The sequence below is a fragment of the Flavobacterium sp. genome (assembly GCF_044360715.1).
GTDB lineage: Bacteria > Bacteroidota > Bacteroidia > Flavobacteriales > Flavobacteriaceae > Flavobacterium.
The window spans coordinates 1-57,671 of record NZ_JBIKJY010000008.1 but is presented as its reverse complement, the minus strand read 5'-3'; the positions used below and the strand labels follow the sequence as shown (position 1 = coordinate 57,671).

At 31.2% G+C, this 57,671-nt stretch carries 55 protein-coding genes (1 of these 55 running past the window's edge); 17 read left to right on the top strand and 38 right to left on the bottom strand.

Translation table 11 applies throughout. From position 1 onward, the window contains the following. The 6 genes from uvrA to ACIQ16_RS04315 form a co-directional block, all read right to left on the bottom strand. Positions 1-2,359: the 5' portion of an excinuclease ABC subunit UvrA gene (uvrA, locus tag ACIQ16_RS04340; RefSeq protein WP_396148993.1), read on the bottom strand. The gene continues 473 nt to the left of window position 1, outside the view; 2,359 of the gene's 2,832 nt are visible here — the first part of the coding sequence; it begins with the start codon at positions 2,357-2,359; the stop codon falls past the left edge of the window. 79 nt (positions 2,360-2,438) lie between these two features. After that, on the bottom strand, positions 2,439-2,768 hold the full coding sequence (locus ACIQ16_RS04335; RefSeq protein ID WP_396148991.1) for a DUF6787 family protein: 330 nt from the start codon (positions 2,766-2,768) through the stop codon (positions 2,439-2,441). An 89-nt stretch (positions 2,769-2,857) separates the two neighbouring features. Then, positions 2,858-3,814: a D-2-hydroxyacid dehydrogenase gene (locus ACIQ16_RS04330; protein ID WP_396148989.1), complete on the bottom strand. Its 957-nt coding sequence runs from the start codon at positions 3,812-3,814 to the stop codon at positions 2,858-2,860. Between the two features lie 90 nt (positions 3,815-3,904). Further along, positions 3,905-4,978 (bottom strand): 3-phosphoserine/phosphohydroxythreonine transaminase, encoded by a 1,074-nt coding sequence (serC, locus tag ACIQ16_RS04325; RefSeq protein ID WP_396148987.1) that lies wholly within the window; start codon positions 4,976-4,978, stop codon positions 3,905-3,907. A gap of 105 nt (positions 4,979-5,083) precedes the next feature. Further along, the gene (locus tag ACIQ16_RS04320) at positions 5,084-5,212 is read right to left on the bottom strand and encodes a hypothetical protein (RefSeq protein ID WP_353077461.1); all 129 of its coding nucleotides are present in this window, start codon (positions 5,210-5,212) and stop codon (positions 5,084-5,086) included. A 1-nt stretch (position 5,213) separates the two neighbouring features. After that, positions 5,214-6,272, bottom strand: coding sequence for an acyl-CoA reductase (locus ACIQ16_RS04315; protein WP_396148985.1), 1,059 nt, complete (start codon positions 6,270-6,272; stop codon positions 5,214-5,216). 107 nt (positions 6,273-6,379) lie between these two features. On the opposite strand from ACIQ16_RS04315, the gene ACIQ16_RS04310 reads away from it, so the two are divergent. The 4 genes from ACIQ16_RS04310 to ACIQ16_RS04295 all read left to right on the top strand — a co-directional run bounded on the left by ACIQ16_RS04310 (position 6,380) and on the right by ACIQ16_RS04295 (position 12,795). Then, the gene (locus ACIQ16_RS04310; RefSeq protein ID WP_353077466.1) at positions 6,380-6,730 is read left to right on the top strand and encodes a 4Fe-4S dicluster domain-containing protein; all 351 of its coding nucleotides are present in this window, start codon (positions 6,380-6,382) and stop codon (positions 6,728-6,730) included. Between the two features lie 93 nt (positions 6,731-6,823). Further along, positions 6,824-7,918 carry a redox-regulated ATPase YchF gene (gene ychF / locus ACIQ16_RS04305; protein WP_396148981.1) on the top strand — a complete coding sequence of 365 codons (1,095 nt, stop codon included), beginning with the start codon at positions 6,824-6,826 and terminating at the stop codon, positions 7,916-7,918. A gap of 224 nt (positions 7,919-8,142) precedes the next feature. Next, the gene (locus ACIQ16_RS04300) at positions 8,143-10,005 is read left to right on the top strand and encodes a DNA topoisomerase IV subunit B (protein WP_396148979.1); all 1,863 of its coding nucleotides are present in this window, start codon (positions 8,143-8,145) and stop codon (positions 10,003-10,005) included. Between the two features lie 54 nt (positions 10,006-10,059). After that, the gene (locus tag ACIQ16_RS04295; RefSeq protein ID WP_396148977.1) at positions 10,060-12,795 is read left to right on the top strand and encodes a DNA gyrase/topoisomerase IV subunit A; all 2,736 of its coding nucleotides are present in this window, start codon (positions 10,060-10,062) and stop codon (positions 12,793-12,795) included. Between the two features lie 54 nt (positions 12,796-12,849). Here the strand turns inward: ACIQ16_RS04295 and ACIQ16_RS04290 are convergent, their stop codons facing one another. From ACIQ16_RS04290 to murQ, 4 genes are all read right to left on the bottom strand, one after another. Continuing rightward, a complete protein-coding gene (locus tag ACIQ16_RS04290; RefSeq protein WP_396148975.1) occupies positions 12,850-13,707 on the bottom strand; it encodes a TerC family protein in 858 nt (285 codons plus the stop codon). A gap of 70 nt (positions 13,708-13,777) precedes the next feature. Beyond that, positions 13,778-14,143: a DNA topoisomerase IV gene (locus tag ACIQ16_RS04285; RefSeq protein ID WP_396148973.1), complete on the bottom strand. Its 366-nt coding sequence runs from the start codon at positions 14,141-14,143 to the stop codon at positions 13,778-13,780. A gap of 202 nt (positions 14,144-14,345) precedes the next feature. After that, positions 14,346-14,567 carry a DUF6095 family protein gene (locus ACIQ16_RS04280; RefSeq protein WP_396148971.1) on the bottom strand — a complete coding sequence of 74 codons (222 nt, stop codon included), beginning with the start codon at positions 14,565-14,567 and terminating at the stop codon, positions 14,346-14,348. Between the two features lie 7 nt (positions 14,568-14,574). Beyond that, on the bottom strand, positions 14,575-15,393 hold the full coding sequence (gene murQ / locus ACIQ16_RS04275; RefSeq protein WP_396148969.1) for an N-acetylmuramic acid 6-phosphate etherase: 819 nt from the start codon (positions 15,391-15,393) through the stop codon (positions 14,575-14,577). A gap of 107 nt (positions 15,394-15,500) precedes the next feature. Here murQ and ACIQ16_RS04270 point away from each other — a divergent pair, with 107 nt between their 5' ends. Both ACIQ16_RS04270 and ACIQ16_RS04265 read left to right on the top strand, forming a co-directional pair. Beyond that, entirely contained in the window at positions 15,501-16,595 is a 1,095-nt protein-coding gene (locus tag ACIQ16_RS04270; protein WP_396148967.1) for a glycosyltransferase, read from the top strand. A gap of 2 nt (positions 16,596-16,597) precedes the next feature. Beyond that, positions 16,598-16,990 (top strand): sugar 3,4-ketoisomerase, encoded by a 393-nt coding sequence (locus ACIQ16_RS04265; RefSeq protein WP_396148965.1) that lies wholly within the window; start codon positions 16,598-16,600, stop codon positions 16,988-16,990. 29 nt (positions 16,991-17,019) lie between these two features. Here ACIQ16_RS04265 and ACIQ16_RS04260 read toward each other — a convergent pair whose 3' ends face one another. From ACIQ16_RS04260 to ACIQ16_RS04240, 5 genes are read right to left on the bottom strand one after another with little or no spacing between them, the layout of a single operon-like run. After that, positions 17,020-17,952 (bottom strand): glycosyltransferase family 2 protein, encoded by a 933-nt coding sequence (locus ACIQ16_RS04260; RefSeq protein WP_396148963.1) that lies wholly within the window; start codon positions 17,950-17,952, stop codon positions 17,020-17,022. Position 17,953: 1 nt separating this feature from the next. After that, a complete protein-coding gene (locus ACIQ16_RS04255; protein WP_396148961.1) occupies positions 17,954-19,054 on the bottom strand; it encodes a glycosyltransferase in 1,101 nt (366 codons plus the stop codon). A 10-nt stretch (positions 19,055-19,064) separates the two neighbouring features. Next, on the bottom strand, positions 19,065-19,433 hold the full coding sequence (locus ACIQ16_RS04250) for a sulfite exporter TauE/SafE family protein (RefSeq protein WP_396148959.1): 369 nt from the start codon (positions 19,431-19,433) through the stop codon (positions 19,065-19,067). A 13-nt stretch (positions 19,434-19,446) separates the two neighbouring features. Next, positions 19,447-20,334, bottom strand: a complete 888-nt coding sequence (locus tag ACIQ16_RS04245; RefSeq protein ID WP_396148957.1) for a lytic transglycosylase domain-containing protein — start codon at positions 20,332-20,334, stop codon at positions 19,447-19,449. 43 nt (positions 20,335-20,377) lie between these two features. Continuing rightward, the gene (locus ACIQ16_RS04240; protein WP_396148955.1) at positions 20,378-21,037 is read right to left on the bottom strand and encodes an alpha/beta hydrolase; all 660 of its coding nucleotides are present in this window, start codon (positions 21,035-21,037) and stop codon (positions 20,378-20,380) included. A gap of 203 nt (positions 21,038-21,240) precedes the next feature. Between ACIQ16_RS04240 and ACIQ16_RS04235 the strand changes: the two genes are divergently transcribed. The 3 genes from ACIQ16_RS04235 to ACIQ16_RS04225 all read left to right on the top strand — a co-directional run bounded on the left by ACIQ16_RS04235 (position 21,241) and on the right by ACIQ16_RS04225 (position 24,778). Next, complete coding sequence (locus ACIQ16_RS04235) at positions 21,241-21,531, top strand: N-acetyltransferase (protein WP_396148953.1); 291 nt, start codon at positions 21,241-21,243, stop codon at positions 21,529-21,531. A gap of 248 nt (positions 21,532-21,779) precedes the next feature. Next, positions 21,780-23,879, top strand: a complete 2,100-nt coding sequence (gene ppk1 / locus ACIQ16_RS04230; protein ID WP_396148951.1) for a polyphosphate kinase 1 — start codon at positions 21,780-21,782, stop codon at positions 23,877-23,879. 8 nt (positions 23,880-23,887) lie between these two features. After that, positions 23,888-24,778 (top strand): exopolyphosphatase, encoded by an 891-nt coding sequence (locus tag ACIQ16_RS04225; protein ID WP_396148949.1) that lies wholly within the window; start codon positions 23,888-23,890, stop codon positions 24,776-24,778. A 51-nt stretch (positions 24,779-24,829) separates the two neighbouring features. Here ACIQ16_RS04225 and ACIQ16_RS04220 read toward each other — a convergent pair whose 3' ends face one another. From ACIQ16_RS04220 to ACIQ16_RS04210, 3 genes are all read right to left on the bottom strand, one after another. Continuing rightward, positions 24,830-25,087, bottom strand: a complete 258-nt coding sequence (locus ACIQ16_RS04220) for a DUF6952 family protein (protein WP_396148947.1) — start codon at positions 25,085-25,087, stop codon at positions 24,830-24,832. A 77-nt stretch (positions 25,088-25,164) separates the two neighbouring features. Further along, entirely contained in the window at positions 25,165-25,473 is a 309-nt protein-coding gene (locus ACIQ16_RS04215; RefSeq protein WP_353077697.1) for a thioredoxin family protein, read from the bottom strand. Between the two features lie 82 nt (positions 25,474-25,555). Next, complete coding sequence (locus ACIQ16_RS04210) at positions 25,556-26,191, bottom strand: peroxiredoxin (RefSeq protein WP_396148945.1); 636 nt, start codon at positions 26,189-26,191, stop codon at positions 25,556-25,558. 183 nt (positions 26,192-26,374) lie between these two features. Between ACIQ16_RS04210 and ACIQ16_RS04205 the strand changes: the two genes are divergently transcribed. Further along, positions 26,375-28,042, top strand: coding sequence for an amino acid permease (locus tag ACIQ16_RS04205; RefSeq protein WP_396148943.1), 1,668 nt, complete (start codon positions 26,375-26,377; stop codon positions 28,040-28,042). Between the two features lie 15 nt (positions 28,043-28,057). Beyond that, on the top strand, positions 28,058-28,723 hold the full coding sequence (locus ACIQ16_RS04200) for a DUF2461 domain-containing protein (protein WP_396148941.1): 666 nt from the start codon (positions 28,058-28,060) through the stop codon (positions 28,721-28,723). Positions 28,724-28,782: 59 nt separating this feature from the next. Here the strand turns inward: ACIQ16_RS04200 and ACIQ16_RS04195 are convergent, their stop codons facing one another. After that, positions 28,783-30,948 (bottom strand): DNA mismatch repair protein MutS, encoded by a 2,166-nt coding sequence (locus ACIQ16_RS04195; protein ID WP_396148939.1) that lies wholly within the window; start codon positions 30,946-30,948, stop codon positions 28,783-28,785. Positions 30,949-31,015: 67 nt separating this feature from the next. On the opposite strand from ACIQ16_RS04195, the gene ACIQ16_RS04190 reads away from it, so the two are divergent. After that, on the top strand, positions 31,016-31,687 hold the full coding sequence (locus ACIQ16_RS04190) for a uracil-DNA glycosylase (protein WP_396148936.1): 672 nt from the start codon (positions 31,016-31,018) through the stop codon (positions 31,685-31,687). On the opposite strand, the gene ACIQ16_RS04185 is transcribed toward ACIQ16_RS04190, so the two are convergent. The 9 genes from ACIQ16_RS04185 to tsaD form a co-directional block, all read right to left on the bottom strand. Beyond that, positions 31,659-32,279: a hypothetical protein gene (locus tag ACIQ16_RS04185; protein ID WP_396148934.1), complete on the bottom strand. Its 621-nt coding sequence runs from the start codon at positions 32,277-32,279 to the stop codon at positions 31,659-31,661. The two genes, ACIQ16_RS04190 and ACIQ16_RS04185, sit on opposite strands and share 29 nt — an antisense overlap. Before the next feature lie 429 nt (positions 32,280-32,708). Beyond that, entirely contained in the window at positions 32,709-33,560 is an 852-nt protein-coding gene (locus ACIQ16_RS04180) for a substrate-binding domain-containing protein (protein ID WP_396148932.1), read from the bottom strand. Between the two features lie 58 nt (positions 33,561-33,618). Further along, positions 33,619-34,485, bottom strand: a complete 867-nt coding sequence (locus ACIQ16_RS04175) for a nucleoside phosphorylase (RefSeq protein ID WP_396148930.1) — start codon at positions 34,483-34,485, stop codon at positions 33,619-33,621. A 78-nt stretch (positions 34,486-34,563) separates the two neighbouring features. Next, positions 34,564-34,896 (bottom strand): translation initiation factor, encoded by a 333-nt coding sequence (locus ACIQ16_RS04170; protein ID WP_396148928.1) that lies wholly within the window; start codon positions 34,894-34,896, stop codon positions 34,564-34,566. Positions 34,897-34,946: 50 nt separating this feature from the next. Further along, a complete protein-coding gene (locus tag ACIQ16_RS04165) occupies positions 34,947-35,336 on the bottom strand; it encodes a GxxExxY protein (protein ID WP_396148926.1) in 390 nt (129 codons plus the stop codon). A gap of 102 nt (positions 35,337-35,438) precedes the next feature. Beyond that, positions 35,439-36,392: an isopenicillin N synthase family dioxygenase gene (locus tag ACIQ16_RS04160; protein ID WP_396148924.1), complete on the bottom strand. Its 954-nt coding sequence runs from the start codon at positions 36,390-36,392 to the stop codon at positions 35,439-35,441. A gap of 70 nt (positions 36,393-36,462) precedes the next feature. Then, on the bottom strand, positions 36,463-37,104 hold the full coding sequence (locus tag ACIQ16_RS04155) for a DUF4159 domain-containing protein (protein WP_396148922.1): 642 nt from the start codon (positions 37,102-37,104) through the stop codon (positions 36,463-36,465). After that, complete coding sequence (locus tag ACIQ16_RS04150) at positions 37,097-37,801, bottom strand: 16S rRNA (uracil(1498)-N(3))-methyltransferase (protein ID WP_396148920.1); 705 nt, start codon at positions 37,799-37,801, stop codon at positions 37,097-37,099. The genes ACIQ16_RS04155 and ACIQ16_RS04150 overlap by 8 nt, the downstream gene beginning before the upstream one ends. A gap of 4 nt (positions 37,802-37,805) precedes the next feature. Then, a complete protein-coding gene (tsaD, locus tag ACIQ16_RS04145) occupies positions 37,806-38,840 on the bottom strand; it encodes a tRNA (adenosine(37)-N6)-threonylcarbamoyltransferase complex transferase subunit TsaD (RefSeq protein ID WP_396148918.1) in 1,035 nt (344 codons plus the stop codon). A gap of 146 nt (positions 38,841-38,986) precedes the next feature. Between tsaD and ACIQ16_RS04140 the strand changes: the two genes are divergently transcribed. The 5 genes from ACIQ16_RS04140 to nhaA all read left to right on the top strand — a co-directional run bounded on the left by ACIQ16_RS04140 (position 38,987) and on the right by nhaA (position 47,923). Further along, positions 38,987-43,453 carry a translocation/assembly module TamB domain-containing protein gene (locus ACIQ16_RS04140; RefSeq protein WP_396148916.1) on the top strand — a complete coding sequence of 1,489 codons (4,467 nt, stop codon included), beginning with the start codon at positions 38,987-38,989 and terminating at the stop codon, positions 43,451-43,453. 135 nt (positions 43,454-43,588) lie between these two features. Next, positions 43,589-44,575, top strand: a complete 987-nt coding sequence (gene pfkA / locus ACIQ16_RS04135) for a 6-phosphofructokinase (protein ID WP_396148914.1) — start codon at positions 43,589-43,591, stop codon at positions 44,573-44,575. A gap of 118 nt (positions 44,576-44,693) precedes the next feature. After that, positions 44,694-45,704: a type I glyceraldehyde-3-phosphate dehydrogenase gene (gap, locus tag ACIQ16_RS04130; RefSeq protein ID WP_396148912.1), complete on the top strand. Its 1,011-nt coding sequence runs from the start codon at positions 44,694-44,696 to the stop codon at positions 45,702-45,704. Between the two features lie 75 nt (positions 45,705-45,779). Next, a complete protein-coding gene (locus tag ACIQ16_RS04125) occupies positions 45,780-46,631 on the top strand; it encodes an N-acetylglucosamine kinase (RefSeq protein ID WP_396148909.1) in 852 nt (283 codons plus the stop codon). Between the two features lie 143 nt (positions 46,632-46,774). Then, on the top strand, positions 46,775-47,923 hold the full coding sequence (gene nhaA, locus ACIQ16_RS04120; RefSeq protein ID WP_396148907.1) for a Na+/H+ antiporter NhaA: 1,149 nt from the start codon (positions 46,775-46,777) through the stop codon (positions 47,921-47,923). Positions 47,924-47,930: 7 nt separating this feature from the next. Here the strand turns inward: nhaA and ACIQ16_RS04115 are convergent, their stop codons facing one another. From ACIQ16_RS04115 to ACIQ16_RS04070, 10 genes are all read right to left on the bottom strand, one after another. After that, complete coding sequence (locus ACIQ16_RS04115; protein WP_396148905.1) at positions 47,931-48,509, bottom strand: hypothetical protein; 579 nt, start codon at positions 48,507-48,509, stop codon at positions 47,931-47,933. Positions 48,510-48,511: 2 nt separating this feature from the next. Continuing rightward, complete coding sequence (locus ACIQ16_RS04110) at positions 48,512-49,687, bottom strand: class I SAM-dependent methyltransferase (protein ID WP_396148903.1); 1,176 nt, start codon at positions 49,685-49,687, stop codon at positions 48,512-48,514. After that, positions 49,687-50,775 (bottom strand): AI-2E family transporter, encoded by a 1,089-nt coding sequence (locus ACIQ16_RS04105; protein ID WP_396148901.1) that lies wholly within the window; start codon positions 50,773-50,775, stop codon positions 49,687-49,689. The genes ACIQ16_RS04110 and ACIQ16_RS04105 overlap by 1 nt, the downstream gene beginning before the upstream one ends. A gap of 19 nt (positions 50,776-50,794) precedes the next feature. After that, positions 50,795-51,991 carry an alanine dehydrogenase gene (locus tag ACIQ16_RS04100; RefSeq protein ID WP_396148899.1) on the bottom strand — a complete coding sequence of 399 codons (1,197 nt, stop codon included), beginning with the start codon at positions 51,989-51,991 and terminating at the stop codon, positions 50,795-50,797. A gap of 166 nt (positions 51,992-52,157) precedes the next feature. Beyond that, a complete protein-coding gene (locus ACIQ16_RS04095; protein WP_396148897.1) occupies positions 52,158-52,457 on the bottom strand; it encodes a nucleotidyltransferase family protein in 300 nt (99 codons plus the stop codon). A gap of 208 nt (positions 52,458-52,665) precedes the next feature. Continuing rightward, positions 52,666-53,394, bottom strand: a complete 729-nt coding sequence (locus tag ACIQ16_RS04090) for a DUF4184 family protein (RefSeq protein WP_396148895.1) — start codon at positions 53,392-53,394, stop codon at positions 52,666-52,668. A gap of 192 nt (positions 53,395-53,586) precedes the next feature. Beyond that, positions 53,587-54,534: an alpha/beta hydrolase family esterase gene (locus ACIQ16_RS04085; RefSeq protein WP_396148894.1), complete on the bottom strand. Its 948-nt coding sequence runs from the start codon at positions 54,532-54,534 to the stop codon at positions 53,587-53,589. Between the two features lie 191 nt (positions 54,535-54,725). After that, positions 54,726-55,142 carry a tRNA (adenosine(37)-N6)-threonylcarbamoyltransferase complex ATPase subunit type 1 TsaE gene (gene tsaE, locus ACIQ16_RS04080; protein WP_396148892.1) on the bottom strand — a complete coding sequence of 139 codons (417 nt, stop codon included), beginning with the start codon at positions 55,140-55,142 and terminating at the stop codon, positions 54,726-54,728. 139 nt (positions 55,143-55,281) lie between these two features. Beyond that, positions 55,282-56,835, bottom strand: a complete 1,554-nt coding sequence (locus ACIQ16_RS04075) for a response regulator (protein ID WP_396148890.1) — start codon at positions 56,833-56,835, stop codon at positions 55,282-55,284. 136 nt (positions 56,836-56,971) lie between these two features. Then, positions 56,972-57,355, bottom strand: a complete 384-nt coding sequence (locus ACIQ16_RS04070) for an HU family DNA-binding protein (RefSeq protein ID WP_396148888.1) — start codon at positions 57,353-57,355, stop codon at positions 56,972-56,974. Positions 57,356-57,671 lie beyond the last annotated feature (316 nt).

Below are 57,671 nucleotides of genomic sequence, written 5' to 3'. Positions count from 1 at the left end.
TAGATTTTCCTTTGAAACGAATTTCTAAGGTTTCTCTATTAAAACGTTTTCCTTGGCAGGTTTCGCATTCTACATACACATCGGGTAAAAAACTCATTTCAATAGTTCTTACACCAGAACCCTCACAGGTTTCACAACGTCCACCTTTTACATTAAAACTAAAACGTCCTGGTTTATAGCCACGAATTTGCGCTTCGGATGTCAAAGTAAATAAACTTCTTATTTCCGAAAAAACATCGGTATAAGTTGCTGGATTGCTTCGCGGTGTTCTACCAATAGGACTTTGATCAATATCAATAACCTTGTCTAAATGTTCTAATCCTTCAATTTTTTTATAAGGTTGTGGTTTTTTAACCGCGTTATAAAAGTGTGCATTTAAAATAGGGAAGAGCGTTTCATTTATTAAGGTTGATTTTCCACTTCCAGAAACCCCTGAAACACAAATTAATTGTCCTAAAGGTATTTCTATAGAAACATTTTTTAGGTTGTTTCCTGTAGCACCTGATAATTTTAAAAATTTTCCGTTACCTTTTCTACGCGTTTTTGGTACTTCAATTTTCATTTTACCATTTAAATATTGTGCAGTAATTGTATTTTCTTTTACTAATGCAGCTGGCGTGCCTTGGCTAATAATTTGTCCGCCATATTTACCAGCTTTCGGACCAATATCAATCACGTGATCGGCTCGAACTATCATATCTTTGTCGTGTTCCACCACTAAAACCGAGTTGCCAATATCGCGTAAGCTTTCTAATGATTTTATTAATCTTTCATTGTCGCGTTGGTGCAATCCGATACTGGGTTCGTCTAAAATGTATAAAACGCCAACTAATTGCGAACCAATTTGTGTTGCCAATCGTATACGTTGTGCTTCTCCACCAGAAAGCGTTTTGGAGCTTCTATTTAAACATAAATAATCTAAGCCAACATCTAATAGAAAATTAATTCGAGCGTTGATTTCTTTTAAAATTTCAAGAGAAATGGTTTGTTGTTTTTCCGACATATGATTCGGTAAATCCGAAAACCACTGTTGTAATTCTACAATATCCATTTGCACTAAATCGCCAATACTTTTTTCGTTGATTTTAAAGTACAATACTTCTTTTCGTAAACGTGTTCCGTGACATTCCGAACATTCGTTTTCGTCCATAAATTCTTTTGCCCAACGTTTAATACTTGCCGATTCGGATTGTTCAAACTGATTTTTAATGAAATTGGATATTCCTTCAAAGTCAATTTTATAATCTTTAGTGATGCCCATCACTTTAGAAACTACTGAAAATTTTTCATTTCCACCATATAAAATCATATCCATTGCTTCTGCAGGAATGGTTTCTATATTATCCGTAATCTTAAATCCGTATTTTTCACCAATAAATTCTAATTGCTTAAAAATCCAAGTGCTTTTATATTCACCCAAAGGTGCAAAACCTCCTGATTTTATTGATAATTTTGGATTAGGAATAATTTTTTGAAGATTAATTTCATTTACAATTCCTAAACCATTACAGTTCGGGCAAGCCCCTTTTGGTGAATTGAAGGAAAAATTATTAGGTTCTGGATTGGGATACGAAATACCAGAAGTAGGACACATTAAACTTCTACTATAAAACCGGACTTCTTGAGCATCTTGTTCAATAACCATTAAAATATCATCTCCATGATGCATGGCTACTTTGATGCTTTCAGTTAACCGTTTATCGGTGTCATCGTCTTGTTTTACAGCCACTCTATCAATTACAATTTCAATATCGTGTGTTTTATAGCGATCCACTTTCATACCATATTCCAAATCTTTTATCACTCCGTTTACACGAACTTTTAAAAAACCTTGTTTGGCAATTTGTTCAAATAATTCTCTGTAATGTCCTTTACGGGAACGAATTACTGGTGCTAAAATGTTGATTTTTTTCCCATCAAATTCATTGTAAATTAATTCTTTAATTTGATCATCTGAATAAGAAACCATTTTTTCGCCCGTATTGTAACTGTATGCATCAGCAGCACGAGCAAATAATAATCTAAGAAAATCGTAAATTTCTGTAATAGTACCAACGGTTGAACGTGGACTTTTATTGGTTGTTTTTTGCTCAATGGCAATCACTGGAGATAATCCATCAATTTTATCTACATCAGGACGTTCTAAACCGCCTAGAAATTGGCGTGCATAGGCAGAAAACGTTTCGATGTATCTACGTTGCCCTTCCGCATAAATAGTATCAAAGGCAAGTGAAGACTTTCCAGAACCCGACAAACCTGTGATAACCACTAATTTTTCGCGAGGAATGGTAACATCAATATTTTTTAAATTATGAGTACGAGCCCCAATAATTTCAATGGAATTTTCTGTGTGTTGCATACAATTTTTATCAAAACGCAAAATTACAATTTTTTAGTTCAATTGTAAGACAGAAACAAGTTTTGTTTTTATTAAGTTTTTATTTTTTCAGAATTTTATCATCTACAAAATTTGCAATAAAACCTAGTTTCATTCTGATTAGCATTTTCTTTTCAAAATTCCAGAAGAAAGTAAATTGTCCGAAAATAAAACCTATAAAAACAAGTAAAATTTGATAAATAGGAAAAATTAATACCAATCGTAAAATACGATATAGCCAATGCGGTTGAAAGGTTTCGGGAATTCCAATAAATGACAGGAAAGGTTTCGCTAGTTGCAATGAACTAAAACCGGTAATAGCAAAAACAATCAAAATGCTCACTAATTGCCAGTTACTAGAAATATTCCAACGTTTTTTTAACCTATTCATTTTTTAAAATTTATCGGTATAAAGATAAAAAAAAGTCCCGAAAAATCGGAACTAAATTTTATTTTTGGTAAACGTATTTATCATTTGAATTATTTGTTTTTCAATAAACTAATAATTTGCTCAGCTAATTCTGTACCAATTCTGTCTTGCGCTTCTAAAGTAGCCGCACCAATATGTGGTGTTAATGAAATTTTTGGTTGCATTAATATTTGAATTTCTGGAGTAGGCTCGTTTTCAAAAACATCTAAACCAGCAAATAATACTTTTCCGTTATCAATAGCTTCAATTAATGCTACTTCGTTAATTACGCCACCACGAGCACAGTTTACAATTCCCACTTCATTTTTCATCATTTCAAATTCGGCTTTGTCTAAAACATAACCGTCTTGTGCTGGCACGTGAAGTGTAATAAAGTCAGAATGTTTTAAAACGTCTTCTAAAGGTTCTGTGATGATATCTACATTAATAAATTGACCGTTATAAAAATCCACTCTAATTACGGCTTCGTTAATATATTTATCGGCAGCAATCACTTTCATTCCAATTCCTAAAGCTAATTTCGCCACCGCTTGTCCGATTCTTCCAAATCCAATAATACCTATTGTTTTTCCTCTAAGTTCTAATCCGTCAGCGTAGGCTTTTTTTAATCCATTGAAATTGGTATCACCTTCTAAAGGCATATTTCTATTGGCATCATGTAAAAATCGAACGCCAGAAAATAAATGTGCAAAAACCAATTCCGCCACACTTTCAGATGATGAAGCTGGCGTGTTAATTACATGAATTCCTTTTGATCGTGCATATTCTACATCGATGTTATCCATTCCAACACCGCCACGACCAATAATTTTTAATCCTGGACAAGCATCAATAATGTCTTGTTTTACTTTTGTGGCACTTCTTACCAAAATTACTTGTACATCATTTGTATTGATGTAATTGGCTACTTGTTCTTGTGCTACTTTTGTAGTAATTACTTCAAAACCCGCATTTTCTAATGTGGTGATTCCGCTTTTTGAAATTCCGTCGTTTGCTAATACTTTCATATTTGAGTTTATGAGTTTAAAAAGTTTATGAGTTTAAAAGTGAAACTCAACTATAATTTATATTCTATTTTTCTGAACACTAAATACTGATTACTGAGCACTAATTTCCAATTCTTTCATTACATCTACCAATACTTGAACACTCTCCAATGGAAGTGCGTTATACATAGAAGCACGATAGCCTCCAACAGAACGGTGCCCAGTCAATCCTGATATTCCTGCGGCTTTCCACATCGCATCAAATTTTTCAGTTAGGCTTTCGTCAGTTAAAACAAATGTGGCGTTCATAATACTTCTATCTTCCGTGGCAGCTGTTCCTTCAAATAATTTATTTCTGTCAATTTCTGAATATAATAAGGCTGCTTTTTTATTGTTTATTTTTTCAATAGCTGCAATTCCGCCTAAATTTTTTAACCATTGTAAGGTTAATAAGGAAGCATAAACAGGAAATACCGGCGGCGTATTGTACATACTTTCAGCTTTTATATGTTTTTCATAATCCAGCATACTTGGAATATAACGACCTGTTTTTCCTAAGATTTCTTCTTTTATTACTACCAGTGTAGTTCCGGCAGGACCCATATTTTTTTGTGCCCCAGCGTAAATAATATCAAATTGTGAAAAATCTAATGTTCTTGAAAAAATATCCGAACTCATATCGCAAACCATAGGTACATTTGTTTTTGGAAATGATTTCATTTGTGTTCCAAAAATGGTATTATTACTAGTACAGTGAAAATAACTTGCATCAGTTGGAATTTCTATGTTTTTTGGGATATAATTATAATTGGCCTCTTTAGAAGAACCTACAATAAGTGTTTCCCCGAAATGTTTGGCTTCTTTTATAGCATTGTTTGCCCATGTTCCCGTATCTAAATACGCTGCTTTTCCGTCAGATTTCATTAAGTTGTAAGGCACCATTAAGAATTCTAAGCTTGCACCACCAGCTAGAAATAACGCTTGATATCCTTTATTTTCTATACCCAAAAGTTCTAAAACTAAAGCTCTTGCATCATCCATAACAGCCACAAAATCTTTACTTCTGTGCGATATTTCTAATAAAGATAAATCGGAATTATTAAAATTTAAAATGGCTTGAGCTGATTTTTCAAATACTTCTTGTGGCAAAATACAAGGTCCTGCGCTATAATTGTGTTTTTTCATAATGTGGTTGTAGTTTGGTGCAAATTTCAGGTTTTTAGAAAATCTGCCCAAAATTAAATTTATGATATAGAAACGACTTATTAACAATATCGATTTCGAAAAATATTATTTTTCTTTTTTTGATGCCTTTCGATTGGAGTTTACTTTTGCTTCCAAATTGAATTTCGGTTGGTGTTTGTGTACGTCTTTTTCTTTTTGTGTTTTAATTATCGTACTAATTTTAGAAACTGTCATTTTATAAATTAATTAGAAACTGCATTGTGTCTACATTGTCAGCATAATCCCATAAATTAGGTTTTTGAGTGTTTCCAAAATAGACTGAATTTTCAATACTTCCATTTGAAACAACACATTGAATCATTTCTGCATCTTGTTGTAAACGTAATTTTACTTCATTTATGTCTTCATAAAATTCATAAAACACGGAAGAAATAGGCGAGGCGTGACTGATATCTTCTTTAATAGTTAAAAATTCATTATCTAATAATTGAAAATTACTCATTAAAAAAACCGCCTTGTTATAATCGTAATTATTGGCATATTTTTCATAATAAATTACATCTTTTTGAGCATACATTCCATTAAAAAACGCATCGAAATTATAATTTTTCGGCACAAAAATTTTAGACACATTTCGGCAACCTAATCCAAAATATCTAAAAACATCTTCACTTAACAAAGTCATTTCTTCAGGAGTTTCATTTCCAGTCAAAACTGCGACAGAATTTCTACTTTTTCTAATGATAGAAGGTTTGTTTTTAAAATAATATTCAAAATATCTTGCTGTATTGTTGCTTCCAGTAGCAATAACGGCATCGTAATTTTCTAATTTATCTTCAACAAACGTTATTTTTTCATTAAATCGATTATCCAACGAAATTAAATATTTGGCTAAAAATTTAATTAAATAATCGTCTTTACTTGATGTTTTAACTAATACATTATTTCCTGAAATTAAAACGGATAAAAAATCGTGAAAACCTACTAACGGAATATTTCCTGCTAAAATTAAACCTACGTTTTTGGGTTCTTTTTCAATAAAATTGTACGCAGAAAGCCACTGATTTAAGTTGTTTTCAGTTAAAGCATCAGACCAACTTGAAATGCTAAAATGTACATTTTCAGGTGTAAACCAATTATTATGTGATTGCGACAAGGCAATTAAATCTACAAACGAGTTAAAAAACAAATCATTATATTTTACTTGCTCATTTTGTTGATTATTATCTAAAGAAAATTGACTTAAAAACTTTCCCAATTCAACAAAATTATTTTTTATTTCAATTTGTAACATATGTAACTTGTTTATATTTAGTTTACGTTGTATTTTTGCACAAAGTTACGAAGTAAAAAGCAGATTTTATAAACTTCTAAACTTTAAACTTTTAAACAAAAGGAATAATGGCAATTATAATAACAGACGAATGTATTAATTGTGGGGCTTGTGAACCAGAATGTCCAAATACTGCAATATATGAAGGTGCGGATGATTGGCGTTGGAAAGACGGAACCAAACTTTCAGGAAAAATAATTTTACCAGACGGAACAGAAATTGATGCAGATGCGGCACAAACGCCAGTTTCTGATGATTTATATTACATTGTTCCAGGAAAGTGTACTGAATGTAAAGGGTTTCACGATGAACCTCAATGTGCGGCAGTTTGCCCAGTTGATTGTTGTGTACCAGATGATAATCACGTAGAAAGTGAAGAAACACTTTTAAATAGACAAGCATTTTTGCATAACGAATAATACCTTAAACCCCAAAGTGGCGTTTTTGATAGTAAAATAATAATAAATTGAACCGATGTGAAGTCCCCTTCGGGGATTTAGGGGCTTTAAAATATGAAAGCAGGAATTGTAGGCTTACCAAATGTTGGAAAATCAACGTTATTTAATTGTTTATCAAACGCAAAAGCACAAAGTGCTAATTTTCCGTTTTGTACTATCGAGCCAAATATTGGTGTAGTAAATGTTCCAGATCCAAGAATCAATCGTTTGGAAGAATTGGTAAAACCAGAACGTGTGCAAATGGCTACTGTTGATATTGTTGATATTGCAGGTTTAGTTAAAGGTGCGAGTAAAGGAGAAGGATTGGGAAATCAGTTTTTAGGAAATATTAGAGAATGTAACGCCATTATTCACGTGTTACGTTGTTTTGATAATGACAATATTGTTCACGTAGATGGAAATGTAAACCCAATTCGTGATAAAGAAACTATTGACATCGAATTACAATTAAAAGACTTAGAAACGGTTGAAAAACGTTTAGAAAAAGCAAATAAAGGAGCTAAAACCGGTAACGCTGAGGCTAAAATAGAAAAAGGAATTTTAGATAGAATTAAAGAAGCTTTATTACAAGGAAAATCGGCAAGAACGGTTGTGCCAAATGGTAATGAAGAAGAAGTTTTATATGAAGCATTTCAATTAATTACAGCTAAACCTGTTTTGTATGTTTGTAATGTGGATGAAGCATCAGCTGTAAATGGAAACAAATATGTAGACCAAGTTAAAGAATTAGTAAAAGACGAACAAGCAGAAGTTATCATTCTTTCAGTAGGAGCCGAAGCGGATATCACAGAATTAGAAAGTTACGAAGAACGTCAAGTTTTCTTGGAAGATATGGGATTATCTGAACCAGGTTCGGCAGTTTTAATTCGTGCAGCTTATAAATTATTGAACTTACAAACGTATTTTACAGCGGGTGTAAAAGAAGTTAGAGCTTGGACCATTCAAGTTGGTGATACAGCTCCGCAAGCAGCAGGAGTAATTCACTCTGATTTTGAAAAAGGATTTATTCGTGCAGAAGTAATTGCTTTTGAAGATTATTCTAATTTCGGTACAGAAGCCAAATGTAAAGAAGCAGGAAAATTAAGAGTAGAAGGAAAAGAATACATTGTAAAAGATGGTGATGTAATGCATTTCCGTTTTAATGTGTAATTTTAGAATATAGAGAATAGAATATAGAGAAAACCGTTGCAGAAATGTAACGGTTTTTTTCTTGCCAATTATTTAAGAAATCAAATTTAATTGCAGTTTTAAGTCTATATTTTGTGTTCTATTCTCTATATTCTAAAACTGAAAACTTCTTAATAACTTCTTTAAAAACCATTTTTATTTTTTAATGAAATCCTTTATCTTGCAAAAAATACAAATTCCGATTTATGCAAGAGCAACAAGATCAATATAACGAAGATAATATACGTTCACTCGACTGGAAAGAGCATATTCGTATGCGTCCAGGGATGTATATTGGTAAGTTAGGAGATGGTTCATCACCAGATGATGGTATTTATATTTTATTAAAAGAAGTTCTCGATAACTGTATCGACGAATTTGTAATGGGTGCTGGTAAAGTAATTGAAGTCACCTTAAAAGACAAAATGATGACGGTGCGCGATTATGGTCGTGGTATTCCTTTAGGAAAAGTGGTGGATGTTGTTTCTAAAATGAACACAGGAGGAAAATACGATTCCAAAGCGTTTAAAAAATCAGTAGGACTTAATGGGGTAGGAACCAAGGCAGTTAATGCGTTGTCAAATTATTTCCGTGTAGAATCGGTTCGTGATAACCAGCAAAAAGCCGCCGAATTTTCTGCAGGAAATTTAACTCTTGAAGAAGATGTTATAGAATCTACCAAGCGAAAAGGTACAAAAGTATCTTTCGTTGCTGATGAAGCTATTTTTAAAAACTACAAGTATCGTAATGAGTATATCATTAAAATGCTTAAAAATTATTGTTACCTAAATACAGGTTTAACAATATATTTTAATGGCGAAAAATATTATTCAGACAATGGTTTAAAAGATTTATTAGAGGAAAACATTGCCGAAGAAGATATGGTGTATCCAATTATTCACCTTTTAGGCGATGATATTGAAGTAGCCATTACGCATAGTAAAACCCAATATTCAGAAGAATATTATTCTTTTGTAAACGGACAAAACACTACACAAGGTGGAACGCATTTAGGGGCATTCAGAGAAGCATTAGTAAAAACCATAAAAGAGTTTTATAACAAACCTTTTGAAGCGTCAGACATTCGTAAATCAATTGTTTCGGCCATTGTGGTTCGTGTGGAAGAACCCGTTTTTGAAAGTCAGACGAAAACCAAATTAGGTTCTACCGATATGGGACCTGATGCGCCATCGGTTAGAACGTTTGTAAACGATTTTATGAAAACGAAGTTAGACAACTTCTTACATAAAAATCCTGAAGTTGCCGATGCTTTACTTCGCAAAATTCTTCAAGCCGAGCGTGAGCGAAAAGAATTATCAGGAATTAGAAAATTAGCAAAAGACAGAGCAAAGAAAGCCAATCTTCACAACAAAAAATTACGCGATTGTAGAGTGCATTTAACCGATGCTAAAAACCCAAGAAGTTTAGAGAGTACGCTTTTTATTACTGAGGGAGATTCAGCTTCTGGTTCCATTACTAAAAGTCGTGATGTAAATACACAAGCCGTTTTTAGTTTACGTGGTAAGCCATTAAACTCGTATGGTATGACCAAAAAAATTGTGTACGAAAACGAAGAATTCAATTTATTGCAAGCGGCATTGAATATTGAAGAAAGTATGGAAGATTTACGTTACAACAATATCGTAATTGCAACCGATGCTGATGTCGATGGTATGCACATTCGTTTGTTGTTAATTACCTTCTTCTTGCAGTTTTTTCCTGAAATGATTAAAGAAGGGCATTTATATATTTTGCAAACACCATTATTCAGAATTCGAAATAAAAGAGAAACCATTTATTGCTATTCGGAAGAAGAACGAAAAGCGGCGATGGAAAAACTAAAGCCAAAACCAGAAATTACCCGATTTAAAGGATTAGGAGAAATTTCGCCAGATGAGTTTAAAAATTTCATTGGAGAAACCATTCGTCTCGATCCTGTAATGTTAGATAAAGCCACGTCTATTGAGAAATTATTAGAATTCTATATGGGTAAAAATACACCCGACCGTCAAGAGTTTATTATTAATAACTTGAAGGTAGAATTAGATGTGGTGGAAGAGGAAGTTTAAAGAAAAAAACATACTGAAACTCTTTGTTAAATCAGAGAAAATAAATTCAGCATAATGAAAGACGAAGAAGAAAACATTCATCCAGAAGAAGAAAATACGAATAATATCAATTCAGAGGATAATTCAATTGATGATAATCAAGAGGATGAGCTTTCTGAAGAGATTATTGAAGTAGACGCCAAACACTTCGAAGGACAACATTTTTACGAAAACGACGAAAATCCGGAAGACACCATTACCAAAGTTACAGGAATGTACAAAGATTGGTTTTTGGACTACGCTTCGTATGTAATTTTAGAACGTGCTGTTCCTGCTATTGAAGATGGTTTCAAACCCGTACAACGTCGTATTATGCACTCGTTAAAGGAGTTAGATGATGGTCGTTATAACAAAGTAGCAAATGTTGTAGGGCACACGATGCAGTATCATCCTCACGGAGATGCCAGTATTGGTGATGCTATGGTACAAATTGGGCAGCGTGAATTGCTAATCGATTGTCAAGGAAACTGGGGAAATATTTTAACTGGCGATAGTGCAGCAGCTTCTCGTTACATTGAGGCACGTTTGTCAAAATTTGCTTTAGAGGTTTTATATTCTCCAAAAATTACTGATTGGGGTGTTTCTTACGATGGTCGTAGAGCTGAACCAAACAATTTACCTGTTAAATTTCCATTATTATTAGCTTCAGGAGCCGAAGGAATTGCGGTTGGATTGTCAACAAAAGTCTTACCTCATAATTTCAATGAATTAATAGACGCGTCTATAAAAATTTTAAAAGGAAAACCATTTACCATTTATCCTGATTTCCAAACGGCTGGTATTGCAGACGTTTCGAATTATAATGACGGTATGCGTGGTGGTAGAGTTCGAGTTCGTGCTAAAATTTCGCAATTAGACAAGCAAACGTTAGTGATTACTCAAATTCCGTTTTCAACGAATACGTCAACATTGATTGATAGTATTCTGAAAGCCAATGAAAAAGGAAAAATAAAAATTAAAAAGATTGAAGATAATACCGCTGCTGAGGTAGAAATATTAATTCATCTTTTCCCTGGTGTTTCGCCAGATAAATCTATTGACGCGTTATATGCTTTCACGGCTTGTGAAACTTCTGTAGCGCCTTTAGGTTGTGTAATTCAAGATAACAAACCGCTTTTTGTTGGTGTGTCTCATATGTTGAAAATTTCTACAGAGAGAACCGTGGAATTACTTCGAAAAGAATTAGAAATTCAATTAGAAGAATTAAAAACAAAATGGCATTTTTCTACTTTAGAAAAGATCTTCATTCGTGAAGAAATGTATATCGATTTCAAATTGTATTCGGACAGAGAAACACTTTACGAATATTTGTACAAACAATTTGAACCGTTTAAAAAGTATTTTGTTCGTGAAATCGTAGATGAAGATTTACAGAAATTAACGCAAATTCCAATGATTCGTATCACGCGATTTGATTCGGATAAAGCGGACGATTTTATTGCGAAGTTAGAAGACGAAATGAAAGAAGTTCAACATCATTTAGATAATTTAATTGATTTTGCTATTGATTATTTCGCCAAATTAAAAGAAAAATACGGAAAAGGAAGAGAGCGTCAAACGGAATTAAGAAGTTTTGATACGATTGAAGCTACAAAAGTAGTTTTACGTAATACCAAATTATACGTGAACAAAGAAGAAGGTTTCTTTGGGACAGGTTTGAAGAAAGATGAATATGTGGCCGATTGTTCCGATATTGATGATGTAATTGTTTTCCTAAGAGATGGAAGAATGATGATTGCCAAAGTAGACGATAAAAAATTCGTAGGTAAAGATATCATTCATATTGCGGTTTTCGATAAAAACGACAAACGTACCATTTATAATATGATTTATCGTGATGGTAAAAACGGTTCCACATTTATTAAACGATTTAATGTTTCTGGAGTAACTCGTGATAAATTTTACGATTTAACGCAAGAAAAACCAGGTTCGCAAGTCTTATATTTCTCTGCTAATCCAAATGGAGAAGCTGAGGTGGTGACTATTTTACTGCGTCAAGTGGGAAGTATTAAGAAACTGAAATGGGATCAAGATTTTTCTGATATTGCCATTAAAGGCCGTGCAAGTAAAGGAAATACGGTTACAAAATATCCAATCAAGAAAATTGAATTAAAAGAAAAAGGAATTTCAACACTTCGACCAAGAAAAATTTGGTTTGATGATACGGTTCATCGTTTAAATGTAGATGGAAGAGGTGAGTTGTTAGGTGAATTTAAACCTAACGATAGATTGCTTATCGCGAATCAATCGGGAAAAATTAAAACCATTATTCCAGAATTGACCACGCATTTTGATGAAGATATGATTGTGATGGAAAAATGGAATCCTAAGAAACCAATTTCTGCAATTTATTACGATGGTGAAAAAGAGCGTTATTTTGTAAAACGTTTCTTAATTGAAAACGAAAATAAAGAAGAAATTTTTATAACAGAACACGAGTCGTCTCAATTAGAAATTATTTCAACAGATTGGTTGCCAATGGCTGAGGTAGTTTATGCGAAAGTGAAAGGCGTACAAAAAGACAATCAGATTGTAAATTTAGATGAGTTTATTGCTGTTAAAGGAATTAAAGCGCTTGGAAATCAATTGACTACAGATAAAATAAAACAGATAAACATATTAGAATCATTACCTTATGAAGAGATTTTAGACGAACCAGAAGCTATGGTTACTGAAGAGTCTAATTCTGAATCACAAGATTTTAATATTGAATTAGACGATGACGGACAAATAACGTTGAGTTTAGAGTAAATTTCAAATACAAACCTGACAAGTTTTCGAAACCTGTCAGGTTTTTTTTATAATTTAATTCGTTACATCAGTATCTTTTAATTTTTCATCCATAATTTTATTATTGTATAAAACCACAGGTTTTTTGCTGTTTTTCTTCATTCTTAGATTTAAAAACTCTACAAATAACGAGAAGAAAATAGAGAAGTATAAATATCCTTTTGGAATACTATGAACGGTTTCACCACCAAAGAATTTAAAATTAGCTAAATGTGAACCTTCTGCTAAAAGCATCACTCCAATTAAAATTAAGAACGATAATCCTAAAATTTGTATGGTTGGGTGATTGTTTACGAATTTGCTTACAGGTCCTGCAAAAATCATCATAATTATAATTGAAATAATAATTGCCATAATCATAATTTCAATTGCACCAGCTGCACCAAAACCAACTGGTGGCTCAGCAGCACTTACCAAACCAATTGCCGTTAAAATACTATCAAACGAGAAAACAATATTTAACAAAGCAATTTGTAAAATAGCAGCACCTAATGTATTACTGGCTTTTCCATTAGTTCCTTCTTCATCACCTTCAAGTTTATGATGTATTTCGGATACGGATTTGTATAATAAAAATAATCCACCACCAAAAATAATTATGCTTTGTCCAGATATTTCTCCTGATAAAAACCCTAAATCAAAATCGAAAAATGATTTATTTAAACTCATTACCCAAGTTATACCAAAAAGCAGTATAACTCGAAATGTCATAGCTAACAACAATCCGATTCTTCTTGCTTTAGGCTGGTCTTTTTCTTCAAGTTTACCAGACACAATTGATAAAAATACAATATTATCAATTCCAAGAATAATTTCTAAAAAAGTTAAGGTTAATAGGGCAATCCAAGCGTCTGGGTTGGTTAATATTTCCATTTGGTAAGGTATAGATTTTGTTTTTAGAATTTAGCCTTTTATAAGACACACATATATTTTACGTTGAAAACTATAATTTAGTTACAGAACCAAATTGTTTTTTTGCATCTCCAACAAATGAATATTCAAAATTATATTTTAAGTCTTTGGTATTTAGTATTTTAACGTGAATTGCTTTTTTTTCTGCTCTGTTTTTTGGCTTCACATTTTCTAAAATATATTCACAGTCATTTATCCATCGTATAGAAAAAGTGTCAATAACTTTATTATAGTTTTCAATTTGAATAGAATCATTTCTTTCAAATGAACTCGTTAGTTTTTTACCATCAAAAGTGGTTTCTGAAGTAAATTTTCCGGTTTTAAAATCGGTACACTTTCTTTCTTGATTGTAACAAGAAACAAGTGTTAATGCGAATAGTAATATTATTTTTTTCATTTTATGTTTTATAACAATTCTGATAATTATCGAGTTAAATCCTTTTCACTTTTATTAAACACATAGGAACATAGGAAATATTATGTTAATTTGAGTAGCTTCGCTATCCATAGAAAACATAGATTAACTATTTTTTTACTCTGCTACTTTTTACTTTGCAACTTAGAAACTTAGAAACTTTTTACTTAGCAACTTTCCACTTTTACTTCTCAAACATACTTTTCATTATCGTATTAATGCCCTTAAACATTAAGTAAACAGAAAACCCACAAATTATAATTCCTAAAATCGCCACATAAATAAATAAAGGATGCTTTTGATTTTTAAAACTACTATTTAAGATAAAAACACCTACAAATAGCGTAGGTAGTGAACCTAATAATATACGAAGTCCTTTGTTTAGTATTATTTTATTTACAGACATATTATCTTTATTTTTGGCTAGTATAAAAATCAACAGCTTTTCTTACACTGCCATACTCTTGTAATAATTTTTCTCCTATTTCATACGACACTGGAATTTCATCCATTATCATTCGTATTCCTCTATCAATTAATTTATCATTACTTAATTGCATATCTACCATTTTATTGCCTTTTACTTTACCTAAAGCAATCATAGTGGACGTAGAAATCATATTTAATACTAATTTTTGTGCTGTTCCTGCTTTCATTCTGCTACTACCTGTAACAAATTCAGGTCCTACAATTACATCAATAGGATATTTTGCTGTTTGCGAAAGCGGACTTTGCGCATTACAACTGATACTTCCGGTAATAATATTATTTTCATTACATTTTTGCAATCCGCCAATCACATACGGAGTCGTTCCAGAAGCGGCAATACCGATTACAACATCATTTTCATTAATTTTCCACGCTTGTAAGTCTTTCCACGCTTGTTCTTTATCATCTTCAGCAAATTCAACGGCTTTTCTAATAGCGGTATCGCCACCTGCAATAATTCCAATAACGGTATCAAAATCTACACCAAACGTTGGCGGACATTCACTTGCATCAACTACGCCTAATCTACCAGAGGTTCCAGCGCCAATATAGAATAATCGTCCACCTATTTTCATTTTAGCAATAATTTGTTCAATTAATACTTCAATATTTGGTAACGCTTTTTCAACTGCTAATGGAACTGTTTTGTCTTCTGTATTGATGTGAGTAAGCAATTCGTTTACAGACATTTTTTCTAAATGTTCGTATTTTGATGCTTGCTCTGTAGTTTTTATAAATGTCATATATTTAGCCCTATTATTGTTGTTCAAATATACAAAGTATTTATAAATTTAAAGAATGACAACCATAGTTTATTGAATATTTTTATATTTGTTAAAAACTATAACTTTTGAGTCAAAAATCTCACAGATTAAAAATTTGCTTGGTTACCGTAACGCTTTCTGATGGAGGTGCCGAACGCTGTGCAGCATTATTATCAAACTATTTTGAAAATCAAGATATAGAGGTTTATCACGTTGTGTTTTCAGGAAAAGTAGCCTATGATTATTCTGGTAAATTATTTCATTTAGAGCATTTAAAAGATAAAAGAAATAGTTGGTGGAGTAGAAGTAAACGATTTTTTGCCTTAAAACAATTTTTTGACACCAATCATTTCGATTATGTAATTGATTTTCGAACCAAAGAGTATTTTTTACAAGAAATGATAATTCATAATTTTGTATTTCCTAAATTTATACAAACCATACATAGTTATAAAATCAAATCGTATGTGCCGAAAAATAAATTCTTAGCGAAATTATTATACAGAAATTGTCAGCAATTTATTTCTGTTTCGAAAGGAATTCAGGAGAAAGTCAATAAAAATTATAATTTTTTACCCACTAAACTAATTTACAATCCTATTGATTTTGAATTCATTTCAAACCAATCAAAACAAGAAGTTACTGACGATTTCCAATATGTTTTATCTGCTGGAAGTATGAATAAAAACATAAAGCAGTTTAATAAATTAGTTGAATGTTACGCCAACTCGATTTTACCATCCAAAAGAATTAAATTAATTATTTTAGGCGATGGAAAACTGAAAAACAAATGGATAAAATTAGCAGAAAGTTATAATTTACAAGACATGGTAATTTTTAAAGGCAACGTAAAAAACCCATTTCGATATTATAAAAATGCATTATTTACAATTTCAACAAGTAAATATGAAGGTATGCCAATGGTTTTGTTAGAATCTTTAGCTTGTGGCACCCCAATAATTTCTTGGGATTACGCATCGGGACCAAACGAAATTATTACTAACAAACAGAACGGATTATTAATTGAGAACCAGGATACTGACAAACTAATTGAAGCGATGAATCTATTTGTATTGGATAATAATTTATATTTACATTGTAAAGAAAATGCGGTATCAAGTGTGAAACAGTTTAGTTTAGAAACTATTGGTAACCAATGGTTGAACCTTTTTAATAAATAGAAATGAATTATAAAATCATAGATATTCCAAAAATAAACAATACAAAAGGCAATATTGGTGTTATTGAAAATGATACGATTCCTTTTGATGTAAAACGCGTGTATTATTTGTTTGATGTGCCAAGTGGTGCAAAACGAGGAGGTCACGCGCATAAAAAACTTAAACAAGTTATACTTGCTATTTCAGGAAGTTTTGATGTGGTTTTGAAGAATGGAAAATCGAAAGAAATTGTTACTTTAAATAGACCCGACAAAGGTTTGCTAATTGAAAACAACATTTGGAGAGAATTAGAAAACTTTTCTTCAGGTTCAGTGTGTTTGGTGTTGGCTTCAGAAGAATTTTCGGAAAACGATTATATTAGAAGTTATAAGAATTATTTGAACTTTATAAAATAGTAATTATTGATTTCAGCATCCAAAAAAAATCAATACGTACTTGTTTTTATACCTAACTTTAATAAAAACAACTTCAATTTATCCAGAAAATTTACCCCAAATCGAGGCATTTTCAAAAGAACATTTTGTTTCCAATTTAAGTTTCTTGAATCAATAGTTGTAATCATTTTTTTCCAACGCAAATCGTTATTTTTCTTTAAGCGTTTTCCTAAAACATATCGTTCAAAATCGAGATATTTTTTTAAATCTGAATCGTTTTTTGACCAATTTTCATAACTATCAAAATCAGGAATGGTTTTGTTAAGCAATGAACTCTGTGTAATTTGGTTTTCTGTTTGCATAAAATAACTCATTTGTACCGAGTTAGTATACGCCAGTTTAAAATTGTAATTGGCTCTAATATTAAAATCTAAGTCTTCTGAAAAACTTATTTTTTCATTATAAAAACCAATCTTTTCAAATACTTCTTTATGAAAACATACAGAACCATGCGTGTAAATTCCTTGCTTTACATTTATTTTGAAAAAGTTTATATAACCTGTAAAATTTATTGGTAAAATTTCAGATCCATTGCGAGGATTCTTAATTACTGTATCCCAAACTTCTTCATAATTTGTTCCGAAAATTCTTGCTTCTGGGAAATTTTGAATTAATTGAAAGATGCTTTCTAAAAAAGTTGGTTTCCATAAATCATCTGCATCTAAATAAGTAATGTAATTAGAATTTGCTTTTTTAATTCCAGTATTTCTTGTTGCTGATAAGCCGCAATTTTTTTCATGATAAATTAATTGCACTTTTTCTGATTCAAATTTTGAGGCAATTACAGCACTTTTATCTGAAGAAAAATCGTCAACAACTAGTATTTCAAAATCTGTAAAAGTCTGATCTAAAACACTTTCAATTGCGTTTTTAATATACTTTTCTTTGTTGTAAAGCGGAATTATGACAGTGAAAAAAGGCATATTAATCAGTTAAAATATATTGGAATACTTCTTTCCAGTTGTGTAAATCTTTACTAGTGTCAAAAGGTGAAGTATTTCCTTGAAACGTAGGATTACCTTCTACAAATTCAGTAATTAGTTTTGCTAAATCAGAAGAATTATTTTCATCAAAAAACGATACCTTTTCATAATTCCCACAAGCTTCTTTGGCATAAGGTAAATTAGCTAAAAACATCGGTTTATTATACGCTTTTGCTTCAGAAATTGGCAAGCCCCAAGTTTCTATTTTTGATGGGAAAAGTAAACAATCCATAGCATTATACATAGAAAGTAACTGACTTCTTTTTACTTTTCCATAAAAATGTACATTTTCTAAAAAACCATATTCATTCACTAAAAATTGCGCGTATTTTTCTTTAGAATCTTTAATCGTTGTAAAATGAAATTGCGTCTGTTCTGAAATGTTTTTAGGCAATGCTTTTATTGCTTTTAATATTACTTCATGATTTTTATAGCTTCTTGGAAAACTCGGATAGAAAAAATGAATTTTATTAGCTTCAAAATTGTATTTTTCTGAAGTAATTTCCTCCACATATTCAGGAATGGCAACTTTTATATTTGAGATGTTAAATCGCTTTTCAAATACTTCTTTTATCCAATGTTGCTGTACAAAAACAGTATGGTTTTTAGTGATGTTTATTTTAAATAGCATGTCGTACAAAACAGAAAAAACACCAATTTTGTAATTAAATTTCCAATCTTTCCAAGTAGGTTTAAATAATGTTGTTGGATGATGGCAGTAGACAAATTGTTTTTTTGCTACTATATTTGGTGTGGTATCATGAAGTGAAAACCAAATATCAGGTTGTACTTGTTTAGATAGTTTTTTAAAATAAAAATATTCGTAATATAAGCGAAACCACCAAGATTTTTTTGAAAGTGGAATCTCAATAATTGTAATATTTGAAAATTGAAATTTCGAGGCGTCATGTACTAAAGCGATAACTTCAACTTCTTCATTCTTTATAAAATTTGAAAGTTCATGTAACGCATTATGAAGGATAGTGAAAATACCACCTTCAACCATGTTAATACCTGAAATTACAATTTTTTTTCTTTTCAAGGCAAATAAATTATTTATCCAAAAGCATTTTTCCTGCAATAACTAGTAACACTATGGCAAAAATTTTCTTCAACATTTTTTGATCTAATGTTAAGGCAAGTTTACTTCCAAATATACTTCCAATAACAAAAAAAGCAGCAATTATGGCAGCGTATTTTATATTAATCTGACCTTCTTTATAATACGTAAAAACAGCTACTGCTGTTACAGGTACTGCTAAAACGGCTAAACTTGTACCTTGTGCTTGGTGCTGATTAAATCCGAAAAGCAAGACTAATAGGGGCACCATAATTATGCCGCCGCCAACGCCAACCAATCCGCTTAGTACTCCTGCTAAAATTCCGATAAGAATTAAAGACAATATTATTTGTAAGGTCATTTTACTTTTCATTTTATTTATTATATCCTTCTAATGGAATTTCAATTTCGTATATTTTTTTTGTTGGATTATCTAACTTTTTATCACGTAACCATTGGTTATGTGTTTTTAAAATTTTATAGTTAATCCCTTGACGTATAGCAAATGTAGACAAATTTGTGATAGTAGAGTCAACCATTATTTTTTTTGTGCTAATTTTCGGATATAAAGCTTCTTTTGGAATTAGATAGCCATATTTTTCTGGATTTTTCATAATTTCTTTCAAAGCTAAAATTCTGAAAACATAACGAGAGGTTTCATCGGTTAACCATAAACTATAATAATCTGAAGTTTGTTGAAAATTAATGTGATTTTGTAATCCCGTCATACCGCCATTGTAAGATGCGGCAGCTACTGTCCAATTTCCGAATTTATTTTTGGCCTTAATTAAATATTCACAAGCAGCCTGTGTAGATTTTTCAATATGATAACGTTCATCTACTTGATCCGTTACTTCTAATTTACTTTCCTTAGCAGTTCCTGGCATAAATTGCCAAACGCCTTTTGCACCAGATGGCGAAATGGCATTAATTAAGCCACTTTCAATTACAGCTAAATATTTAAAATCATCTGGAACATTATATTTCGCTAATATGGGTTCGATAATGGGGAATACCTTATTGGCTCTTTTAATTAAAATGGCAGTCGAGGCATTTAAATTAATATTTACTAACATTTCTCTATCCAAACGTTCTTTTACATCTGCTTGATTGGTTGGCACTTTTTCCCCACAAAAATCCATATCAGTAGGATATTCTATATGATTTTTTTTTGGCACGTTTTGGTATGAAGTTGCATAAATTAAAAATCCGCAAATAATAAACAATGGGATTAAAATTAAGGTTTTATGTAAGTTTTTCATTTGTATACAGGTTATTTGACGGTTTTAATAACAATAAAGATATTCATTTTAAGATGAGTTTGGGCAAATTTTCATTTAACCATTTATACTTATTTACAATCATAATATGAGTTCCTCCTTTTACAACAATGCAATTTTTTATGTTTGAAATTGGAAAAACCATATCTTCATCACCGTGAATATGAATAACTTTTTCATCAGGAATACTTCTTTGCCAAAGTAATACATTTTCAATTGCCCAATCTAAATATTTAGTTTGTTTCATAAATAGATATTTGTTGTATAATTTTACTCTTTTAGCAAGTAAACCTCTGCCTTTTATATATCTTGATAAATAATTTACTTGTCCTAAAAGACTGGTAGGTAATGCTTTGTATAATTTTGTAGCCTTAGCTAATTTCATATGAATTGGCAATTCCTGGTTACTTTTCACACTTGAAATAATGATAACTTTTTTTGTTTTAATTATTTCAGACATTTCTTGAACCATTATTCCACCAAATGAAACACCAATTAACACGCAATTTTCATGTGTCACTTTTTCACACATTCTTTTTGCGTAGCTTTGTATGGTTTCATTGTAAATTGGTAAAATCCATTCTAAATAATGCATTTCAAATTGTTCCTTAGGTAATTTTATATTTTCGAATATTTCTATACTTGCAGCTAAACCAGGAACAAAGTAAACGTGTGTTTTTGACATTAGTTTGATGATTTTGTGCCTTAAAATTATAATATTAATTTTAAATGAGTTTCTTTTTTAGTTATAAATATGAAAATTTAACAAATAATTTTCTATTGTTATGATTTTCATTTGTTTACTACTTGATTTGTCTTTATTTTTTTGTAAATTTGCAGACATTTTAACAAACAATTAAGAATTGTTAGTATTTAAAACCCAGATTTATGCTAGTTGAGGAAATTAAAGACAATGAATTATTAAGACAATTTGAAACAAAAACCGCTTGCGGACTTTTAACAATTGAATATGCCATTCAAGAAAGGAAGATATTTTTAACCAAGCTTTGTGCAAACGAAAACGAACAAGAAGATAAAGTAAATCAATTTATAACTTCCGTTTTAGATATCGCTGAAGAAAGAAAGTTTAAAGTAGTGCCAACCAACACAAAAATTGTTTCTTTTTTTAGAAAAAATAAAAAATTTCAACAGTTATTACCTCCAGGTATTAAAATATAATTTAGAATTATAGCTTCAAATGACAGCATTAAAACTAGTTTTGATGCTGTTTTTGTTTTATAAATTCCTTCAAAAAATATAAAAGCACGGATTGAATAAATGTTATATTTTCATCAAATTTTGTTAAATACCATTGAAAACAATACCTTTATACCTAAATTTGGTAGTACATATTTTAAGTTTAAATTAATTGTAAAACCAATATTTTAGACACTATTACGTCTAATTAAACAGAATAAACAAAAAGAATGAACCCATACATAGATAGAGAAAAAAGCTGGTTAGCATTTAACGCAAGAGTGTTGCAAGAAGCCGCAGACGAAAATGTACCGTTATTAGATAGATTACGATTTTTAGGTATTTTTTCAAATAATTTAGATGAGTTTTTCCGTGTTCGATATGCAGCAATTCGCAGAATGACATTAGAAAAAATTGATACTAAACCAATGTTAGGCGATATTTCTGCAGAACAATTATTGAAAGATATTACAGAAATTGTAATTGAACATCAATCTGAAAGTTTACGAATATTAAACGATATTGAAAAAAAACTTGAAAAACAAGGGATTTATATCATTAATGAAAAACAAATTAATAAAGACCAAGAAACATTTATTAAAGACTTTTTCATTCAAAAAGTAAGTCCTGAATTAGTTACCATTATGTTAAATGATTTAGTTGAATTTCCTTTAATTAAAGACACTTCTGGATATTTAGCTGTAAAATTGGTAATGAATAAAAACAAATCTGGACTAATTTCTCAATTAGTAAACGATAAAGAAATTAGATACGCCATTGTTGAAATTCCAAAAACAATTAACAGATTTGTAGTTTTGCCTTCAAATTCAGATAAACAATATATTATTTTATTAGACGATGTAATTCGATATAGTTTAGACCATATTTTCAATATTTTCGACTACGAAAGTATTGATGCACATATGATAAAAATAACTCGAGATGCGCAATTGGAATTCGATTCTGACTTGAGTAAAAGTTTAATTGAAAAAATATCATACAGTGTTAAAGAACGTAGAGTAGGTGAGCCTGTTCGTTTCGTATATGACCAAGCAATTGACAAAGACACGTTAGAATTTTTTCTAAACCGAATGAAAATTGATAGTTCCGATTCCATTATTCCTGGAGGAAGATATCACAACCGAAGAGATTATATGGATTTTCCAAATCTTGGACGATACGATTTGTTGTACAAACAAAATGTGCCATTACCCATTCAAGGTTTAAGTTTAGACGGAAGTATGCTGCAAAGTATTAAAGAAAAAGATTATTTGTTGCACGCGCCATATCAATCTTTCTCTTATGTCATTCGATTTTTGAGAGAAGCGGCTTTAGATCCTAAAGTGCAATCTATAAAAATTACGTTGTATCGATTGTCTAAAAATTCTCAAATAGTAAGTTCGCTTATTAATGCTGCAAAAAACGGAAAGAAAGTTACAGTTCAAATTGAATTACAAGCCCGTTTTGACGAGGCAAGTAACATTTCTTATGCAGAACAAATGCAAGAAGAAGGTATTAACTTAATTTTTGGTGTTAAAGGACTAAAAGTACACAGTAAAATTTGCTTAGTAGAACGATTGGAAGACGATGAAATTAAGAGATACGGATTTGTTTCTACAGGAAATTTCAGTGAATCTTCTGCTAAAATATACACCGATGTAACCTTGTTTACAAGTGATTCAAAAATTTTGAAGGATATGTCAAAAGTATTTGAATTTTTTGAAGTGAATTATAGAGTACATCGTTATAAACATTTAATTGTTTCACCACATTATACCCGTTCTCGTTTTGTCAAATTGATTGATAGAGAAATTAAAAACGCATCTGAAGGTTTGCCAGCTTATATTAATCTAAAAATGAATAGTTTATCAGATTATAAAATGATAGATAAATTATACGAAGCAAGTAACGCAGGTGTTAAAATAAAATTGATAATTAGAGGTATTTGTTGTTTGGTTCCAGGATTAAAAAATTACAGCGAAAACATAGAAGCGATTAGTATTGTCGATAATTATTTAGAACATTCACGCGTGTTTATTTTTGGGAACAATGACAATCCTGAAGTATTTATTTCTTCTGCCGATTTTATGACCAGAAATATTGATGCTCGAGTTGAAGTAACTTGTCCAATTTACGATGAAGAAATTAAACAAGACTTAATTGATACTTTTGGAATAGGTTGGAAAGCAAACGTAAAAGCACGTTTACATTCAGATAAATTTGAAAATTTATACAGAAAACGTGGCGAAGATAAAGTATTTAGAGCCCAACAAGAAATGTACAAACACTATCAGAACAAATTGGAAGTAATACTTCCAGAAATTATATAAACACATTAATGATTCAAATAAAAAAATATGCTGCAATAGATATTGGTTCCAATGCGATGCGTTTGTTAATCACTAATATTATTGAGCAAAAAGGTAAAGAAGTACAATTTAACAAAAGTGCCTTAATTCGTGTGCCTATTCGTTTAGGACAAGATGCTTTTACAGTAGGGGAAATTTCAGAAGAAAATATCGACAGAATGATTGATGCTATACACGCATTTAAATTATTAATGAAAGTATATAAAGTCGAAAAATTTATGGCTTGTGCCACTTCTGCTATGCGTGAAGCATATAACGGTAAAGAAGTTGCCGAAATCATAAAGAAAAAAACAGACATTAAAATTGAAATTATTGATGGTAAAAAAGAAGCCGCAATTATAGCCTCTTCTGATTTGCATCACTTTATAAAAACAAATGAAAATTATCTTTATGTAGATGTTGGTGGAGGAAGTACCGAATTTTCTTTGTTTTCTGATGGGAAAATGTTGGTGTCAAAATCATTCAAAAACGGTACCGTTCGAATGTTGAATAATATGGTAAACGAAGTAGTTTGGCAAGAAATTGAAAAATGGATTAAAACCTATACCGAAGGCTTAGGTAATATAATTATGATTGGTTCTGGTGGAAACATCAATAAAGCATTCAAATTGTCTGGAAAAACGCAAGATAAACCGTTGACATATAAGTATTTAAAATCGCAATTTGATCATATAAACGCTTTAACATACGAACAAAGAATTTCCGAATTAGGCTTAAATACCGACCGTGCCGATGTAATTATTCCTGCACTTTCTATATATTTAAGTGCGATGCGATGGAGTGGTGCGAACCATATTTATGTGCCAAAGATTGGATTATCTGATGGTGTAGTAAAAGCTATGTATTTTGGCAGAATTTAAATAATTTCATTGTTATAAATAAAAAAAAAACGCTCAATTGAGCGTTTTTTTTTATTTATCAATGGCTCCTAAAACCCGTTTCATAAAATCATTAAGAGCCGTTTTTTTATCTTTTCCGTCTCTAATCATTTTATTTACTTCAATGGCTCCATACATATTTGAAATTAACTCACCTATAACATCTAATTCTTCATCTTTTAAGGATTCTAATTCTGTTAAGTGTTCTAAAACAGCTATTGTTTCAATTATATAATCGGCATCATTTTCTTCAATAAATTGTGTCAAGTGTTTTATTACAGGTAATTTCATATTGTTAGATTTTAGATTTATAGACAATTTAGATTTGTAGACTTTCTAATTTTCTAAGAAGTCTAACTTGTCTAAATTTATAGTACTTGAGCTACTAATTCCGCTAAAACTTCGGCTTTATTTGTTTGTGTTTGATTTACTAATACTCCATTTTTAAAAGCAGCAAATGTTGGTAAATTATCCACATTAGCCAATTTTCTTGATTCTGTAAACTGTTCTGCATCTACAACCAAAAAAGGTACGCTTTCATTTTCAGAAGCCATTTTTTTAAATTTTGGTTTCATAATACGACAGTTTCCACACCAAGTTGCAGAAAATTGTACCAATACAACTTCATTATTAGCTACTATTTCAGCTAAATTATCTTTTTCGATTTCTTGAAACATTTTTTCTTAGTTTAAAGTTTTATGTTTCAAGTTCCAAGTTCCAAGTTGAATAACCTGAAACTTGAAACTTGAAACAAAATTATTAGTGTGAAGCTAAATAACTTGCAGTACTGTTTCTGTCAGCACTCATAGCATCTTTTCCTTCTTCCCAGTTTGCAGGACAAACTTCTCCTTTAGTTTGTACGTGTGTGTACGCATCAACTAAACGTAAATATTCGTTTACATTTCTACCTAAAGGCATATCATTTACACTTTCGTGGAAAATTTTACCTGTTTCGTCAATTAAATATGTAGCGCGGAAAGTAACATTTGATCCAGTTAATAAATAATCACCAGTTTCTTCGTTAAATTCATCAGCTACATCTAAAATATCTAAAGCGTTTGCTAAATTACGCGTTGTATCTGCTAATAATGGATACGTAACACCTTCAATACCACCGTTGTTTTTAGCTGTATTTAACCAAGCAAAGTGTACTTCGTTTGTATCGCAAGAAGCACCAATAACAATTGTGTTTCTTTTTTCAAATTCTGGTAAAGCAGCTTGAAATGCGTGTAATTCTGTTGGACATACAAATGTAAAATCTTTTGGGTACCAAAATAATAATACTTTTTTGTTGTTTTTTGTTGCTTCTTCTAATACGTTTATTCTTAAGTTGTCACCCATTTCTGAGATAGCGTCAACCGTAATGTTTGGGAATTGTTTTCCTACTAATGCCATAATTATTTATTTTATATTAATTTTCTACTGCAAATTTACGCCTATTTTAGAACAAAACAATATGTTTTGATTATATAAATTTATTTAATAATAGATTTTGATTATCAATATTTCATTCTAATAACTGAAAACAATTACAATTTAAATTCTATATTTGCTTTGCTAACCTAAATTATATTAAAAATGAAAATTTTCAGAAAAAAATCGATTACAACGATATTAAAACAAGGCGGAGATGGAGAACATTCTGGTTTAAATAAAGTATTAACAGTAAGAGATTTAACTTTTTTTGGAATAGCTGCTATTATAGGTGGCGGAACATTTAGCGCCATCGGAAACGCTTGTTTTTCAGGCGGACCTGCCGTGGTACTTTTGTATATTATGTGTGCCATTGCTTGTGGTTTTACAGCAATGTGTTATGCTGAATTTGCTTCTCGTGTGCCTGTTTCTGGTAGTGCGTATACGTATGCTTACGTTTCTTTTGGCGAACTTTTTGCTTGGATAATTGGTTGGGCATTAATTATGGAGTATTCTATAGGTAATATATACATTGCTTTTTCTTGGAGCGGTTATTTCACTAATTTATTGGAAAGTTTTGGAATTCACTTACCCGAATGGTTAACCATAAATTATAAATCAGCACACGCCGCTTTTATAGCAAGTAAAGGCGACGAAGGATTAGCAGCGTGGAAAAACGCACCTATGTTAGGCAATTTGAAAGTAATTTTCGATTTACCAGCGGTGGTTATTAATATTTTAATTACTTACTTGGTGTACAGAGGTACAAAAGAATCTAAAAACTTTAGCAATGCTATGGTATATATAAAGTTAGCAATAATTGTTTTGGTAATAATTGTAGGTGCTTTTTATGTAGATATTGATAATTGGACGCCTTTTATGCCAAATGGTTTTAGCGGAGTAATGGGCGGTGTTTCTGCTGTTTTCTTTGCTTATATTGGTTTTGATGCAGTTTCTACTTTAGCAGAAGAAAGTAAAAATCCACAACGCGATTTACCAAAAGGAATGATTTATTCATTAGTAATTTGTACCATAATTTTTATAGTTTTAGCTCTGGTTATTACAGGAATGGTTTCCTATGAACTGCTTGGTGTTAGTGATCCTTTAGCTGAAATATTTGCTTTAAAAGGCGTAAAATGGATGTTGTTTGTGGTTTCAATTGCTGCAGTTGTAGCTATGACAAGTGTGTTATTGGTGTTTCAAATGGGACAACCAAGAATTTGGATGACGATGAGTCGAGATGGTTTAATGCCAAAGCGTTTTTCAACTATTCATCCTAAGTACAAAACGCCAAGTTTTGCTACTCTTGTTACGGGTTTAGTAGTAGGAATTCCAATCTTTTTTACTGACGAAAATTTTGTATTAGATTTTACAAGTATTGGAACTTTATTTGCGTTCGTATTAGTTTGTGGTGGCGTTTTAATGCTTTCTCCTCAAAGCGAAGCCGAAATTGCAGAACGCGAAACCAAAGGAAAATTCAGAATTCCGTATGTGAATTCTAAGTTTATTTTTCCTGTATTAGTTGCTATTGCTACTGTTTTAATTGTTAAATATGTTCCAGATTTCTTTACAAATCTTTTCGATTTTTCAATAGATAAATTAGCTACAAACATACCCATGTTGGTTTTTATACTTGTTTGTATAGTAATGACAGTTTTATCCTTCACTAAGAACTTATCATTAATTCCATTATTAGGATTAATTTCTTGTTGTTATTTGTTAACAGGAATGGCGGTTTCTAATTGGATGTGGTTTGGCGTTTGGTTGGTTATTGGATTGGTAATTTATTTTGCCTTCAGTTATAAAAACAGTAAACTAAATGATTCAATTTAATTTTAATAACTTGTTATGCTAACAAAATCAACTTTTGAATTTTTAGATTTACTTGCTAAAAACAACAATCGCGATTGGTTTACCGAAAATAAAAAACGCTTTGAAACCGAAAATAATTTGGGAAAAGCTTTTTTTACAGAAGTCTATATTGATTTGGAAAAAATAGATAGTTTAGAAAAAATGCAAGTGTTTAGAATTTATAGAGATGTGCGTTTTTCTAAAGATAAATTGCCTTATAAAAATCATTTTTCTGTTGGATTTTCCAGAACTAAACCGATGCTTCGTGGTGGAATGTATTTACATATTGAAAATGAAGCAAGTTTTGTTGGCGGCGGATTTTGGGCACCCAACAATGAAGATTTATTACGAATTAGAAAAGAAATTGAATTAGACGCTTCTGATTTGAGAGAAATTATTTCAAATACTACATTCAAAAAAATGTTTGGAACTTTGGAAGGTGAAGAATTAAAAACCGCCCCAAAAAATTTCGATAAAACACATCCAGATATTGATTTAATTAGAAAAAAGCAATATTTGCTAACCAGAAAATTCACCAACAAAGAAGTAATGTCACCAAATTTTAAAGAAGAAGTTATCGCCACTTTTGCAGCGATGCGACCTTTTTTTAATTATATGAGCGATGTATTGACAACCGATTTAAATGGCGAAAGCCTTTACTAATTTACCTTAGGTAAATTAATTCAAATATTGGCACATTGACTAATTATCAAATTGCCTCATTAACTCGGTTGCACATATTCCAAACTTTCTAAATTAGTTTTTGAAATAAAAACACCATAGTTTACAGAAACTTTATTTTTCTCAATTTTCTCTATGGTTCCGATAGCTTTTCCATCTTTCATACGAACTCTATCGCCAACTTTTAAAACTACAGCAGGTTTCTCAGGAATCAATTTAGCCTTAATTTTCTTTTCTTTTTTCTCGGTACGAATTTCTTCAACCTTAACATTAACTTCATCAATCACTTGTTTTACAACAACTTCCTTGATTTTTTTCTCTTTAGCAGATATTTTTTTTCGTTTCGAATTTTCAATTTCAACTACTTTTAAAAATTCGCCAATTAAGGTCTTTTTGTCTTTATTATTGAAGTATTTTTCTGCAATATCATCAATTTTTTGACCCATATAAATCAAACGCTGATTGGCGTCATACAATTCCTGATAACGTTCTAATTTATCCTGAATTTTACTATTTATGGTTTCCATTTTCTTACTTTCTTCACGCGCTTTGGTTTCTTCTTCTTTTAAAGAAACAGACGTTTTTTCCATTTTCGAGCGCTCTTTTTGTAAAGTAGCAATGGTTTTATCAAATCGTACTTTTGTATTTTCAATTTTCTTTTTGGCACGATTAATTAAACCATAAGGAATCCCATTTTTCTGAGCCACTTCAAAAGTAAACGAACTTCCCGGCTGACCCAAATGTAATTTATACATCGGCTCTAATGACTTTTCATCAAATAACATATTGGCATTACTGGCAAAAGGCAATTCGTTAGCTAATATTTTTAAATTCGTATAATGAGTGGTGATAATTCCGTAGGCTTCTCGGTCGTAAAATTCTTCTAAGAAAATTTCTGCCAAAGCCCCACCTAATTCAGGATCAGAACCTGTACCAAATTCGTCAATTAAAAATAAGGTTTTATCGTTACATTTTTTTAAGAAATAATTCATATTCTTTAAACGATAACTGTAGGTACTCAAATGGTTTTCAATGGATTGGTTATCGCCAATATCTGTTAAAATTCTATCAAATAAAAACGTTTCACTACGTTCGTGGACTGGAATTAGCATCCCGCATTGTAACATCAATTGCAGTAAACCAATAGTTTTTAATGAAATGGTTTTTCCACCGGCATTAGGTCCAGAAATTACAATAATTCTATTCGTACTTTCTAATTCAATGGTTTGAGGAAATGTGGGTTTGTTTTCAGCTTTATTATTTAAAAGCAAAATAGGATGGAAGGCTTCTCTAAAAAACAAGCGCTTTTCTTCATTTATTTTGGGTAGTATTCCGTTAATTCGGTTGGCATATTTTGCTTTTGCAGCAATCACATCCATATCAGAAAGAAACTCCTGATACTGAGAAATTAAAGCTTTATAAGGACGAATAGTTGCAGAAAGCATACGTAATATGCGCATAATTTCTTCTCGTTCTTCAAACTCTAAAACATTCAATTCTCGAGAATATTTTAACGTAGTTTCTGGTTCAATATAGGCAATACTGCCCGTTTTAGAATTTCCTAAAATAGATCCTTTAACCTTCTTTCGATACATCGCTTGAACTGCCAAAACCCTACGATTATCAACAACTGTTTCCTTAATGTCATCTAAATAACCAAGCGAATTAAAGTGCGATAATGCCATTCCAAAACTTTGGTTGATTTTGCCTCGAACCACATTGATACTTCGTCTAATGTTTACTAAATCAGGGGAAGCATCATCTTTAATTTCTCCAAATTTATTTACAATTTCTTCAATAGATTTTGTGATATATGGAGTAAATTCAATTTGAGCAGATTTTTTGAATAATTCTGGATAATAATCTGAAAATTTCTTTAAAAATTTTAAATATTCATTGGTAGATTTACTTAAATCTAATATTTTTTTAATGGCTATTAATTCCAAGAAACTATCTTCAATAGCTAATAATTTCAAATCAGCAGTAACCGTTTCAAAACCGTGGTTTGGCAAGGCATTGTTATTACTAAAAGAAGCAACATATTCATTAGTGTACGCTAATTCTGCAAACAAAATTTCTTTGCTTTTAAATGGCTGAATTCGAAGCGCTTTTTCCATTCCAATTTCTGTATTGCAACGGTCAGAAATGGTTTGTAAAATGGTATGAAACTCTAAATCTTTTAGTGTTTTTTCGGTTATTGAAATCATTTTTAAATTCCTAAGATAATTGCAAAGTTACAAAAGATAAAGTTTTATATTTGTAAAAACAATAAATATGCTCTATGATAATATTGATTTTTCTTGGAAATCATTTTTTGATGTAGAAATTCAAAAAGAATATTTTTTAAAACTAATTTCAGATGTTGAAAACGAATATGAAACTTCCGTTTGTTTTCCTCCAAAAGATTTAATTTTTAATGCGTTTGAAAAATGTAAATTTAATGACTTAAAAGTTGTTATTATTGGTCAAGATCCTTATCACGGAGAAGGTGAAGCAAATGGTTTATGTTTTTCGGTAAATGATGGCATTAAAATTCCACCTTCATTAAAAAATATTTTTGCAGAAATTAATTCCGATTTTGATTCAATATTTTTACCAACAAACGGAAATTTAGAACGTTGGGCGGAACAAGGAATTCTACTTTTAAACGCTAGTTTAACGGTTAGAAAAGACGAAGCAAATAGCCACAAACACTTAAAGTGGAACATTTTTACAGACGACTTAATTGATTATATATCAAATAATTGCGAAAATATTGTTTTTTTACTTTGGGGAAGTTTTGCACAAAAAAAAGGAATTAAAATTAATAGGGAAAAACACCTTGTTTTAGAGTGTGGACATCCTTCGCCGTTAAGTGCTAATAGAGGATTTTGGTTTGGAAATAAGCATTTTAGTCAAACAAATACCTATTTAAAATCTATTGGAAAAAACCAGATTGATTGGTAAGCTCAGGTTGTTGTAAATCTAAAACACTTAACACTTCTTCACCTAAAAAAGGCCCTCCAGGATAATGAGCGGTATAATCTAAATTTAACCAAATTTTTCCTTTTTCATCACGATGAAAATATATCGTCCTTCCTTTTGAAATGTCTTTAAATAACTCATTACTAATTAGATACATAGCGGTTTCTAATTCTTTTTCAGTGCCCAATAATAGTTCTGGATACATGTGTCTTCCTGTATGAATTAATCGCATACTGCCTCCAATAGATTTTATTGCGGCACACATCAAAATGGCATGGTCATCGCAATCACCAGAAAAATATAATAAACTCTCGCTGCCACTTGCAAAATATTCTTGTCCTTTTGGATCGTTTACGTAATTCCATCTGCTATTTACTTCTTTAAAAACCGCAAAATATTGAATCAGTTTTCGATTAATCGAATAATTTGGTGTGTCTTTAAAATGTGTATTAACAGCAAATAATGCAAAATTTCTGACTTTGGAGCTGGAAAAATCAACACTTTTATATACGCGAGATTTATTTGGAAATGGCTTTAATGTTTTTGATTCTAAAAAAGTTTCTTCTTTTTGCATTTCATCACTTAAAAAAATGATTTTATACGCCGTTATCACTTGAAATAATGAATAGTTACCTTGTACAGATGCAATCGTAAAAATGAGAAAATAAATTAAAATTGAATATATAATTTTTTTACGTAACCATTTTAAAATCAGAATAAAGACAGTCATAAGAAATATAAAAACTGAAATTTTATCGTAGGGTATTTCTGCATCAAAATAATAAATATTTTTTCTGAAATAAATAAAAACAGGAATGCTAATTAGAAATGATAATACAAAGAATATAACATTTTCTCTAAGCCTATTTGCAATAAGCCAAGCGGATATTTTATCAAAAAAAGATTTTAGAAAAAATGTCATTGTTGTATTTCGGAAATTCGATTTTATTTAGCATTCAAAAGTAGTTAAAAATGGGATATCAACATAAATTGATTCGTCTTTTTATACGTTTTTAACAAGTTGATGAAATGGTACTTTTTTAGAAATAATATTCAACTCAAAAAGTTGGTTTTGAACGATTTCAACTGTTTTTTCATCTAAATTTTTCTGACTCCATTGGGTTTGACTTAACCATTGTTGAATGTCTTCAACTTTTTGCCCATATCTTGAAGCCAGTGTTCTATCGATGCTTGGTATGTGTTTAAATTCTTCTGTTGTAGCGTTTATTTTTTCTAAAATTAAAGCTGTAACAGATTTGTTTTCCGCTAAAAATTCATTTCTAACCGCAATTACAAAACAAGGCCAAGGTGTAGGACATTCTCCCACACGTTTAAAAGTTCCATTATCTACTAAAGGTTTAGTGGTATATTTTTCCCACATAAAATAATCTGATTTTCCTTCAGAAAGACTTGCGATTGCTCCGTCTAAATTATTTACGATTTCAAATGGAATAGCATTAATGTTCCAGTTGTTTTTTTCTGCATTTACAAAACTCATTAAATGTGAACCTGAACCCAATCGGCTTATAGCTGAAATTTTATGTTCTAAATCTGAAACCGAGTTGTATTTGGCTTTTCCATCTACGTGAATTCCCCATATTAAGGGTGATTTCACGAAAACTTGCACAATTGAACTGTGCGGATTTTCAGTTAGTTCTTTAATAATTCCTTCCGTTAAAATAATGGCAATATCCGTTTCATTATCACGCAGCATTTGACACATTTTTCCAGTCCCCTCAGGCACGTCTGTCCATTGCAAATCGATTCCAGCTTCATTAAATTCGCCATTTTCAATACACATGTGCCATGGTAAATTAAAATGTTCGGGTACGCCTGCTATTTTGACTTCTTTCATATTTTGGGTATAAGGTTTTGGGTGATGGCTTTAAGGATTTAATTAAATCTGTGTTGATTTACCCAATCAATTTATCCAATGTATAAGCAATCAACTCATTTACCGTTTTTTCTGGATTCAAACTAAATTCGCCTACTACTCTGTTTGCAATAATTGCATTTAACGACAAACAATTATGACCTAATAATTTACCTAAACCATAAATAGCAGACGTTTCCATTTCTAAATTTGTCATTCGTGTTCCGTTATAATTAAAAGTATCCATTTTGTAATTTAGTTCAGGATCCTGAATATTTAATCGTACTACACGACCTTGAGGTCCGTAAAATCCGCCAGCAGTTCCTGTGAATCCTTTATAAAATTTTTCTGAATAGATTTTGTTCTCTAAGGTTTCATTACAAGATACCACTGTTGGTCTACCTTTTCTTGTATCCCAATTGGTGTGTGAAATAAACGCATCTTCTAATTCCGAATCAGAATGTTCTTCAATTAAATAGGAGCGAAGCATATTGTCCAGACCTATTGCGTATTTACTCATTACCCAACTATCCACAGGTATATCAGCTTGTAATGAGCCAGAAGTTCCAATTCGAACGATGTTTAAAGCTGTATGATTTGGTTTAAGTTCTCTGGTGTTTAAATCGATATTGACTAATGCGTCAAGTTCATTCATGACTATATCAATATTGTCGGGACCTATTCCAGTTGACTGAACCGAAATACGTTTGCCTTTATAAATTCCAGTTTCGGTTTTAAATTCTCTTTTTTGTGTTGAAAATTCTACAGTTTCAAAGTGTTTCGTAATTTTTGATACACGTTCTGGATCGCCAACGAAAATAATATCATTAGCAATATGCTCTGGTTTTAAGTTTAAGTGATAAACACTTCTGTCTGGATTTAATATTAATTCTGATGATTTTATCATGATTTTTTGTTTTAAGTTTCAGGTTTAAGGTTTCAAGTTATTTTGTTTTAAACTTGAAGCGTTAAACTTGAAACAAACTTACCCTCCAACACGTTTTGTTTTGAAGCCTTTATCTTGAAGCATTTTCATTATTTTATCTCTGTAATCGCCTTGAAGGATAATCGCGCCGTCTTTAAAACTTCCACCCACACTTAATTTTGTTTTAATTTCTTTGGCAAGAACTTTAAAATCTTCGTCCGTTCCTTCGTAGCCTTCAATAATGGTAGTGGCCTTTCCTTTTCTTTTTTCATATTTACAAATCATAGGTTCTTTCTGAACGTATAATTCATGAGCAATTTCCTGGCTTTCTTCTGGTTCATTTGAAGGAATATGGTCAGGAAATAGGTTTTTTAGTTGGTCTTGTAAATCCATTTTTTAATTTTTTTGAAACACAGATTGGAAAAATTTTTAAAATCTAAAATTTATTTTTTTTTGAAATCGTTTGTAAATATTTTACGAATAAATTGTGGATCTTTTCCAAAATTCAGAATAATTCCTACTTCACAACTTGTTGCTTTTAGATAATTTAGAATTTGACTTTCATGAACTTCTAAAAGATATTCTACTGTTTTTAATTCAATTATTATTGAGTTGTTTACAATGATATCTGGAAAATATTCTCCAACTAAATCATTTTTATAATACACATTTATCTTTTTCTTTTTTTCAATTTCAAAACCATACTTTTTTAATTCAATTGTCATGGCATTATGATATACTTTTTCAAGAAATCCATATCCTAATTCATTATAAACATTATAATAAATTCCAATTATTTGTTTGGTAAGCTCTTGATGAGGAAAATTTTTCATTATTTTGGCGTTTAAATGTTTTAAGGGCTTGTAAAAGATTTTATAAATTAAAATAATTTTTTAAATCTGTGTTTAAATGTTTTCGTATTAATAAAGTTTAAATTATTTTTTTATTAACCCTAATTCTACCAAACGTTCGTGCAAAAATTCGCCTGCAGTAATATTTTCATATAGTTTTGGATTTTTTTTATCGATACATTCTGGTAAACAATCTAATTTCATATCACTTACCGGATGCATGAAAAAAGGAATAGAATAACGTGAAGTACCCCATAATTCTCTTGGTGGGTTTACCACTTGGTGAATCGTAGATTTTAATCGGTTATTGGTATGACGAGATAACATATCTCCAACATTTATCATTAATTCATCTGGTTGCGCCATTGCATCAATCCATTGCCCATCGTGGTTTTGAACCTGTAGTCCTTTTCCTTGCGCACCCATTAATAATGTAATCAGATTGATATCTCCATGCGCTGCTGCACGAACTGCACCATCTTTAGGTTCATCTGTAATTGGTGGATAATGAATAGGTCTTAATATACTATTTCCTTCAGAAATGTAGGCATCAAAATAAAATTCATCCAATCCAATAAATAACGCCAAAGCACGAAGTACATAGATTCCTGTTTTTTCTAACATTTGATACGCTTCTTTTCCAGTGCTATTAAAATTTGGTAATTCAGAAACTGTTACATTTTCAGGATATTCATTAGCGTATTTTGAATTCGAATCTACATATTGACCAAAGTGCCAAAATTCTTTTAAATCACCCGCAGAACGTCCTTTAGCATGTTCTTTTCCAAACGACACATAACCTCTTTGTCCTCCAATACCAGGAATTTCATATTTTTCTTTTGTTTCAACAGGTAAACTGAAGAAATTTCTAACTTCGCTATACAGATTTTCAACTAAATTGTCATCTAAAAAATGACCTTTTAAAGCTACGAAACCAATCTCTTCGTAAGCTTTTCCGATTTCATTTACAAATTTTTGTTTACGTGCCGGATCTTCCGACAGGAAATCACGTAAGTCTACACTTGGAATTTTTTGCATGATAAAAAATTATTTGTTTTTCCAACTCATTTACCGGCTGGAATTCTTACTCTAACAAAGATAAAAAAAATTAGTTAGAAAAAACATAATTCAGAATATTCGCTCCCATTTTTAGGGCTTTTTCTCTAACATTTATAGGGTCGTTGTGTACTTCTTGGTTTTCCCAACCATCACCTAAATCGCATTCAAACGTGTATAAAAGTGCCAATCTATTTTCAATAAAAATACCGTAGGCTTGCGGTTGTTTGTTGTCGTGTTCGTGAATTTTTGGTAACCCGTTTGAAAAAGTATAAGGCGTTTGGAAGATAGGATGTGTTTTAGGAATTTCAACTAATGCCGTATTTGGGAAGAGTTTTTTAATTTCTTTTCTAATATATTCGTCCATTCCATAATTGTCATCAATATGTAAGAAACCACCTGAATTTAAATAATTTTGAAGATTTTGAATGTCGTTATTACTGAAAACTACATTTCCGTGACCCGTCATATGTACAAAAGGATATAAGAACAATTCTGCACTTCCTACATCAACGGAATTGACTTTAGGGTTTAATTTTGTTTTAATATTTTGATTGCAAAATTTCACTAAATTAGGCAATGAAGTAGGATTGGCATACCAATCGCCTCCGCCAGAATATTTTAAAACAGCAATATCTTGAGATAATCCCAAGTTCCAGAATAGTAAAATTCCAAAAGTTATAAATTTATTCATTTTGAATTACAATTGTATGGCAAGCCACTAAAGCTGCAGTTTCCGTTCTTAATCTTGTGTTTCCCAAAGTTACAGGAATAAATTCATTTTCAATAGCTAATTTGATTTCTTTTGAAGAAAAATCACCTTCAGGTCCAATTAATATTGTAATTGGATTGTCTTTTATAATTTCTTTAGCAAAAGATTTTTTATCAGCTTCTTCACAATGGGCAATAAATTTTTGACCAGAATGATTTTTTTTAAGAAATTCAGACAGCGTAATGGCTTCGTTTATTTTTGGTAAATAATACTGATTGGATTGTTTTGTAGCAGATTGAATGATTTTTTCAGCCCTATCTGTTTTATATATTTTTCGTTCTGAATGTTCGCAAATAATTGGCGTAATTTCGTGAATACCAATCTCGGTAGCTTTCTCTAAAAACCATTCAATTCTGTCGAGCATTTTGGTTGGAGCTACAGCAATATGTGTGTAAAAATTAGTGGGTTTAAAAAAGTGTTCTTCAACAATTTTTACTTCACATTTTTTTTCTAATCCTAAAATTATTTCAGAAATAAATAAATACCCTAAACCATTAGTAATATGTATTTTATGACCTTCTTGTTTTCGTAATACTTTAATAATATGTTTGCTTTCTTCTTTATCAAAAGTAAACGTTTTATCACCGGATTTTATTTCGGAATTATAGAATAATTGCATAATTTTAAAATTCAATTCTTGCTTTAGAAACGACGTCAGCTGTACTGAAATTTTCTTCTAAAAAGTTATAATAACCAACAATTCCAATCATTGCAGCGTTGTCTGTTGTGTATTCAAATTTTGGAATATACGTTTTCCAACCGTATTTTGATTCCGCTTCTTTTAAAGTATTTCTTATACCTGAATTTGCCGAAACCCCACCACCAATAGTAATTTGTGTAATACCAGTTTCTGATACAGCTAATTTTAACTTATCCATCAAAATTTCGATGATAGTATGTTGTATAGAAGCACAAATATCATTTAAATTTTCAGTGATAAAATGTTCATTTTCTGCTAATTTTTTCTGAATAAAATATAAAATTTGCGTTTTTAAACCACTAAAACTAAAATCCAAACCTGGTACTTTTGGCTTGGTAAAAACAAATGCTTTCGGATTGCCTAATTGTGCATACTTATCTATCAAAGGTCCGCCAGGATAGGGAAGGCCTAAGATTTTAGCACTTTTATCAAATGCTTCGCCAACCGCATCATCTGTAGTTTCGCCTATAATTTCCATTTCAAAAAAACTGGAAACTTTTACAATTTGTGTATGACCTCCAGAAATGGTTAAAGCAATAAAAGGAAAACTTGGTTTTTCGTAGCCTTCTTCATCAATAAAGTGGGCTAAAATATGTGCTTTCATATGGTTAATTGCCACTAAAGGAATATTTAAACCAAGACTTAACGATTTAGCAAAACTTCCTCCAACTAAAAGCGAACCCATTAAACCAGGGCCTTGAGTAAAGGCAATGCAATTTAAATTTTCTTTTGTAATTCCAGCTTTTTTAATTGCCATTTCCACAACCGGAACAATATTTTGCTGATGCGCTCTTGATGCCAATTCGGGAACCACACCGCCATATTCTTCATGAACTTTTTGTCCTGCCACAATATTAGATAACACTTTGTCATTGCACAAAACAGCTGCAGAGGTATCGTCGCAAGAGCTTTCAATTGCTAAAGTATATATATTTTTCGTATTTGTTAGGTTAGGCATGAATTTTGGTATAAAAGTATTGTATAAGTCTTACAAAATTGCTTATTTTTGTTGCTATTAGCAAATAAAAATAGATTTGTTTTGCAAAATTAAATAAATAAAATATTAAATCAGTAAAAAAAATAGCGGTTCGTTCCTTAATTGGAATGGTACTTTTTGTGCTTTTAGTAGCTATACTATTGGCCTTACCTGTTGTGCAAACAAAATTAGGGGCATACGCTACAGATCAGCTGAAAAAAGACTTTGGTGTTTCTATTACTATTGAAAAAGTGGCTATTAATCCGTTTGGAGGTGTTAAGCTGAAGGGAGTTTTGGCTTTAGACCATCATAACGATACGCTTTTTCATTTTAACCGAATTCATACTTCCATTTTAAGCTATAAAAAATTATATGAAAAAGGGCATCCTTATTTGGGCGACTTACAAGCCGATGAATTAAACCTGAAAATAATTCAATATAAAGGAGAAAAAGACACTAATTTGGACAAGTTTGTAGCTGCTTTTGATGATAATCCTCCGAAACCTTCTACTGGAAAATTTAGATTAAAAATAAATTCTATTTCCCTACAAAATAGTCGATTTAGGTATATTGATGAAAATTTAAAAACGCCTAAAGTATTAGATTTTTCTAATTTAAATGGACAATTAGACGATTTTTATGTAAAAGGTGCAAATGTATTTGCTTATGTATACAAGATGTCGTTTAAAGACCATAGAGGTTTGATAATGAAAAACTTAACTTCAGATTTTACCTACACCAAAAAGAACATTTTATTAAACGAATTAATTTTAGAAACGGAAAACTCTTCTTTTAAAGGAAAAACAGAACTACGTTACGATAGAAAGGATTTTAAAGATTTTAATAACAAAGTAATTTTCGATTTAGATATTAAAGAAGGTAAAATTTCGAGTAACGACTTAAATTTCTTCTATCCTGAATTCGGAAAAAATCAGAAGTTTTATATCGATTCACATATTTTAGGAACGTTAAATGATTTGAAATTTAATAACTTAAAGTTCAATGATTTAAATGACAATGAAGTAGTTGGAAATCTTCAGCTTAAAAATATTTTTGGTAAAGCTGACCAGAAGTTTTATTTGAAAGGAAGTTTCGACAGATTATCAGCCAGCCAAGCAAGTGTTAGTAAGCTCTTACCAAATCTGTTAGGGAAAAATTTACCCAAACAATTACAAAAACTGGGTAAAGTTGAATTGAAAGGGAAAGTAGAGCTTACTGAAAAATGGATTATTGCCGATGTAGATTTGTTTTCGAAATTGGGTCGTGCTATGGGCGATTTTAAAATGGATAAAATAGATACCATTGACCGTTCCACTTATGTAGGGAAGTTTCAGTTAGATAATTTTGATTTAGGTATTTTTTTAGAGGAAAAAGACTTGGGGCGTACATCTGTTAATGTTGATGTCGATGGAACCGGATTTTCTAAAAAATACTTGAATACCAAACTAAAAGGAAATGTAAGTCAGTTTAAATATAATGGCTATACATATAAAAATATTGATATCAATGGCACGATGAAGATGCCTTATTTTAAAGGACATTTGCATAGTAAAGACCCTAATTTATTGCTTACATTCGATGGTTTAGTTGATTTAAGTAAGAGAAAAAAAATATATGATTTTGATGTTGAAATTGAATACGCCAATCTTAAAAAAATAAATTTATACACCAAAGATGCTACTTCTGTTTTAGCAGGCTCTATTGTTATGCAAGCGCAAGGAAATTCATTAGATGACTTAGCCGGAACACTTAGTTTGAATGATATTTCTTACATCAATCCAAAAAATAAATATTATTTTGATGCTGCATCCGTAACGTCTTCATTCGATAATCAAAACATAAGAACAGTTTCTTTTCATTCGGATGATATTATTGAAGGGCAAGTAGTTGGTAAATATCAAACCAAACAAATTAAAAAAATACTTGAAAATGCTGTTGGTAGTTTGTATGCGAATTATTCGCCACATAAATTATCGAAAAATCAATTTTTAGATTTCGATTTTACACTTTATAATAAAGTATTGGAGGTATTGTATCCTGATGTTTCTATTGCAGAAAATACTCACTTTAAAGGAAAAATTAATGCCGATGCAGGTTTGTTTCAATTTGACTTTAATTCTCCATTTGTCAATGCTTTTGAAAATAAATTTAATGGTATAAAAATCGATATCGATAATAAAAACCCACTTTATAACACCTATATTGAATTAGATAGTTTAAATACTAAAAACTATAAAATATCTGAATTTAGTTTAATTAACTTAACCCTGAACGACACATTATTTGCCAGAACTGAATTTAAAGGCGGTGATAAAGGTGAAGATAAATTCGATTTAAATTTATTTCATACCATTAATAAAGACAAACAGTCGATTGTAGGTTTTAAAAAATCAGACATTACATTCAAAAATTTCCAATGGTATATTAATGAAAAAGAAACTGATGGAAATACGATAATTTTTGATAAACAGTTTAAAAACTTCAATTTCAATCAATTGACCTTATCTCATAATGATCAGTTTATTGATTTTAATGGAATAATGAATGGAAATACATACAAAGATTTTAATTTCACGTTTAATGATGTAGATATTTCCAAAATCACACCTGATATCAAAAATTTAAGTCTCGGTGGGAAACTAAATGGAAACTTAAAATACAAACAAGATAATTTAGTATATGAACCATCTACAGATTTAACTATTGACGGTTTACAATTAAATAATGACGATTTAGGAAATCTGAAATTAAAAGTCTTTGGTGATGAAAATTTCAAAACATTTAATGTTGATGCATCGATTGTTCATCAAGATGAAGTAACATTTTCAACAACAGGAACAGTAGACATAGTTAATAATCAGACGGTTTTAAATTTAGAGGCTGTTTTTGAAAACTTTAATATTAAACCTATTGGTGGCTTTTTAACAGGTATTTTAGACAATATACGAGGTATGGCTTCTGGTAAAACCAATATTGTTGGTTCAATTGATAATCCAGATGTAGATGGTGTTTTATATTTAAATAATGCAGGTTTACGTGTACCATATTTAAATGTAGATTACGATTTCGATAAAAATTCAAAAATCGATTTAACACAAGAAAAATTTATTTTTAGAGATATTGATATTATCGATGTAAACGAGAAGACCAAAGGAATTTTAAGCGGAACCATTTCTCACGAAAAGTTTGGAAATTGGGAAATGGATTTAAAAATAGCATCGGATAAGCTTTTGGTTTTAGATACAAAAGATGGAGATGACGCCTATTATTTTGGAAAAGCATATTTTGATGGTTTTGCGACAATCGAAGGTCCTGTAGAGGCATTAGTTATTAATGCAGAAGGGGAAAGTGCGAAAGGAACATCAATTAAAATTCCAGTAAACGATTCAGAAAGTGTTAGCGATAATGGTTTGGTTCATTTTACTACAAAAGAAGAGAAATTTGGCACAAAAACCACCATAAAACAACCAACCAAAACCTACAGAGGAATCGATTTGAATTTTAATTTCGCCATTACACCAAATGCAGAAATTGAAGTAATTTTAAATCGTGAGACTGGGCATTCTATGAAAGGAACGGGTAATGGATCGATGTTTATGAATATCAATACCTTAGGTAAATTTCAAATGACGGGTGACTTTATCGTCAACAAAGGAGAATATTTATTTAGATATGGGAGTTTAATTGATAAAAAATTCAATGTAAAAAACGGAGGAACAATTAGTTGGGATGGCGATCCATTGGGTGCGAAGTTAAATTTAGAAGCAGTGTACGCTTCACAAGCAAATCCAAATGTATTATTAGAGAATACTGCTTTCAATAAAAAAATTCCAACAGAAGTTAGTATTTTAATTACTGGTGAATTAAACGCACCACAATCCGATTTTAACATCAATTTCCCAAATGTAAATTCTGTTTTAAAAAGTGACTTGGATTACAAATTACAAGATAAAGATTTCAGGCAACAACAAGCTTTTGCATTATTAGCAACTGGAGGATTTTTTGCACCAAATAACACCAATTACTTTGGTTCTTTATTTGAAAAAGCGAGTAGTATATTTGGAGATGTATTATCAGACGGAGATAATAAATTACAACTGGGTGTAAATTATCAAATTGGAAACCGACAACAAGAAATTTCAGACAGAGCGCTTGTTACTTTAACGACTCAAATTAATGATAGAATTAGCATTAATGGAAACGTTGGTGTTCCAGTGGGTGGTATCAATCAATCATATGTTGTTGGAAATGTAGAAGTTGAAATGCGTTTAAATCCAGATGGAACATTAACCGCACACGTATTTAATAGAGAAAACGATTTAAATTCCAATACAATCGGACAAAATATAGGTTATACGCAAGGTTTAGGATTGTCGTATCGTGTAGATTTTGACGATTTTAAAGAGTTGCTACACAAGTTATTTAAATCTCAAAACGAAAAAGATAACGTTAACAAACCTATTAACGAATCAGATGATTCGGAAACCAATCCAGAGTTTATAAACTTTATAGAAGAAACTCGAAAACGACAAATTAAAGAAGAAAAAAAAGTCGAACCTAAGAACCGAGTTCCAGATATTAATGATGTGCATTAAATCAAGTTTTTTTGTTAATTTTTAGAAATTTATTAACGAAAACGTTTGAAAATAACATTATGACAAAAAATATGTCTTTTTTTAGCATAATATGTAATTTCCTTTACTAATTTTACAAATAATATAGTATTAAATATGTCAACAGCAATTAAAAAAATTGGAGTTTTAACTTCAGGTGGCGATTCGCCAGGTATGAATGCAGCCATTAGAGCCGTAGTTCGTGCTTGTGCTTATTATAATATTGAGTGTGTTGGAATATACCGTGGTTATCAAGGTATGATTGAAGGCGATTTTAAACCTATGGGACCTCGTGATGTAAAAAACATCATTAATAAAGGTGGAACTATATTAAAAACCGCACGTTCAAAGGATTTTATGACTGTTGAAGGAAGAAAAACAGCATACAATAATTTGAAAGCCAATGGAGTAGATTCACTTGTTGTTATTGGAGGTGATGGTACATTTACAGGTGCTGAAAAGTTTAATGAAGAATTTGGTTTTTCAGTAATTGGAATTCCAGGAACAATTGATAATGATATTTTTGGAACCAGTCATACTCTAGGATATGATACCGCATTGAATACAGTTGTGGATTGTATTGATAAGATTAGAGATACAGCCAATTCACACAACCGTTTATTCTTCGTAGAAGTAATGGGCAGAGATGCCGGACATATTGCGTTAAACGCAGGAATTGGAGCAGGAGCAGAGGAAATTTTAATTCCAGAAGAAGCTTTTGGTTTAGACCGATTGGTAGATTCTTTGAAAAAAAGTAAAGAATCAGGGAAAACATCAAGTATAGTAGTGGTTTCTGAAGGGGATAAAATAGGTAAAAACGTTTTTGAACTTAAAGATTTCGTTGAAGAAAATATGCCAGAATATGACGTACGTGTTTCGGTACTTGGGCATATGCAACGAGGGGGATCACCTTCTTGTTTCGACAGGGTTTTAGCTTCTCGATTAGGAGTAAAAGCAGTAGAAAGTTTAATAGAAGGCAAATCTAACTATATGGTTGGAATACAATATGACAAAATTTGTCTAACACCTTTAGAACAAGCCATTAAAGGACAAAGTGAAATTGATTTAGAACTTGTAAAAGTTTCAGATATCGTATCTTCATAATAAAAGGCAAAAGTAAAAAGTAAAAAGTAAAAAGTAAAAAGGCAAAAGTAAAAAAGTAAAGAGTGCTTTTCAACTCAATTAACAAAAGGATTCCAGAGGAATCAAATATTTAAAAATTATGTCAACAGTAAAATTAGGAATTAACGGATTTGGTAGAATTGGTAGAATTGTTTTTAGAGAAACATACAACAGAGACAATGTAGAAGTTGTTGCCATTAACGATTTATTAGACGTAGATCATTTGGCGTATTTATTAAAATACGATTCAGTACACGGTCGTTTTGCTGGTAAAGTAGAAGTTAAAGACGGAAAATTATACGTTAACGATAAATACATTCGTGTAACTGCAGAAAGAGATCCAGCTCAAATTAAATGGGATGAAGCGGGTATTAATGCGGATGTAGTAGCAGAATGTACTGGTTTTTTCACAACTAAAGAAACAGCAAATGCTCATATTGTAGGTGGTGCAAAAAAAGTAATTATTTCAGCACCTTCAGCAGACGCACCAATGTTTGTAATGGGAGTAAACCACGAAAAAGCAACAGCTGCAGATACTGTAGTTTCTAATGCTTCGTGTACAACTAACTGTTTAGCGCCTTTAGCAAAAGTAATTCACGATAATTTCGGAATTGTAGAAGGGTTAATGACAACAGTTCACGCATCTACTTCTACTCAAATGGTAGCTGATGGTCCTTCAAGAAAAGATTGGAGAGGTGGTCGTGCCGCTTCAGTAAATATTATTCCATCTTCAACTGGTGCTGCAAAAGCAGTAGGACAAGTAATTCCAGATTTAAATGGAAAATTAACAGGAATGTCTATGCGTGTACCAACGGTTGATGTTTCTGTAGTAGATTTAACTGTAAAATTAGCTAAAGAAACTTCTTATGCAGAAATTATGAGTGTGTTGAAACACGCTTCTGAAACGTCAATGAAAGGTATTTTAGGATACACAGAAGATTTAGTAGTTTCTCAAGATTTCGTATCAGATACACGTACTTCAATCGTTGATGCTAATGCAGGAATTGGATTAAATTCAACTTTCTTTAAATTGGTTTCTTGGTACGATAATGAATACGGATATTCTTCTAAATTAATTGATTTAGCTTTACATATCAATTCTTTAAAATAAAATTATTAAATAGAATATAGAAATCAAAAATTTGGTTTCTATATTCTATATTCTTTTCTCTATATTCTAAAAATCATGAAATTACTTGTAGATAGTGGTTCCACTAAAGCAGATTGGATTGCCATAGACACTAACGGGAAGGTATTATTTACCACACAATCATTAGGATTAAATCCTGAAGTGCTAACAAAAGAAGAAATAATTGCTCGTTTGGATGATAAATTTGATATTTCACATAATAAAGATAAAGCAGCTCATTTGTTTTTTTACGGTGCAGGATGTGGAACAGATCGTATGAAAAACTTCTTAACTGACGTATTTAAAGATTATTTTAAAAATGCTTCTGTTAATGTATACGAAGATACTTATGCTGCTGTTTTTGCTACTACACCAAAAAATCAAGAAGCCATTGTTTGTATTTTAGGAACAGGTTCAAATTGTAGTTATTTTGATGGGCACGTTTTACATCAAAAAGTACAATCATTAGGTTATATTGCTATGGATGATTGTAGCGGAAACCGTTTTGGTCGTCATCTATTACGTGGTTATTATTTTAATAAAATGCCTGCGAATTTGGCTTCAGAATTTGAAAAAGAATTTGATGTAGAACCAGATGCAGTAAAAGAAAATTTATATAAAAAACCAAATCCTAATGCGTATTTGGCTACCTATGCTAAATTTTTAATTAAGCATAAAAACACCGAATTCTGTCAGAAATATATTAGAGAAGAATTGGTTGCATTTGTAGAAAATTACATCATGCAGTTTGAAAATTGTAAAGAAATTCCTGTTCATTTTGTAGGTTCTATTGCTTTTTATTTAAAAGAGGAATTAGTAGCCGTTTTAAATGAATACGGAATCAAAATAGGGAATGTATTAAGACGTCCAATAGACGGATTAATAGAATTTCACGTGGCTAATAGTTAATAATATTAGCAAAAGTTAATTTGTTTTAAAAGCCCGAGTAGCGAAAGTTACTTGGGCTTTTTGTTTTTTAATCATACGAATTTTCAATGGTTACAGCACAAAATAGCTTAAAATTCAGTATTTTTGTAGTATAAATAGCAAGAATGAAAATCACACAAGTATTTAATAATTTTTTTGAAAGCGAAAAAGTGGGCGGTTTGATATTATTGGTTTGCACCATAACGTCATTACTAGTAGCTAATTCTACTTTTGGAGAAAGTTACCACCATTTTTGGTTAACCGAATTTTCAGGCAAACCTTTAGAATATTGGATTAACGATGGCTTAATGACCATTTTCTTCTTGTTAATTGGGTTAGAATTAGAACGAGAAATTTATCAAGGCGAATTGTCTAATATTAAAGACGCCTTATTACCCATATTTGCTGCTATTGGTGGAATGGCGATTCCTGCGGGAATTTATTTAGCATTTAATTTTGGTGCGGTTACGCAATCAGGTGCAGGAATACCTATGGCAACTGATATTGCTTTTGCTATTGGAATTTTATCGTTGTTAGGAAATCGTGTGCCTTTGTCATTAAAAATATTTTTAACTGCTTTAGCCGTTATTGACGATTTAGGTGCCATATTAATTATCGCTATTTTTTATACGAAAACCATTTTGTGGAGCAATTTAGCCATCGCTTTAGGCATATTTGTATTTCTTTATGTTTTGGGTAAATATTTTAAAGTTAAAAACCTACTTCCTTATTTAATTGGTGGTGTCTTTATGTGGTATTTTATGCTGCATTCTGGTGTACACGCCACAATTACAGGTGTGCTATTAGCTTTTGCTATTCCATTTGGAAGCGGTGGAAATAAATCTACTTCTTATATTTTACAACATATTTTACACAAACCTGTGGCGTTTTTAATCTTGCCTATTTTTGCCTTAGCGAATACCGCTATTGTAATGAATGGTAATTTAGCTGAAGTTGTTACGGAAAACTACAGTTTAGGTGTGGCGTTGGGCTTGGTTGTAGGAAAACCATTAGGTATTTTTATTCTTACTTTTCTTGTGGTAAAAATAGGTTGGTGCCAACTTCCAATTGATATGAATTGGAAATCCATTTTAGGAGTTGGGTTTTTAGGCGGAATTGGCTTTACAATGTCTATTTTTATTACACTTTTAGCGTTTGATAACTCAGAAATAATTAATAACACGAAATTAATCATTGTATTTTCCTCATTAATAGCAGGAATCGTTGGTTTTTTGTTCTTAAAAACAACTTTAAATCAACAACAAGAAGCTTAAACGTTGATTAAATTCCCAAACACTTCAAGTTATTTATAAAATAAGTATCAGGATTAGTAGTGTCTTTATAAATTTCCGACTTTAACTCTGGTTTAATTACAAAATTTACATCACCAGTTGCTGCTGCAATTTTAATTAAATACACTTTTGACGTTTTTAAATCTTCAAAATTTTCAGGTGTGAAATAAAAGAAACCAGATAAAATTCGCAGGTTATTTTTTTCTACAGCGTCGTACTGCAAGTCGTTACACGTTTCAGTATCTAAAGAATTAATAAGTTTCACTTGTTTGCCATTCGCCATTTCTAAATATATTTTCGTGCTTTTGTCTATGCATATTGGAGTTAAGAAGTCTTTACTCTTTTGTAAATATTGAAAATTCAAACCTATAAAACCATCCACATTAAAAAGCTTAAAAGTTAAAAATGATGTAGTATTTCCAAAAACACTTTCATCTACAATTTTATCTTTCAAAACACGTGTGTTACTGGTATCTGTAGCAACATCAATTTCATATTCGCAGGGTTTGTCTTGTGAAAACGTAAATTGAGTTAAAAAAAGTAAAACAGTTATTTTTAAAGTTTTCATATTTATAATTTTGTGCAAATTAATACAATTTTTTCGTTATTTATGTTGGTGGTAAAAAAAGCATAAACAGTGCCACCATCTGCAATTTTATATTTTTTTCTAATTTCTTCAACGGTTAAAGGGAAATTACGGGTTGTAATATTCATCTTCTTACCTTCAAGGTGCTTTTTAAGATTTTCTTTTTTAAACGGAATGACGTCATTAATGATAAATCGTCTTCCTGGAAAATCAATTAATTCAATATGGGTAAATAAATGCGAATGCGGATGTAATTTAGAAATATGTAGCGCATCGCACAAATAATCTACACCACCAGATTTTAATAATGGCGCATTCGGTTCATATAAAAATTCTTGTGGTAAACTAAAGCGTGCAGGCGTATGTTCACCTAAAATAAAAGTAGTACAATCTGTTTTTTCCTTTTGAATGTTTACGGCATTAAGTTCAATTTCAGCATCATATCCTTTTTCTAAAAGCCATAGAATCTCTTTTACTTCGTTTTCAATGGCTACGATATGAATGGATTTTATGTTTTCCAATTCCATACAACCTGCGGTAATATCTAATATTGGTGCAGTTTTTATTAAAATAGACTGACTTTTAGAAAAATACAAACTCAAATTTTCAGGAACATTTGGCAAACAATCTTTAAGTAAAAACACTTTTCCTTTTACATCACTTCGTCTGCTTGGATCAATATAAATCCAATCAAAAGTACGGTCCGATTGCATTAAAACATCGGTGCTGTTTTGTGCCAAACAAGTAATGTTAGTTACATTCAATACACCATAATTATGTTGCACTATTTCTGAAAGTGCCACGTTTCTTTCACAATGAATAACACGCTCAAATTTTTTCGAAAAATAATAATCATCCACGCCAAAACCACCGGTTAAGTCTATTAATGAGGTACCAGAAATTAATTCAGATTTGTATTTGGCAGTTATTTCAGAAGACGTTTGCTCTATGGAAATACTTGGCGGATAGTAAATGTTATCCGTGTTAAACCAAGTTGGAAGTTTATGTTGCGATTTGTTTTTAGATACGATTTGATTGATAATTTCTTTCCAATCTACTTCAGGAAAAGGGTTTTTAGATAACGCTAATTTTGAAATATTGGCTTGTAAAGACGAATTAATAAATTCTTGAATTTCGGCGGAGAGAAGTGATAGCTGCATTACAAACCTTTGGTTACAATTTGAATAAATGTGCTTTTAGGGTAAAACTCTTTCAGTACCACTTTTAAAGCCGTGTAAACAGGAATGGCAATAATCATTCCCAATATCCCTAATAGCGTTCCTGAAATTAGTGTTACCAAAAATATTTCTAAAGGATGCGAATTCGTGCTTTTAGAAAAAATAATGGGTTGACTAACATTATTATCAATAAGTTGCACAATAAAATAGCCAATAATAACATATAATGTGGTGGGCATTACTACCAATTGAAAATCTTCGTGAATGTGCCCCAATATGGTTAAAAACGCCGTCATTACTAAAGCAATTATAGGACCTATGTAAGGTATAATGTTTAAAATGGCACCTAAAAACGCAATAATAAACGCATTTTCTACACCAAAAATTAATAATACAATTAAGTACATTACAAATACCAATAATAGCTGTGTTAATAAGCCAATGGTGTATTTAGATAGCATATTTTTTATACGCAAAAGCGAAGCTAAAATGCGCCATCTGTGGTTCGCAGGTAAAACAGCTCGTAAATTTGTTGTAATTAGTTTTTGATCTTTCAATAAGAAGAAACATATAAAAAATATCGAGAAAATAGCCATTCCAAAATTTCCTATGGAACCAATTATCGAATTTAATATATCAGTAATAAAATTAAAATTAAACGATTGTGTAATCTTCTGAATGTCTATTAATTTTTTATACTGAATGTCATAGGTTTGCAACCAAACATCTACTTGATTGATAAATAACGTAGAATTTTTTTCTAACGCCACCATATCAAGTAACGCTAAATTTTTACTCTGACTGACTATTAAAGGCACAAATAATAACAAGATGCCAAACGCTAAAACAATAAACAGCGTTAATGACACGATAATAGCTAAAATAGGATGAACGCGTAACTTTTTTTGTAAAAAATCAGAAATGGGTTGCGCCACAAAACTTAATAAAATCGCTACAATAACATAAAGTAGTACCGACGAAATTACTCCAATAATATAGCCCAAAAACACTATGCCTGCAAGAATAAACAGCGTGCGAAGTAAAGCATTAGAAATGTTTTTAGATGTCATTTTGTAATGGGTAATTGAATTAAAAAACAATTAAATTGATGTCTCTATGCTCCAATTGAAACCAATCGGCGATGGATTTATTGGTTAAAATTCCGTGGTAAAAATAAATACCATTTTTCAATCCTTTATTGCAACGAATAGCCGTTTCAATACCACCATCTTCAGCAATGTTTATTAACGTTGGCGTGATAATATTACTAATTGATATACTTGCTGTTTTAGAATAGCGTGAAGGAATATTCGGCACACAATAATGAATGACATTGTTTTTTATAAAGGTTGGGTGTTCGTGTGTGGTAATTTCTGAAGTTTCAAAACAACCACCCGTATCAATACTTACATCAACAATTACGGCTCCTTTTTTCATATGTTCTACCATTGTTTCTGTAACTACAATGGGTGTTCTGTTTTCCCCTTTTAAGGCGCCAATAGCCACATCACATCTTCGTAAAGCTTTTAAAAGGGCTTTATCGTGAATGGTAGAGGTAAATATTCTTTGGTTTAATGTATTTTGTAACCGTCGTAATTTCGTAATAGAATTGTCAAATACTTTTACGTTAGCGCCTAAGCTTAATGCAGTTCGTACGGCATATTCTGCAACCGTTCCTGCGCCTAAAATAACAACTTCAGTAGGAGGTACGCCCGTGATGTTTCCAAAAAGCAATCCTTTACCATCATTATTATTAATCATTAATTCGGCAGCAATTAAAACCGAAGCCGTTCCTGCAATTTCACTTAACGATTTTACTGCTGGATACGAACCGTCGCTATCTTTAATAAATTCGAACGCTAATGAAGTGATTTTCTTTTTGGTAAGCGCTTCAAAATATTCTTTTTTCTGTGTTTTTAATTGAATGGCTGAAATCAGAATGGCTTCTAAATTCATCATTTCTATTTCTTCTAAAGTAGGCGGTTCTACTTTTAAAAGTATCGGACAAGAAAATACTTTTTTTGTATCTTGTGTTACTTCTGCGCCCGCATCTGCATATTCTTTATCAGAAAAACTGGCATTTTTACCCGCATCACTTTCAATCATTACACGGTGTCCGTGACTTACCAATGAACTCACCGCATCGGGTGTTAAACAAATACGACGTTCTTGGTAAGACGTTTCTTTAGGAATCCCTATAAACAATTCACTTTTGTGTTTGCCAATTTCCAATTTTTCTTCTTGCGGAAGCAATTGTTTGGCTGAAAATGGAGTATAGATTGACATACGTGTTTTGATTTTGTAGCCAAATTAAGTAATTTTCTATTAAGTTACAAGCGAGCAGCTAAATAATATAGAAAACCAATGGTTTGAGATGCTGAAACAAGTTAAGAATGTGAGGTTTTGTGGCTTGGCATAGTTACGAATTTCAGAACCGATTATTTTCATATTATCATCCATAAATTAGTACTTTATTTTGATTTAATGTCTTTCTAAAATAGGGGTTTTTAATAGCTTTTTCTTCTAATAAATCAATACTTCTTTCTAAAATGTTTTCAAGTGAAAACTTTAAGTTATAATAATTATCTCCATAATCTAAAACATCCAGATTTTCAAAATCAACAATTAAATCAACATCACTTTCGCTGTTAAATTTGTCGGTTAAAACAGAGCCAAAAGCATATAAAGATTTTACTTTATGTGTTTTGCATAAATTTAAGATATCATTATTATGATTTTCAATTAAGTTCATATAATTATTAATTTTAAAAAAAATACATAAAAAACATTAAGTTTCAATTTTTAACGATTTTTTGTAGCCTTGCCACAAGGTTCCGCAGCTACACAAGGTTCAAGGATTCGGAACCGATTATTTTCTATCAAAGATAAAATTTCTTGCGAGAAATAAACGTGTATTTACTACAAAATACGCAATCTTGCCAAACGCCTGTTACCACCAGTTATTTTTCTTTCGACCTTGTCAGCCACGGTGTTATTGTTAATGAAATTAGTCCTGCGGAAATAGCTGTCACAATTACGTTTCCGTATTGTTTATAGTCAAGTCCGATTAAAAGTCTTATCGAAATAATTGTCAAAGTTAGACCTGCTAAAATTGCCCAATATTTTAAATGTATATTTTCGTTTTCAGTCTTGTTTGTCGGCAGTTTATAAATGGCAAAAGCAATTACAAGTCCACCGAGTAAAGTCGAAGAATGTTGCAATATTTTTAAGATTGGAATTTGTCTGCCTAAAAAGTCAACCGAGTTTTGTAATGCTGGAATTGTCTGCACAAAATAACCGTGGTCGTGAGTAAAACTATCCCAAAAAATGTGTGAAGCCGCACCGATTAGAATTGAAATTGTCACTACGAACCAGTTTCTTTTAAAGTGTCCGTTCCAGTCAAACTGTCTAAATACTGAAAATCTTGATTTTAAAATTGTCGGCAAGTTGTCGAATAAACTGTCTCGAACAATGTTGTGAAAAATGAAAGCAAGCAACAGTCCTAAAGGTAAGTCGAACCAAAAAAGTCCGTCAATTGTGTGGCTGTAATTGCTCTTAATTCTCATTCTTAAAAAGTATTCAAAGTCTGGTGTCAAACTGCCGATTACAAGTCCAGTCAACGAGAACCATTGTCGAGGCAAAAATGTCAACGGTAAAACTATGGCTGGGTGTGAAAATGTAAATGGCATTTCTTTTTATCTGTTCGTTATTTGTTTTGCTGTCGTCTTTTATAATTGGTGGTAACGTTCCGCAGCTTGCAGAAGTGGCGGATTAAGGAAGCCTAAACTTTCGGTTAAACACTGACTTTGCAAGTACAAAACCAACTTTAAATTAAGCCCAAAACCCGCCATTTTTGCAAACCGCTGTTAGTGGCAGTTAATTTATTGTCGTTTAAATCGTTTGAAAAAAGTCCAAATTACTTCACAAGCATTCATATCTTGGCTTGTCTTTCCAATAATGGCTTCATTCAAATATTGATAACCTTGTGGCCAAGTATGTCCGCCATTTAAAACAACGTAACTCACCACTTCACTTCCATTAGTCACATTTGAATAAACTCGTTGCTTAATTGTTGTTCCGTCGTTTGCTATGTCTGGTAAGTCTGTTATAGTTGGTGTGGAATTACAACCATTAATTGTTACCCATTTGTCTATGGCTTGAAAATGAGATAAAACAGTACCTCCTGCTGTTCCTCCTGCTGTCATTTGTCCACCTGTGAATGGAACTAGTGGGTCAGTTGTTCCGTGAATATAAATTGCAGGAACTGGTCTGCCTGGATTACAACTTGTTGCTATTGTTGTCGCTTCTATTGTTGCAGCGTCCACTGCGATAGCGGCTATTCTATTACTTAATTCACAACCTAAACGAGAAGACATAAATCCACCATTTGAAATCCCTGTTGCATAGATTTTTGTACCGTCAACCGAATTATTTGCAATCATATAATCACACATTTGGTTGAAAAAACTAACATCGTTTATTCCTAATTGATTTGGTGTTGTTGGTCTTCCATCGTTCCAATTATTTTGAATTCCTGCTGGATAAACCAAAACAACTTTGTCTCTGTCGGCAATAGTTTTGAAATTAGCAATGTTTATCATTCCTTCTGGTGTTCCACTTCCTCCGTGAATAGCAAAAATCATAGGCATTTTTCCTGCGTTGTTGTAACCTGTCGGAAGATATACTATAAAACTTCTTGCGTTTCCGTCAACTGTTAGGTTTACTGTTTTTTGCTCACTCGGTCTGTCAGCCGGTGATGTTGAACTGTCATCTTTGTTACACGAAAGAAGCGTAAATAAAATTGTTAGTATAAAAATAGTCTGTCTCATTATATCTTTAAATTATTTTCAGGTTAGACTTTTCAGGTAGTGTTTGGTTTAATTGCCACTAACTTGTATATATGCGAAAATTTCAAAACCACTTTTATTCCAAATTGGAAAGATTGGCGAAAGTTTTTTTCACATTATTAAATCAAAAATAATAAAATATTTTGAAACTTTTTTACAAGAATAACCCTATTTTAATCATTTTTCAAAACCAATTCTCTTTTTCCATTAGGTAACTGTCTAATTACAATTGAGGCGTGGTCTAAAGGCAATAAATGTGGTATTTTTTCTGGCCACTCAATAAAGCACCAATTTCCAGAATAAAAATACTCGTCAATTCCCATATCATACGCTTCTAATTCGTCATTAATACGATACAAATCGAAATGATATAAAGGTTCACCCGTTTCCGATTCGTATTCGTTAACTAATGAAAAAGTAGGACTACTTGAATTTCCTGTAACGCCTAATTCTTTAACCAATTCCTTAATTAATGTGGTTTTACCCACACCCATAGTCGCGTGAAACGTAATTACTTTTTTTAAACTCGGTGTAGCAAGAATTTCTTTAGCTACTTTATTTATGTCTTCTAATGTGAATGTTGCAGTCATTTTTATGGGTTTAGGGTTAAAGGTTTAGGGTTAAAGGTTTAGGGTTCAGGGTTTATGGTTTAAGGTATACGGTTTTACCTTATACCTTTTACCTCATACCTTTTGCCTTTTACCTCATACCCAAAACCTTTTACCTATTCTACTTCGGATTTAAAACAATACACGGAATAATCATTTCTTCTAATGAAATTCCACCGTGCTGATACGTATTCCTATAATAACTTACATAATGATTAAAGTTGTTTACATACGCTAAAAAGAAATCGCTTTTGGCAAATATATACGAACTGGTCATATTTATGGTGGGTAAACCTATTTTTTTAGGATCTTTTACAGCGTACACATCTTTGTCTTCGTACGTTAAACTTCTACCTGTTTTGTATCGTAAATTTAAACTGGTGTTTTTATCGCCAATCACTTTCGATGGATTTTTGCAGTTAATCGTACCGTGGTCGGTAGTAATAATAAGTTTAAAACCCATTTGTTGTGCTTGCTGAATCATTTCTAACAAAGGCGAATTTTTAAACCAACTTAACGTTAAAGAACGATACGCTTTGTCATTAGACGCCAATTCTTTTACCACATCCATTTCGGTTTTAGCGTGCGATAACATATCTACAAAATTGTACACAATAGTAGTTAAATCATTGTTTTTACACGATTTAAAATTATCTACTAACTTCTTACCATCACGTAAATTGGTGATTTTATAGTATTCGCTTTTAATATTTAAACCCAAACGTTTTAGTTGTTCGTTTAAAAAATCAGCTTCGTGCATATTTTTTCCACCTTCATCAGTATCGTTTTTCCAATATTGTGGGTATTTCTTTTCCATTTCTAACGGCAACAATCCTGCGAAAATAGCATTTCGGGCGTATTGAGTAGCGGTTGGTAAAATAGAGTAGTAGTTCACTTCCTTTTCAGGTTTGTAATGATTGAATACAATGTTTTCGAAAATTTTCCATTGATCCAAACGCAAGTTATCTATCACTACAAATAGAATAGGTTTGTCTTTCTTACGAATTTCAGGTGCTACCAGTTCGCCAAATAATTTATGAGATAAAATCGGTTTGTCTGCTTTTTCATCAAACCAATCTTCGTAATTACGTTCAATAAATTTTCCAAATTGCAAATTGGCTTCCGCTTTTTGGCTTTCTAATATTTGAATTAAGTTTTGGTCTTCTATGGTTTCCAATTCAATTTCCCAATACACTAATTTTCTATAAAATTCCGCCCATTCATCAAACGAGTTTACCATTGCCATTTCCATCGCAATTTTTCTAAATTCTTTCTGATAATCTAACGTAGTTTTTTCAGAAATTAAACGCGAATGGTCTAAGTTTTTCTTTAAACTCAATAAAATCTGATTCGGATTTACGGGTTTTATTAAGTAATCGGCAATTTTACTACCAATGGCTTCTTCCATAATGTATTCTTCTTCACTTTTTGTAATCATAATTACAGGAGTGGAAGATTTAAATTCTTTCATTTCCGATAGCGTTTCTAAACCCGAAAGTCCAGGCATATTTTCATCTAAAAAAACCACATCAAAGGCGGTTTCTTTGTATAAGTCAATCGCGTCTTGTCCGTTGTTACACGTAGTCACGGTATAGTTTTTCTTTTCTAAAAATAAGATATGTGGCTTCAATAAGTCAATTTCGTCGTCTACCCAAAGTATTTTTATATTGTTCATCGTATGTCTGATTTAAAAGTGCAAGTTACTATATGTTAAACGTAAATTTTCTTAAAAATTGTGTAAAATTTTAAGAAATTAGAAAATAATTCAGTGTATGAAACATCAAATTGGGATTGAGTAAGAATACAATGAATTATCGCATACGTTTATAAGTAATTCTTTTCATTCTGGTTTTTAAATCTTTTGAGGGTTTGTAATTAATTTTTGCCGCTTTAATATTCGATTTTCCTAAAGCTGCTTCTGTATCCGCAGGTGTGCCAGTTAAATTTAGTTGAAAGGTACCTAAATTATCAATTCTAACGATATTCCCATTTGCTAATGATTCGCCAATAACATCGCTTAAAGCCATAATTACACCAAAGCAATCTGGTCGACTCATAGTAGTTCTGCTTGCCACTATACGGGCTAAATCATCTAAATTTACTTCTCCTTTGCTTACGGCACAAGGGTAGTATTTTGTTTCTGGAGGCGATACCAAACTGTTTTTTTTAGGTATCATTTTAAATTGTACGGACATATAAATAAGTTAGTAACGATAAAAAAAGTAATTTAACCTTACAAATATATTAAAAGATGTACATCTTTTTGAATAAAGTTATACATCTTTTAGGTAAAAGATGTACATCTTTTGAATGAAAGTCGTACATCTTTTTAAATTATTAAAAGGTGTAGTTGATTTTTACTACTGGTTAAAAAGAAATAAAAGTGCTGTTGCTTTTGTTTTGTAGGAATCATTCTACAAGGCTATTGACGCTTTTTTTATTAAATTTGAAATTAACAAGTACCGTATTTTGTTGAAGATAAAAAAACAATAAGTAATAATTGTCATTTCG

Coding starts and splice junctions, on each gene's coding strand:
- ACIQ16_RS04175 (WP_396148930.1), bottom strand. CDS start 34,485: ATGATAAAATCATCAGAATTAATATTAAATCCAGACAGAAGTGTTTAT.
- ACIQ16_RS04215 (WP_353077697.1), bottom strand. CDS start 25,473: ATGTTTCAAGAAATCGAAAAAGATAATTTAGCTGAAATAGTAGCTAAT.
- ACIQ16_RS04235 (WP_396148953.1), top strand. CDS start 21,241: ATGCTAGTTGAGGAAATTAAAGACAATGAATTATTAAGACAATTTGAA.
- ACIQ16_RS04280 (WP_396148971.1), bottom strand. CDS start 14,567: ATGTCTGTAAATAAAATAATACTAAACAAAGGACTTCGTATATTATTA.
- ACIQ16_RS04095 (WP_396148897.1), bottom strand. CDS start 52,457: ATGAACTTAATTGAAAATCATAATAATGATATCTTAAATTTATGCAAA.
- ACIQ16_RS04300 (WP_396148979.1), top strand. CDS start 8,143: ATGCAAGAGCAACAAGATCAATATAACGAAGATAATATACGTTCACTC.
- ACIQ16_RS04295 (WP_396148977.1), top strand. CDS start 10,060: ATGAAAGACGAAGAAGAAAACATTCATCCAGAAGAAGAAAATACGAAT.
- serC (WP_396148987.1), bottom strand. CDS start 4,978: ATGAAAAAACACAATTATAGCGCAGGACCTTGTATTTTGCCACAAGAA.
- ACIQ16_RS04250 (WP_396148959.1), bottom strand. CDS start 19,433: ATGACCTTACAAATAATATTGTCTTTAATTCTTATCGGAATTTTAGCA.
- ACIQ16_RS04290 (WP_396148975.1), bottom strand. CDS start 13,707: ATGGAAATATTAACCAACCCAGACGCTTGGATTGCCCTATTAACCTTA.
- ACIQ16_RS04195 (WP_396148939.1), bottom strand. CDS start 30,948: ATGATTTCAATAACCGAAAAAACACTAAAAGATTTAGAGTTTCATACC.
- ACIQ16_RS04185 (WP_396148934.1), bottom strand. CDS start 32,279: ATGCAAAAAGAAGAAACTTTTTTAGAATCAAAAACATTAAAGCCATTT.
- ACIQ16_RS04330 (WP_396148989.1), bottom strand. CDS start 3,814: ATGAAAGTATTAGCAAACGACGGAATTTCAAAAAGCGGAATCACCACA.
- ppk1 (WP_396148951.1), top strand. CDS start 21,780: ATGAACCCATACATAGATAGAGAAAAAAGCTGGTTAGCATTTAACGCA.
- ACIQ16_RS04190 (WP_396148936.1), top strand. CDS start 31,016: ATGCTCTATGATAATATTGATTTTTCTTGGAAATCATTTTTTGATGTA.
- ACIQ16_RS04125 (WP_396148909.1), top strand. CDS start 45,780: ATGAAATTACTTGTAGATAGTGGTTCCACTAAAGCAGATTGGATTGCC.
- ACIQ16_RS04105 (WP_396148901.1), bottom strand. CDS start 50,775: ATGACATCTAAAAACATTTCTAATGCTTTACTTCGCACGCTGTTTATT.
- pfkA (WP_396148914.1), top strand. CDS start 43,589: ATGTCAACAGCAATTAAAAAAATTGGAGTTTTAACTTCAGGTGGCGAT.
- nhaA (WP_396148907.1), top strand. CDS start 46,775: ATGAAAATCACACAAGTATTTAATAATTTTTTTGAAAGCGAAAAAGTG.
- ACIQ16_RS04210 (WP_396148945.1), bottom strand. CDS start 26,191: ATGGCATTAGTAGGAAAACAATTCCCAAACATTACGGTTGACGCTATC.
- ACIQ16_RS04090 (WP_396148895.1), bottom strand. CDS start 53,394: ATGCCATTTACATTTTCACACCCAGCCATAGTTTTACCGTTGACATTT.
- ACIQ16_RS04260 (WP_396148963.1), bottom strand. CDS start 17,952: ATGCCTTTTTTCACTGTCATAATTCCGCTTTACAACAAAGAAAAGTAT.
- ACIQ16_RS04245 (WP_396148957.1), bottom strand. CDS start 20,334: ATGAAAAACTTACATAAAACCTTAATTTTAATCCCATTGTTTATTATT.
- ACIQ16_RS04070 (WP_396148888.1), bottom strand. CDS start 57,355: ATGTCCGTACAATTTAAAATGATACCTAAAAAAAACAGTTTGGTATCG.
- ACIQ16_RS04150 (WP_396148920.1), bottom strand. CDS start 37,801: ATGCAATTATTCTATAATTCCGAAATAAAATCCGGTGATAAAACGTTT.
- ACIQ16_RS04205 (WP_396148943.1), top strand. CDS start 26,375: ATGAAAATTTTCAGAAAAAAATCGATTACAACGATATTAAAACAAGGC.
- ACIQ16_RS04335 (WP_396148991.1), bottom strand. CDS start 2,768: ATGAATAGGTTAAAAAAACGTTGGAATATTTCTAGTAACTGGCAATTA.
- ACIQ16_RS04315 (WP_396148985.1), bottom strand. CDS start 6,272: ATGTTACAAATTGAAATAAAAAATAATTTTGTTGAATTGGGAAAGTTT.
- ACIQ16_RS04180 (WP_396148932.1), bottom strand. CDS start 33,560: ATGAAAGAAGTCAAAATAGCAGGCGTACCCGAACATTTTAATTTACCA.
- murQ (WP_396148969.1), bottom strand. CDS start 15,393: ATGACATTTATAAAAACTACAGAGCAAGCATCAAAATACGAACATTTA.
- ACIQ16_RS04265 (WP_396148965.1), top strand. CDS start 16,598: ATGAATTATAAAATCATAGATATTCCAAAAATAAACAATACAAAAGGC.
- ychF (WP_396148981.1), top strand. CDS start 6,824: ATGAAAGCAGGAATTGTAGGCTTACCAAATGTTGGAAAATCAACGTTA.
- ACIQ16_RS04220 (WP_396148947.1), bottom strand. CDS start 25,087: ATGAAATTACCTGTAATAAAACACTTGACACAATTTATTGAAGAAAAT.
- ACIQ16_RS04170 (WP_396148928.1), bottom strand. CDS start 34,896: ATGGATTTACAAGACCAACTAAAAAACCTATTTCCTGACCATATTCCT.
- tsaE (WP_396148892.1), bottom strand. CDS start 55,142: ATGACTGCAACATTCACATTAGAAGACATAAATAAAGTAGCTAAAGAA.
- ACIQ16_RS04100 (WP_396148899.1), bottom strand. CDS start 51,991: ATGTCAATCTATACTCCATTTTCAGCCAAACAATTGCTTCCGCAAGAA.
- ACIQ16_RS04225 (WP_396148949.1), top strand. CDS start 23,888: ATGATTCAAATAAAAAAATATGCTGCAATAGATATTGGTTCCAATGCG.
- ACIQ16_RS04075 (WP_396148890.1), bottom strand. CDS start 56,835: ATGAACAATATAAAAATACTTTGGGTAGACGACGAAATTGACTTATTG.
- ACIQ16_RS04155 (WP_396148922.1), bottom strand. CDS start 37,104: ATGAATAAATTTATAACTTTTGGAATTTTACTATTCTGGAACTTGGGA.
- ACIQ16_RS04285 (WP_396148973.1), bottom strand. CDS start 14,143: ATGAAAAAAATAATATTACTATTCGCATTAACACTTGTTTCTTGTTAC.
- gap (WP_396148912.1), top strand. CDS start 44,694: ATGTCAACAGTAAAATTAGGAATTAACGGATTTGGTAGAATTGGTAGA.
- ACIQ16_RS04165 (WP_396148926.1), bottom strand. CDS start 35,336: ATGAAAAATTTTCCTCATCAAGAGCTTACCAAACAAATAATTGGAATT.
- ACIQ16_RS04160 (WP_396148924.1), bottom strand. CDS start 36,392: ATGCAAAAAATTCCAAGTGTAGACTTACGTGATTTCCTGTCGGAAGAT.
- tsaD (WP_396148918.1), bottom strand. CDS start 38,840: ATGCCTAACCTAACAAATACGAAAAATATATATACTTTAGCAATTGAA.
- ACIQ16_RS04115 (WP_396148905.1), bottom strand. CDS start 48,509: ATGAAAACTTTAAAAATAACTGTTTTACTTTTTTTAACTCAATTTACG.
- ACIQ16_RS04320 (WP_353077461.1), bottom strand. CDS start 5,212: ATGACAGTTTCTAAAATTAGTACGATAATTAAAACACAAAAAGAAAAA.
- ACIQ16_RS04085 (WP_396148894.1), bottom strand. CDS start 54,534: ATGAGACAGACTATTTTTATACTAACAATTTTATTTACGCTTCTTTCG.
- ACIQ16_RS04200 (WP_396148941.1), top strand. CDS start 28,058: ATGCTAACAAAATCAACTTTTGAATTTTTAGATTTACTTGCTAAAAAC.
- ACIQ16_RS04310 (WP_353077466.1), top strand. CDS start 6,380: ATGGCAATTATAATAACAGACGAATGTATTAATTGTGGGGCTTGTGAA.
- ACIQ16_RS04240 (WP_396148955.1), bottom strand. CDS start 21,037: ATGTCAAAAACACACGTTTACTTTGTTCCTGGTTTAGCTGCAAGTATA.
- ACIQ16_RS04140 (WP_396148916.1), top strand. CDS start 38,987: ATGGTACTTTTTGTGCTTTTAGTAGCTATACTATTGGCCTTACCTGTT.
- ACIQ16_RS04110 (WP_396148903.1), bottom strand. CDS start 49,687: ATGCAGCTATCACTTCTCTCCGCCGAAATTCAAGAATTTATTAATTCG.